At 62.8% G+C, this 55,805-nt stretch carries 55 protein-coding genes; 39 read left to right on the top strand and 16 right to left on the bottom strand.

What is annotated here, in order from left to right:
• Nucleotides 1-240: 240 nt before the first annotated feature.
• The gene (locus tag Aph01nite_RS29515) at nucleotides 241-1,530 is read right to left on the bottom strand and encodes an alkyl sulfatase dimerization domain-containing protein (RefSeq protein ID WP_239162077.1); all 1,290 of its coding nucleotides are present in this window, start codon (nucleotides 1,528-1,530) and stop codon (nucleotides 241-243) included.
• Between the two features lie 144 nt (nucleotides 1,531-1,674).
• Here Aph01nite_RS29515 and Aph01nite_RS29510 point away from each other — a divergent pair, with 144 nt between their 5' ends.
• Nucleotides 1,675-2,871 (top strand): PucR family transcriptional regulator, encoded by a 1,197-nt coding sequence (locus tag Aph01nite_RS29510; RefSeq protein ID WP_204044293.1) that lies wholly within the window; start codon nucleotides 1,675-1,677, stop codon nucleotides 2,869-2,871.
• A 2-nt stretch (nucleotides 2,872-2,873) separates the two neighbouring features.
• Here the strand turns inward: Aph01nite_RS29510 and lepA are convergent, their stop codons facing one another.
• Nucleotides 2,874-4,703, bottom strand: a complete 1,830-nt coding sequence (gene lepA / locus Aph01nite_RS29505; protein WP_204044292.1) for a translation elongation factor 4 — start codon at nucleotides 4,701-4,703, stop codon at nucleotides 2,874-2,876.
• Nucleotides 4,704-4,777: 74 nt separating this feature from the next.
• On the opposite strand from lepA, the gene Aph01nite_RS29500 reads away from it, so the two are divergent.
• From Aph01nite_RS29500 to Aph01nite_RS29470, 7 genes are all read left to right on the top strand, one after another.
• Entirely contained in the window at nucleotides 4,778-5,782 is a 1,005-nt protein-coding gene (locus Aph01nite_RS29500; RefSeq protein ID WP_204044291.1) for a glycoside hydrolase family 18 protein, read from the top strand.
• 194 nt (nucleotides 5,783-5,976) lie between these two features.
• Entirely contained in the window at nucleotides 5,977-6,249 is a 273-nt protein-coding gene (gene rpsT / locus Aph01nite_RS29495) for a 30S ribosomal protein S20 (protein ID WP_204044290.1), read from the top strand.
• A gap of 273 nt (nucleotides 6,250-6,522) precedes the next feature.
• Complete coding sequence (locus Aph01nite_RS29490) at nucleotides 6,523-9,744, top strand: ABC transporter permease (protein WP_204044289.1); 3,222 nt, start codon at nucleotides 6,523-6,525, stop codon at nucleotides 9,742-9,744.
• Between the two features lies 1 nt (nucleotide 9,745).
• A complete protein-coding gene (locus Aph01nite_RS29485) occupies nucleotides 9,746-12,418 on the top strand; it encodes an FtsX-like permease family protein (RefSeq protein ID WP_204044288.1) in 2,673 nt (890 codons plus the stop codon).
• Entirely contained in the window at nucleotides 12,415-13,341 is a 927-nt protein-coding gene (locus Aph01nite_RS29480; RefSeq protein WP_204044287.1) for an ABC transporter ATP-binding protein, read from the top strand. The genes Aph01nite_RS29485 and Aph01nite_RS29480 overlap by 4 nt, the downstream gene beginning before the upstream one ends.
• Nucleotides 13,334-14,020, top strand: a complete 687-nt coding sequence (locus tag Aph01nite_RS29475; protein WP_239162076.1) for an ABC transporter ATP-binding protein — start codon at nucleotides 13,334-13,336, stop codon at nucleotides 14,018-14,020. The genes Aph01nite_RS29480 and Aph01nite_RS29475 overlap by 8 nt, the downstream gene beginning before the upstream one ends.
• Before the next feature lie 98 nt (nucleotides 14,021-14,118).
• Nucleotides 14,119-14,784: a nitroreductase gene (locus Aph01nite_RS29470; RefSeq protein ID WP_204044286.1), complete on the top strand. Its 666-nt coding sequence runs from the start codon at nucleotides 14,119-14,121 to the stop codon at nucleotides 14,782-14,784.
• Between the two features lie 32 nt (nucleotides 14,785-14,816).
• On the opposite strand, the gene holA is transcribed toward Aph01nite_RS29470, so the two are convergent.
• The 3 genes from holA to Aph01nite_RS29455 all read right to left on the bottom strand — a co-directional run bounded on the left by holA (nucleotide 14,817) and on the right by Aph01nite_RS29455 (nucleotide 17,577).
• Nucleotides 14,817-15,782, bottom strand: coding sequence for a DNA polymerase III subunit delta (holA, locus tag Aph01nite_RS29465; RefSeq protein ID WP_239162075.1), 966 nt, complete (start codon nucleotides 15,780-15,782; stop codon nucleotides 14,817-14,819).
• Between the two features lie 44 nt (nucleotides 15,783-15,826).
• The gene (locus tag Aph01nite_RS29460; protein WP_204044284.1) at nucleotides 15,827-17,068 is read right to left on the bottom strand and encodes an epoxide hydrolase family protein; all 1,242 of its coding nucleotides are present in this window, start codon (nucleotides 17,066-17,068) and stop codon (nucleotides 15,827-15,829) included.
• 266 nt (nucleotides 17,069-17,334) lie between these two features.
• Nucleotides 17,335-17,577, bottom strand: a complete 243-nt coding sequence (locus tag Aph01nite_RS29455) for a ComEC/Rec2 family competence protein (protein ID WP_204044283.1) — start codon at nucleotides 17,575-17,577, stop codon at nucleotides 17,335-17,337.
• Between the two features lie 43 nt (nucleotides 17,578-17,620).
• Here Aph01nite_RS29455 and Aph01nite_RS29450 point away from each other — a divergent pair, with 43 nt between their 5' ends.
• Nucleotides 17,621-19,084 (top strand): recombinase family protein, encoded by a 1,464-nt coding sequence (locus Aph01nite_RS29450; RefSeq protein ID WP_204044282.1) that lies wholly within the window; start codon nucleotides 17,621-17,623, stop codon nucleotides 19,082-19,084.
• A gap of 368 nt (nucleotides 19,085-19,452) precedes the next feature.
• Here Aph01nite_RS29450 and Aph01nite_RS29445 read toward each other — a convergent pair whose 3' ends face one another.
• Complete coding sequence (locus Aph01nite_RS29445; protein WP_204044281.1) at nucleotides 19,453-19,680, bottom strand: helix-turn-helix transcriptional regulator; 228 nt, start codon at nucleotides 19,678-19,680, stop codon at nucleotides 19,453-19,455.
• A gap of 549 nt (nucleotides 19,681-20,229) precedes the next feature.
• Between Aph01nite_RS29445 and Aph01nite_RS29440 the strand changes: the two genes are divergently transcribed.
• Together Aph01nite_RS29440 and Aph01nite_RS29435 are read left to right on the top strand one after the other, a co-directional pair.
• On the top strand, nucleotides 20,230-20,487 hold the full coding sequence (locus tag Aph01nite_RS29440; protein ID WP_204044280.1) for a hypothetical protein: 258 nt from the start codon (nucleotides 20,230-20,232) through the stop codon (nucleotides 20,485-20,487).
• A 125-nt stretch (nucleotides 20,488-20,612) separates the two neighbouring features.
• Nucleotides 20,613-20,891: a hypothetical protein gene (locus Aph01nite_RS29435; RefSeq protein ID WP_204044279.1), complete on the top strand. Its 279-nt coding sequence runs from the start codon at nucleotides 20,613-20,615 to the stop codon at nucleotides 20,889-20,891.
• Nucleotides 20,892-20,932: 41 nt separating this feature from the next.
• Here Aph01nite_RS29435 and Aph01nite_RS29430 read toward each other — a convergent pair whose 3' ends face one another.
• On the bottom strand, nucleotides 20,933-22,207 hold the full coding sequence (locus Aph01nite_RS29430; protein ID WP_204044278.1) for a helix-turn-helix domain-containing protein: 1,275 nt from the start codon (nucleotides 22,205-22,207) through the stop codon (nucleotides 20,933-20,935).
• Nucleotides 22,208-23,393: 1,186 nt separating this feature from the next.
• On the opposite strand from Aph01nite_RS29430, the gene Aph01nite_RS29425 reads away from it, so the two are divergent.
• The 5 genes from Aph01nite_RS29425 to Aph01nite_RS29405 are packed head-to-tail and all read left to right on the top strand — an operon-like array spanning nucleotide 23,394 to nucleotide 25,729.
• Entirely contained in the window at nucleotides 23,394-23,963 is a 570-nt protein-coding gene (locus Aph01nite_RS29425; protein WP_204044277.1) for an HNH endonuclease signature motif containing protein, read from the top strand.
• On the top strand, nucleotides 23,963-24,571 hold the full coding sequence (locus tag Aph01nite_RS29420; protein WP_239162079.1) for a bifunctional DNA primase/polymerase: 609 nt from the start codon (nucleotides 23,963-23,965) through the stop codon (nucleotides 24,569-24,571). The genes Aph01nite_RS29425 and Aph01nite_RS29420 overlap by 1 nt, the downstream gene beginning before the upstream one ends.
• A 14-nt stretch (nucleotides 24,572-24,585) precedes the next feature.
• A complete protein-coding gene (locus tag Aph01nite_RS29415) occupies nucleotides 24,586-24,819 on the top strand; it encodes a hypothetical protein (RefSeq protein WP_204044275.1) in 234 nt (77 codons plus the stop codon).
• Nucleotides 24,816-25,496: a hypothetical protein gene (locus Aph01nite_RS29410; RefSeq protein ID WP_204044274.1), complete on the top strand. Its 681-nt coding sequence runs from the start codon at nucleotides 24,816-24,818 to the stop codon at nucleotides 25,494-25,496. Before Aph01nite_RS29415 ends, Aph01nite_RS29410 begins: the two co-directional genes overlap by 4 nt.
• Before the next feature lie 17 nt (nucleotides 25,497-25,513).
• Complete coding sequence (locus tag Aph01nite_RS29405; RefSeq protein WP_204044273.1) at nucleotides 25,514-25,729, top strand: helix-turn-helix domain-containing protein; 216 nt, start codon at nucleotides 25,514-25,516, stop codon at nucleotides 25,727-25,729.
• Between the two features lie 201 nt (nucleotides 25,730-25,930).
• Here the strand turns inward: Aph01nite_RS29405 and Aph01nite_RS29400 are convergent, their stop codons facing one another.
• On the bottom strand, nucleotides 25,931-26,506 hold the full coding sequence (locus Aph01nite_RS29400; protein ID WP_204044272.1) for a hypothetical protein: 576 nt from the start codon (nucleotides 26,504-26,506) through the stop codon (nucleotides 25,931-25,933).
• A 467-nt stretch (nucleotides 26,507-26,973) separates the two neighbouring features.
• Between Aph01nite_RS29400 and Aph01nite_RS42715 the strand changes: the two genes are divergently transcribed.
• A complete protein-coding gene (locus Aph01nite_RS42715; RefSeq protein WP_373872341.1) occupies nucleotides 26,974-27,249 on the top strand; it encodes an HNH endonuclease signature motif containing protein in 276 nt (91 codons plus the stop codon).
• A 14-nt stretch (nucleotides 27,250-27,263) separates the two neighbouring features.
• On the opposite strand, the gene Aph01nite_RS29390 is transcribed toward Aph01nite_RS42715, so the two are convergent.
• On the bottom strand, nucleotides 27,264-28,061 hold the full coding sequence (locus Aph01nite_RS29390) for a hypothetical protein (protein ID WP_204044270.1): 798 nt from the start codon (nucleotides 28,059-28,061) through the stop codon (nucleotides 27,264-27,266).
• Nucleotides 28,062-28,275: 214 nt separating this feature from the next.
• On the opposite strand from Aph01nite_RS29390, the gene Aph01nite_RS29385 reads away from it, so the two are divergent.
• The 19 genes from Aph01nite_RS29385 (at nucleotide 28,276) to Aph01nite_RS29295 (ending at nucleotide 44,685) form a co-directional block, all read left to right on the top strand.
• Nucleotides 28,276-28,587, top strand: a complete 312-nt coding sequence (locus Aph01nite_RS29385; protein WP_204044269.1) for a hypothetical protein — start codon at nucleotides 28,276-28,278, stop codon at nucleotides 28,585-28,587.
• A gap of 25 nt (nucleotides 28,588-28,612) precedes the next feature.
• Nucleotides 28,613-29,983, top strand: coding sequence for a terminase large subunit domain-containing protein (locus Aph01nite_RS29380; RefSeq protein WP_204044268.1), 1,371 nt, complete (start codon nucleotides 28,613-28,615; stop codon nucleotides 29,981-29,983).
• A 271-nt stretch (nucleotides 29,984-30,254) separates the two neighbouring features.
• Nucleotides 30,255-31,502 carry a phage portal protein gene (locus Aph01nite_RS29375; RefSeq protein WP_204044267.1) on the top strand — a complete coding sequence of 416 codons (1,248 nt, stop codon included), beginning with the start codon at nucleotides 30,255-30,257 and terminating at the stop codon, nucleotides 31,500-31,502.
• Between the two features lie 2 nt (nucleotides 31,503-31,504).
• On the top strand, nucleotides 31,505-32,287 hold the full coding sequence (locus Aph01nite_RS29370) for an HK97 family phage prohead protease (protein WP_204044266.1): 783 nt from the start codon (nucleotides 31,505-31,507) through the stop codon (nucleotides 32,285-32,287).
• The gene (locus tag Aph01nite_RS29365; protein ID WP_204044265.1) at nucleotides 32,287-33,696 is read left to right on the top strand and encodes a phage major capsid protein; all 1,410 of its coding nucleotides are present in this window, start codon (nucleotides 32,287-32,289) and stop codon (nucleotides 33,694-33,696) included. The genes Aph01nite_RS29370 and Aph01nite_RS29365 overlap by 1 nt, the downstream gene beginning before the upstream one ends.
• Before the next feature lie 351 nt (nucleotides 33,697-34,047).
• On the top strand, nucleotides 34,048-34,785 hold the full coding sequence (locus Aph01nite_RS29360; RefSeq protein ID WP_204044264.1) for a hypothetical protein: 738 nt from the start codon (nucleotides 34,048-34,050) through the stop codon (nucleotides 34,783-34,785).
• 4 nt (nucleotides 34,786-34,789) lie between these two features.
• A complete protein-coding gene (locus Aph01nite_RS29355; protein WP_204044263.1) occupies nucleotides 34,790-35,401 on the top strand; it encodes a hypothetical protein in 612 nt (203 codons plus the stop codon).
• Nucleotide 35,402: 1 nt separating this feature from the next.
• Nucleotides 35,403-35,831: a hypothetical protein gene (locus Aph01nite_RS29350; RefSeq protein ID WP_204044262.1), complete on the top strand. Its 429-nt coding sequence runs from the start codon at nucleotides 35,403-35,405 to the stop codon at nucleotides 35,829-35,831.
• Nucleotides 35,828-36,016: a hypothetical protein gene (locus Aph01nite_RS29345; RefSeq protein ID WP_204044261.1), complete on the top strand. Its 189-nt coding sequence runs from the start codon at nucleotides 35,828-35,830 to the stop codon at nucleotides 36,014-36,016. The genes Aph01nite_RS29350 and Aph01nite_RS29345 overlap by 4 nt, the downstream gene beginning before the upstream one ends.
• Nucleotides 36,016-36,744, top strand: coding sequence for a hypothetical protein (locus Aph01nite_RS29340; RefSeq protein ID WP_204044260.1), 729 nt, complete (start codon nucleotides 36,016-36,018; stop codon nucleotides 36,742-36,744). Before Aph01nite_RS29345 ends, Aph01nite_RS29340 begins: the two co-directional genes overlap by 1 nt.
• Nucleotides 36,745-36,807: 63 nt before the next feature.
• Entirely contained in the window at nucleotides 36,808-37,215 is a 408-nt protein-coding gene (locus tag Aph01nite_RS29335) for a hypothetical protein (RefSeq protein ID WP_204044259.1), read from the top strand.
• Between the two features lie 11 nt (nucleotides 37,216-37,226).
• Nucleotides 37,227-37,790 (top strand): hypothetical protein, encoded by a 564-nt coding sequence (locus tag Aph01nite_RS29330; protein WP_204044258.1) that lies wholly within the window; start codon nucleotides 37,227-37,229, stop codon nucleotides 37,788-37,790.
• A complete protein-coding gene (locus Aph01nite_RS29325; RefSeq protein ID WP_204044257.1) occupies nucleotides 37,790-38,200 on the top strand; it encodes a hypothetical protein in 411 nt (136 codons plus the stop codon). The genes Aph01nite_RS29330 and Aph01nite_RS29325 overlap by 1 nt, the downstream gene beginning before the upstream one ends.
• A gap of 144 nt (nucleotides 38,201-38,344) precedes the next feature.
• The gene (locus Aph01nite_RS29320; RefSeq protein WP_204044256.1) at nucleotides 38,345-40,828 is read left to right on the top strand and encodes a phage tail protein; all 2,484 of its coding nucleotides are present in this window, start codon (nucleotides 38,345-38,347) and stop codon (nucleotides 40,826-40,828) included.
• Between the two features lie 50 nt (nucleotides 40,829-40,878).
• The gene (locus Aph01nite_RS29315; protein ID WP_204044255.1) at nucleotides 40,879-42,981 is read left to right on the top strand and encodes a hypothetical protein; all 2,103 of its coding nucleotides are present in this window, start codon (nucleotides 40,879-40,881) and stop codon (nucleotides 42,979-42,981) included.
• A gap of 11 nt (nucleotides 42,982-42,992) precedes the next feature.
• A complete protein-coding gene (locus Aph01nite_RS29310; RefSeq protein ID WP_204044254.1) occupies nucleotides 42,993-43,448 on the top strand; it encodes a hypothetical protein in 456 nt (151 codons plus the stop codon).
• Nucleotides 43,445-43,897, top strand: coding sequence for a hypothetical protein (locus Aph01nite_RS29305; RefSeq protein ID WP_204044253.1), 453 nt, complete (start codon nucleotides 43,445-43,447; stop codon nucleotides 43,895-43,897). Before Aph01nite_RS29310 ends, Aph01nite_RS29305 begins: the two co-directional genes overlap by 4 nt.
• 8 nt (nucleotides 43,898-43,905) lie before the next feature.
• Nucleotides 43,906-44,376, top strand: coding sequence for a hypothetical protein (locus tag Aph01nite_RS29300; protein WP_204044252.1), 471 nt, complete (start codon nucleotides 43,906-43,908; stop codon nucleotides 44,374-44,376).
• Between the two features lie 12 nt (nucleotides 44,377-44,388).
• Complete coding sequence (locus tag Aph01nite_RS29295) at nucleotides 44,389-44,685, top strand: hypothetical protein (protein WP_204044251.1); 297 nt, start codon at nucleotides 44,389-44,391, stop codon at nucleotides 44,683-44,685.
• Nucleotides 44,686-44,687: 2 nt separating this feature from the next.
• Here the strand turns inward: Aph01nite_RS29295 and Aph01nite_RS41720 are convergent, their stop codons facing one another.
• From Aph01nite_RS41720 to Aph01nite_RS29270, 5 genes are all read right to left on the bottom strand, one after another.
• A complete protein-coding gene (locus Aph01nite_RS41720) occupies nucleotides 44,688-46,019 on the bottom strand; it encodes a pentapeptide repeat-containing protein (RefSeq protein ID WP_239162074.1) in 1,332 nt (443 codons plus the stop codon).
• A 760-nt stretch (nucleotides 46,020-46,779) separates the two neighbouring features.
• Nucleotides 46,780-47,427, bottom strand: a complete 648-nt coding sequence (locus tag Aph01nite_RS29285; RefSeq protein WP_204044250.1) for a hypothetical protein — start codon at nucleotides 47,425-47,427, stop codon at nucleotides 46,780-46,782.
• Nucleotides 47,428-47,794: 367 nt separating this feature from the next.
• A complete protein-coding gene (locus tag Aph01nite_RS29280) occupies nucleotides 47,795-48,640 on the bottom strand; it encodes a helix-turn-helix domain-containing protein (RefSeq protein WP_204044249.1) in 846 nt (281 codons plus the stop codon).
• Nucleotides 48,641-48,655: 15 nt separating this feature from the next.
• Nucleotides 48,656-49,177, bottom strand: a complete 522-nt coding sequence (locus Aph01nite_RS29275) for a DUF6879 family protein (RefSeq protein ID WP_239162078.1) — start codon at nucleotides 49,175-49,177, stop codon at nucleotides 48,656-48,658.
• A complete protein-coding gene (locus Aph01nite_RS29270; RefSeq protein ID WP_204044248.1) occupies nucleotides 49,158-49,397 on the bottom strand; it encodes a hypothetical protein in 240 nt (79 codons plus the stop codon). Before Aph01nite_RS29270 ends, Aph01nite_RS29275 begins: the two co-directional genes overlap by 20 nt.
• A gap of 303 nt (nucleotides 49,398-49,700) precedes the next feature.
• On the opposite strand from Aph01nite_RS29270, the gene Aph01nite_RS29265 reads away from it, so the two are divergent.
• The 3 genes from Aph01nite_RS29265 to Aph01nite_RS29255 are packed head-to-tail and all read left to right on the top strand — an operon-like array spanning nucleotide 49,701 to nucleotide 52,480.
• The gene (locus Aph01nite_RS29265; RefSeq protein ID WP_204044247.1) at nucleotides 49,701-50,486 is read left to right on the top strand and encodes a hypothetical protein; all 786 of its coding nucleotides are present in this window, start codon (nucleotides 49,701-49,703) and stop codon (nucleotides 50,484-50,486) included.
• A 5-nt stretch (nucleotides 50,487-50,491) separates the two neighbouring features.
• Nucleotides 50,492-51,493, top strand: a complete 1,002-nt coding sequence (locus Aph01nite_RS29260) for a hypothetical protein (RefSeq protein WP_204044246.1) — start codon at nucleotides 50,492-50,494, stop codon at nucleotides 51,491-51,493.
• Nucleotides 51,494-51,520: 27 nt separating this feature from the next.
• On the top strand, nucleotides 51,521-52,480 hold the full coding sequence (locus tag Aph01nite_RS29255) for a hypothetical protein (protein WP_204044245.1): 960 nt from the start codon (nucleotides 51,521-51,523) through the stop codon (nucleotides 52,478-52,480).
• A 62-nt stretch (nucleotides 52,481-52,542) separates the two neighbouring features.
• On the opposite strand, the gene Aph01nite_RS29250 is transcribed toward Aph01nite_RS29255, so the two are convergent.
• Nucleotides 52,543-53,043: a hypothetical protein gene (locus Aph01nite_RS29250; protein WP_204044244.1), complete on the bottom strand. Its 501-nt coding sequence runs from the start codon at nucleotides 53,041-53,043 to the stop codon at nucleotides 52,543-52,545.
• Between the two features lie 905 nt (nucleotides 53,044-53,948).
• A partial coding sequence (locus Aph01nite_RS29245; protein WP_204044243.1) for a ComEC/Rec2 family competence protein occupies nucleotides 53,949-55,805 on the bottom strand: 1,857 nt, incomplete at its 5' end.

Here is a 55,805-nt window from a genome sequence, read left to right as displayed (position 1 = left end):
GGCGCCAAACGACCGGCCCCTCCTCACGACTTGAACGCCACCAGACGAGATGGAAACCGCTCGGCACCGTTGATCAAGGCGATCCGTTCTCGCCGTCCCGGCGCCAACGACCGGCCCCTCCTCACGACTTGAACGCCACCAGACGAGACGAGATGGAAGCCGCTCGGCACCGTTGAACCGGGCGATCAGTTCTCGCCGCACGGGCGGCATGCGATCGCCGTATCGGGGCCGGCGATGCGGTCAGGAGGTCCCGGACGTGAACGGGGAGCGGGTTTCGGGGGGTTGGCCGTTGATGATGGATTGGGATTCGGCGGCGGCCCAGGTGAAGATGCCCTGGGCCATCAGGGAGCGTTCGGCCTTGGCGCGGGCGCTGAAGACCTCGGCCCGCGCGCGGTGGATGGCCTCGTCGGCCGGCGCGGCCAGGGCGGCCATCTCGGCCAGGTGACCCGCCAGGCGGAGGTCGCCGTCGGCGGCGGCCCGGAGGGCGGTGTCGGCCAGGACCTGGGCGCCGCCCGCCAGTTCGGCGATGGCCCGCGCGACGATCGGGTCGGGGGCGGGCTTGAGGTTGGCGGGGTTGCCGTCGTACCAGCCGCCGTACTGGCGCCACAGGTTGCGGACCACGAATTCGGGCTCGTCGTAGCGGGCCTGGAGGTAGGGCCGCTCGGCCAGGTGGGCCGGAGGCCGTACGGCGTGGATGATCTCGTCGAGACGGGCGCCCTCGTTGAGGAGTTTCAGGGTCTGCTCGACCAGGCTCTCCAGCCACTCGGCCGTCTCCAGCAGGGCCGTGGCGATCCGGTCCGGCCCGAAGACGGGAGCGCCGTGGCTGGGCAGCATGATCTCCGCGCCGAGACCGGCCGCGTGCCGGAGCGCGCGGGCCCACTCGGCCGGGTACCGCTGCACCTTCTGGGGATTGCCGCAGTTCGGCGCCACCCAGAGGAACATGTCGCCCATGCACAGCACCTTGCGCTGCGGGATGTACGCGATGGTCGCGTCGTCGGTCTCGCCCTTCACGTGGAAGAGCCGGAACGTCAGCCCGCCCCTGCTGATGGTCATCGTCTCGTGGTACGTCACGTCGGGCAGCCGGTAGACCGACGGCCATTCCAGCGTCGACGACTGGAACTGCCGCCGGTTGATCACCCCGTTGTAGCCGCGGGTGATCGCGTACCGGGCGAATCGCTCGGTCACCGCCTCGTGGGCGATCACGATGGGGCGCGGGCGGCCGAGGTCGGCGGCCTCGTCGTCGAAGGGGCCCATGCCGAAGACGTGGTCGATGTGGCCGTGCGAGTAGAACGCGGTGGTGAGGGGGTTGGGCGTCCAGGCGCGTACGGCGCGGAAGAGGTCGGCGGCCCCGAACGGCGAGCCGGTGTCGAACAGGATGAGGTCGTCGGCGGTGGCGAAGGTGATGGAGTTGCCGAACGCGGGGTACCAGCCGACGCCGTCGGCGACGTCGTGGACCTCGCCGCCGAAGGAGCCGCCGTCCAGGATGTCGTCCAGGTCTCCGAGCCAAGCCCGTTCTGCGTAATCGAACACGGTTTCAGGCATGGAAGATCGTGCCCCCTCTGCAGCGGACCGGTCCCAGAATGCGAGATCAACTCTTCCCCCGCCCGGCTGGCCAGGCAATCCGCGCTGATCCCAGTCCGCCGCCCGTGAAGTTGTGACATGTCACAATGAAGAGTGGACGAGACCCGCGCGACCGCGGCCGTGATCGCCGCGCGCTGCCTCCCCCAGGCGAACCAGATCGCCCGCAGGATCGTGGCCGAACAGCACGCCGCGCTCCGCGATCTGCCCCCCGACATGCGCGACGTGGAGATCGCCGCCACCGCGCGGCACGGCATCAGGCTGTTCCTCGCCCTCGCCCAGGGACACCAGCTTACCGGCGCCGACATGCAGCTCTTCAGGGACAGGACCGCCCAGCGGGTGGACGAGGGCGTGCAGCTCAGGGACCTGCTGACCGCCTACCACATCGGCTACCGGGTGATCTGGGAGACGCTCTGCGGCGCGACCCTGCCCGGCGAGGAGGAGGCGCTGCGCTACCTGGCCGCCCTCCAGCTGTCCACGCTGGAGACGGTGACGACGACGATCACCGAGGCGTACCTGGCGGAGCAGTCGGCGCTGGCGGCCGAACGCCGGGAGACGCTGCGGACGGTCACGCGGGCGCTCATCGCCGGCAGCCCCGAGGAGGCCGCCCGCCACGGCGTGGACCTGAGCCCGCCCTACCACGTCGTCGCGATCCGATTACCCCGCATGCCCGCCGCGGACGACCAGCCGACCAGGGCCGTCGCCTCCGGTCAGGCGATCATGGCCAGGCGCACCATGCGCGGCGTGCAGCGGGAGTTCGACGCGCTCGCCGGCCATCCCGTCCTCACCCTGCTGGACGGCCACGGCGGCCACGCCCTGCTCCCCGTCCAGCCGGCGGCCGACCGCGCCCTCGTCCGCCTGGCCGCCCGCCTCGAAGCCTCCCTCGGCGGCCCGGTACGGCTCGGCCTCGCGCACGCCGCCACCCTCGCCACGATCCGCCCCGCCGCCACCCAGGCCGCCCGCGTGGCCGCCATCGCCGAGGAGACCGACCTCCCCACCGGCGTGTACGGCCTGCGCGACGTGCTCCTCGACTACCACCTGAGCACCCCCGGCGACAGCGCCGACGAGCTGACCGCCCTGCTGGCCCCCCTGGACGACCAGCTCCTGGACACCCTCGGCCGCTACCTGGCCTGCGACTTCGACCGCCGCCGCACCGCCGCCGACCTGGGCGTGCACGCCAACACGATCGACAACCGGCTCAGCCGGGTACGCGACCTGACCGGCATCGACGTGCGCACCGCGCAGGGCCTGCTCCTCTGCGGCGCGGCCCTGACGGTACGCCGCCTGAGCTAGCGCTACTTCTTGGGCTTGTCCGCCGAGGACTCCCCGGTGGACAGCGCGGCGACGAAGGCCTCCTGGGGGACCTCCACCCTGCCGACCATCTTCATGCGCTTCTTGCCCTCCTTCTGCTTCTCCAGCAGCTTGCGCTTACGGCTGATGTCACCGCCGTAGCACTTGGCGAGCACGTCCTTGCGCATGGCCCGGATGTTCTCCCGGGCGATCACGCGGGCGCCGATGGCGGCCTGGATGGGCACCTCGAACTGCTGCCGCGGGATCAGTTCCTTGAGCTTCTTGGCCATCTCCACGCCGTAGGCGTACGCCTTGTCGCGGTGCACGATCGCGCTGAACGCGTCCACCGCCTCGCCCTGGAGGAGGATGTCCACCTTGACCAGGTCGGCGTCCTGCTCGCCCGTCGGCTCGTAGTCGAGCGAGGCGTAACCCCGGGTCTTGGACTTGAGCTGGTCGAAGAAGTCGAAGATGATCTCGCCGAGCGGCAGGATGTAGCGGATCTCGACCCGGTCCTCGGACAGGTAGTCCATGCCCTGGAGCGAGCCGCGCCGGCCCTGGCAGAGCTCCATGATGGCGCCGATGTACTCGGCGGGGGCCAGCAGCGTGGCCTTGACCACCGGCTCGTGGATCTCGGCGATCTTGCCTTCGGGGAACTCGGACGGGTTGGTGACGATCATCTCCCGGCCGTCCTCCATGACGACCCGGTAGATGACGTTCGGCGCGGTCGAGATGAGCGCCAGGTTGAACTCGCGCTCCAGGCGCTCCCGGACGATCTCCATGTGCAGCAGGCCCAAGAAGCCGCAGCGGAAGCCGAAGCCGAGCGCGGCCGAGCTCTCCGGCTCGTAGACGAGCGCGGCGTCGTTGAGCCGGAGCTTGTCCAGCGCCTCGCGGAGCTCGGGGAAGTCGTCGCCGTCGATCGGGTAGAGGCCGGAGTAGACCATGGGCTTGGGGTGCTCGTACCCGCCCAGGGCTTCGCCGGCGGGCTTGGCGGCGCTGGTCACCGTGTCACCGACCCGGGACTGCCGCACGTCCTTCACGCCGGTGATCAGGTAGCCCACCTCGCCGACGCCGAGGCCCAGGTCGGAGACCTTCGGCTCGGGCGAGATGACGCCGATCTCCAGCGTCTCGTGCTGCGCCAGGGTGGACATCATCAGGATGCGCTCGCGCTTGCCCAGGTGGCCGTCCATGACCCGGACGTAGGTGACGACGCCGCGGTAGGTGTCGTACACCGAGTCGAAGATCAGGGCGCGGGCCGGGGCGTCCGCGTCGCCGACCGGGGGCGGCACGCTGGCCACGACGTGGTCGAGCAGTTCGCGCACGCCCATGCCGGTCTTGCCAGAGACGCGCAGCACGTCCGACGTCTCGCAGCCGATCAGGTGGGCGATCTCCTCCGCGTACTTGTCCGGCTGGGCGGCCGGCAGGTCGATCTTGTTCAGCACGGGGATGATGTGCAGGTTGGCGTTCATGGCCATGTAGAGGTTGGCCAGGGTCTGCGCCTCGATGCCCTGCGCCGCGTCCACCAGCAGGATGGCGCCCTCGCAGGCCTGGAGCGAGCGGGACACCTCGTAGGAGAAGTCCACGTGCCCCGGGGTGTCGATCATGTTGAGCACGTGCCCGTCCCAGGGCAGCCGCACGGCCTGCGACTTGATGGTGATGCCGCGCTCCCGCTCGATGTCCATCCGGTCCAGGTACTGCGCGCGCATGGACCGTTCGTCGACCACGCCGGTGATCTGCAGCATGCGATCGGCAAGGGTTGACTTGCCATGGTCGATATGCGCGATGATGCAGAAATTGCGGATCAACGTAGGGTCGGTCTGGCCAGTCTGAGTGCGCACCGAAGTCCGTTTCGACAGGGTCTGAGGCGATCAACGGCTGGCGGAGCAGCCACCCTCCATGGTGGCATGTCCGGATGCCTTCCTTGACCACCCGCCGCGTCCTCAGGTGGCTCGCGGTCATCGCCGCCGTCCCGCTCCTTCTCATGCTCATTGTCGCCGCCCTGCTCCGGCTTGACTACGCCGGGACCCCGGCCGCGTGGGCCAAGTCCACCGGGAACGACGCGCTCTGGCTCGGCCACGCCTGGGTGGACGGCCGGCGCACCGCCGCCGACGTGGACGCCCTCGCCGCCCGGCTCGGCGCCATGAAGGACGTGTACGTGCACAGCGGCCCGATCGACGCGGACGGCACCCTGCCCCCCGCGAAGTACGCCAACGCCGCCAACCTGCTCACCTGGTGGAAGGCCCGCCTGCCGCAGGTGCGGATCTCCGCCTGGCTCGGCCAGACGGTCAACCCGGATGACGAGGGCTACCTCGTGCTCTCCGACGCGGCCGTACGCGCCCGGGTGGTGGCGGGCGCGAAGGCCCTGGTCGGCCTCGGCTTCGACGGCATCCACTACGACTTCGAGCCGGTCGACGACGGCGACCCCTCCTATCTGGCGCTGATGCGCGAGACCCGGCAGGCCATCGGCTCCGCCGCGCTCTCGGTGGCCACCCAGCAGATCGAACCCATGCCGGGCGCCGGATTCCTGTTCCGTACGCTGGGCGGCCACGGCAAATACTGGTCGCCCGGCTACTTCCGCCAGATGGCCGAACTCACCGACCAGGTCGCGATCATGACGTACGACTCCTGGACCCCCCTCCAGGCCCTGTACGGCGGACACGTCGCCCGCCAGACCGCCAAGGCCCTGGAGCTCACGCCCGCCACGACCGACCTCCTCATCGGCGCCCCCGCCTACCACGACCACATGGTCGGCCTCAGCGACTACGCGGAGAGCGTCGCCATGGCGGCGGAGGGCACCAGGCTCGCCCTCACCGACCACGGCCCCCGCCCCGGCCTCGGCCTGGCCCTCTACATCGACTTCGCCGCGACCGAGGAGGACTGGCGGGAGTACGAGGAGCACTGGGTCAGACCGGACTAGAAACCCGTGCGGGAATCGTCCGGGCCGAGCGGGCTGTTCGGGCTAGAATGACGGGGGCAGATGCCCCGCCCCGAGCTCTTGATTTGAGTGCCGGCCTGGGCTGTTGGTATCCTGTCCAACTGCGTGTGGCGCGCCCTCTCAATCGAGCCGTGCGCGATCCATCCGACCAAGACTTCACATCCGAGGCTTCTTTCGTGGCGAACATCAAGTCCCAGATCAAGCGCAACAAGCAGAACGAGAAGGCCCGGCTGCGCAACAAGGCAGTCAAGTCGTCCCTCAAGACCGCGGTCCGCAAATTCCGCGAGACCGCCGACCAGGGCGACGTCGAGGCGACCCTGATCGCGCTGCGCGCCGCCAGCCGTCAGCTGGACAAGGCGGTCAGCAAGGGCGTGATCCACAAGAACCAGGCCGCCAACCGCAAGTCGGCGATCGCCAAGCGCGCCGCCGCCCTCCAGGCCGCCAAGTAGTTCACCGCGTAGTTCATCGCGGTTTCAGACGAGAACGCCGCCTCCCGGCCGGGAGGCGGCGTTTGGCGTTTCCGGAGAGCCTTCGGGAGGCTTCGCGCGTATCCGGATTGCCGTCTGATCTCAAGTGGCAAATTGTCACGGTTTCGATATCACACGTGCATCGCCGCAGCGTATCGGCTGAATCACCGATTCCACTGACCCATGGTCAAGCGTCCGAAATCCCCTAAGGTGAGCCAATACCGGACATCGGGGCGGAAAGCTTGGGGGTCGTTGATGCGGGGGCGAACACCGCTGGTCCTGCGGCGCGCGGTCAGCGAGCCGCTGCTGCTGGTCGCCGCGTTCGGCTCCATCCTGCTCGCCACCACCGCCCTGGTCGCCCTGACCATGTACGCGGTGACGGTCGCCGAGGTCGGCGTCCGGCGCGCCATGGAGACCGCGCCGCTGGAGACCGTGTCGGCCCGGTTCACCGCGCCGGTGGACGCCACCAGCTTCCCGGCCCTCGACCGGAATGTCCGGGCCGAGTACGCCGAAACCTACGGCGACATCCCCGCCGAGATCAGCGTCGGCATCCGTTCCGACTCGTTCGCGCTGCCCGGCCAGGAGACGCTGGAGCAGCCGGAGCTCACCCGGTTCGCCTCGTACGAGGGGCTTGAGCAGCACTCCCGCCTGATCGGCGGCGCCTGGCCGCAGAACCGGCCCACCGGCCGGGTCGAGGTCGCGCTCTCCCAGCCCGCCGCCCAGGCCCTGGACCTCTCCGTCGGCAACGAGTTCCGCATCGTCGGCCGCCTCGACGACAAGCCCGTCGACGTCCGGGTGGCCGGGATCTTCCAGCTCACCGACCAGAACAGCGAGCGCTGGTCCGGCGACGACCTGCTGCGCCGGGGTTCGGCGATCGGCAACTACACGACCTACGGGCCGCTGGTGGTGCCCAGGGAGACGTTCGTCGCCCGGTTCGCCACGAATGTCACGGCGAGCTGGCTGGCCGTACCGGATCTGCGGGATCTGCCGCGGGAGGAGCTGCGGCCGTTCGCGGCGGCGGTGGCCGGGCTCGGCGACCGCCTCAAAGCCGAATGCTCGGCCTGTACGGCCTCCAGCCGCCTGCCCGACATGCTCGGCCAGCTCGACCAGGCCGCCCTGGTGGCCCGCTCCACCATGCTGGTGCCGGTGCTCCAGCTGCTCCTGCTCGCCGCGTACGCGCTGATGCTGACCGCGCGCCTGCTCGCCGACCACCGCAGGATGGAGGTGGCGCTGCTGCGCTCGCGCGGCGCGGGCAGCGTCCGGCTCGGCCTGCTGGCGGGCGCGGAGTCGCTGCTGGTCGCCGTGCCGTGCGCGATCGTCGCGCCGTTCCTGGCCCCGCCGCTGCTCCAGCTGGTCAGCTCCCTCCCCTGGTTCAGGGCCTCGGGCGTACGGCTCACGCCCACGCCGGACGCCACCACGTTCCTGATCTCCGCGGGCGTGGCCGTCGCCTGCGCGGTGCTGCTGGCGCTGCCGGCGGTGCGCGGCGCGCGGCGCACGTACGTGGAGGAGCAGTCCTCGCGCGGCCGGGGTGAGAAGCAGGGCCTGATCCAGCGGGCCGGCGGCGACCTGGTCCTGCTGGTGCTGGCGGCGCTCGCGGTCTGGCAGCTGCAGCACTACGGCGCGCCGGTGACGTCCACGAGCGGCGGCGGCCTCGGCATCGACCCGCTGATCGTGATGGGCCCGGCGCTGGCGCTGCTGTGCGGCGGCATGCTGGGGCTGCGCCTGGTGCCGATCGTGGCGAAGGTGGCCGAACGGCTCACCAGCCGCAGGCGGTCGCTGGCGCCGGCGCTCGGCGCGTGGCAGGTGAGCCGCCGCCCGCTGCGCTACTCCGGTCCCGTCCTGCTGCTGACCATGGCCATCGCGATCGGCGTGGTGTCCATCGCCACCGCCGCGACCTGGCGCAACTCGCAGCTGGACCAGGCCAACCACATCGCCTCCGCCGACCTGCGGGTGGCCGGCCCGGCCGCCGGCCCCGAGCTGGGCGTGCTCGGCCGGGGCGGCACCTACGCGAAGCTGCCCGGCGTGACCGCGGCCAGCCCGGTCTACCGGGGGACGGTCGAGCTGGGCGCGGTGGACGCCGCCTTCCTGGCGCTGGACGCCACCAAGCTGGACCGGCTGATGCTGCTCCGCCAGGACCTGGCCGCGGACCCGGTGGCCACCATCGGGCGCGACCTGGCCGGGGAACGACCCGAACTTCCGGCCGTGGAGATCCCCGGCACGCCGAAGACGCTCACCATGACCACCCGGGTACGGCTCGCGCAGCCCGAACTGGCCGATTCGTACCGGAACATGGTGCCCCGGCTGGTGCTGCGGGACGCGCTCGGGGCGCGGTACGAGGCCAGGGCCGGGGTGCTGGTCCCCGACGGCGCCGACCACGTGGTCACCGTCGACCTGGCCGGCATGGCGGGGCAGGCGGGTTCCCTCGCGTACCCGCTGAGCCTGACCGGGGTCCTGCTGGACGTGCCGGTGCCGCGGGCCGGGTCGCCGTTCACGCTCGGCGTGACCGGCCTGCTCGCGGACGGGCAGCCGATCACCGCGCCCGAGTGGACGGCCCTCATCCGGGGCGACGGCCAGCTGCCGCCGCCCGAGGCGGTGCCCGGCGGGCTGCTCACCCTGCAGGTGCCCAGGGCCAAGGCGGAGCGGTACGCGACGGACCAGGGCTCCGGATACGTGGCGGTGGTCCCCGGCGTGCCCGACACGCCGCTGCTGCCGGTCGTGGTCACCGCCGACATCGCCGCCTCGGCGAAGCTGGCCGTGGGGCGGGCGTCGCAGCTGTCCATCGACGGGCAGGAGACGGCGGTCATGCCGGTCGGGATCGTGACCGCGATGCCGGGGACGGCCGGGGACACCCCCGCCGTACTCGCCGATCTTGAGACGTTGCAGGCGCGGGACCTGACGACGGCGCGGGCCCCGCACCCGGCCACCGAATGGTGGCTGGCCACGCCGGACGAGCGGGCCGCGACCGAGCTGGCCAAGCACCCGGAATGGGATCAGACCGTGGTGGACCGGACCGCGCTGGCCCGGGAGCTGCGCGACGACCCGCTGGCCAGCGGCCTGCAGGGCGCGCTGATCCTCGGATTCGCGGCGGCGCTGGTGTTCGCGGTGCTCGGCTTCATGGTCAACGCGGCCGTGGCCGCGCGGGAGCGGATGACCGAGTTCGTGCTGCTGCGGGCGCTCGGCGTGAGCTTCCGGCAGGTGTTCGGGCTGCTCGCGGTCGAGCAGGCGTTCATCATCGGCCTGTCCCTGCTCGGCGGGACCGTGCTGGCCGCGATCGTGGCCACCCTGGTGGTGCCGCACATCGTGCTGACCGGCCAGGCCACCTCGGTGACGCCGGGCGTGCTGCTGGACATTCCGTGGGGCGCGACCATCGCGCTGCTCGCGGCCGTCGCGCTGGTGCTGTTCGCGGTGGTGGGCGGGCTCGCCCGCACGCTGCGCCGCCAGGGACTCGGCCGCGCGCTGCGCATCGGGGAGGACTGAGATGAACGCCTGGCAGCTGGTCCGCGTGCACCGGGGCGCGGCGGCCGTGCTCGCGCTGCTCGTCCTCACGGCGTCACTGCTGGTGGCGGGGCTGCCCCGGGGTTTCGAGGCCGCGTACGACGACGCGTTGAACGTCCTCACCGGCGACGCGGTCGCGCCGCAGGTCGACGTGGCGGTACGGCTGCGGCCGAACATCGAAGAGGACGAGTTCCACGATCGGCGCGCGTTCACCGACCTGGACCAGACCTTGCGGAAGGCCCTGCCGCCCACCCTGGCCCGGGCCGTCGTGCCCGGCGGCACCAGCCACCAGTCCGCCATCACGTGGGGCACGCCGGTCTCCGGCATCCTCGGCAGGGACACGCCGCCGCAACGCTTCGTGGACCTGGCCTGGGTGTCGAACCTGGACGAGAAGATCCGCTACGTCGAAGGCCGCGAGCCCGGACCCCCGAGGAGACTGGCGGCCGTCCCCGGCAACCCCGAGCTGAAGGACCTCCCGCTCTTCGAGATCGGCCTGGTCGAAGAGGCCGCCGACATCATGAAGATGCCGATCGGCACCACCGTGCTGCTCGGCAACAGCTACACCATCGCCGCCCAGGTCGTCGGCCTGTTCGAGGCCGCCGACCAGTCCGACCGGTTCTGGGAGCACAACGCCGAGCTCAAGCGCGTCACCGTACGGCCGCTCCCGCAGGCGGACGAACCCGACCTCATGGCCGTGGGCGTCATCCCCGACGAAGGGCTGCGGGAGCTGAACGCGCGGCGGGAGCTGTACTACTCCTGGGTGTTCGGCGTCGACGGCTCCAAGATCAACGCCCGGAACGCGCCCGCGATGATCCAGGCCATCGACGACTACCGGCAGATCGTCGAGCACCAGGCCGGCGACCACGCCACCGGCATCGCGCAGATCCCCGCGGCCATGTTCGAGCTGACCACCGGCCTCGACCAGCTGCTGGACAGGTTCCTCGCGCAGCTGCGCACCGCGCAGACGCTGATGTTCCTCATCCTGGGCGGACTGGTGGTGGTCGCGCTCGGCGTGATCGCCCTGTCGATCCAGCTGATGGCCGAACGCATGCGCGCCGGGCTCGGCCTGGCCAGGGCCCGCGGCGGCTCCATCGGCCAGATCGCCCGGACCGGCACCGGCACGGTCGCGATGATCGTGCTGCCCGCCGCCCTCCTCGGCTACGCCGCCTCCTACCTGGTGCCGGGGCCGATCACGCCGATCGTGCACGTCAGCCCCGCCGTCATCGCCGTGGCGACCATCCTGTTCGCGGCCGCGCGGCTCGCCTTCGCACACCGCAAACCCCTCCTGGACAGCCGCGACGACCTCGTCGTGCCCAAGTCGTCGCCGCGCAGGATCGCGCTGGAACTCCTGGTGATCGTGCTCGCCCTGGCCGGCGCGTACGCGCTGCGCAGCCGCGGCCTCACCACCGACGTGGCCGAACTCGGTTCCGACCCGTTCCTGCTGCTCGTCCCCGCCGCGCTCACCCTGGCCGCCGCGCTGATCACGCTGCGCTGCTACCCGTACCCGCTCCGCCTGATCGTACGGCTGGCCGGCCGGCGCCGCGGGGCCGTGCCCTTCCTCGGGCTGACCCTCGCGGCGCGCTCCCGGGGGGCGACCTCGCTGCCCGTGCTGATCCTGCTGCCGGCGCTGGCCGTGTCGGTGTTCGGCGCCCTGGTCTCGGGGGGCATCGCCGAGACCCAGCGGACCGCCGCCTGGCAGACCGTAGGCGCGCAGGCCCGGATCGAACGCGAGGCCGAGATCCCCGCGGACGTGATCGAGAAGGTACGGGCGCTGCCCGGGGTCACGTCCGTGCTGCCCGTCGCCAAGGGCACCGCGCAGGTCAAGACCGGCGGGCAGACGTCCACCGTGCTCGCCATGGACCTGGCCGCCTACCGGGAACTCGTGGCCGGCTCGCCGCTGGTGGTGCCGGATCCGCCGGTCGGCGACGGCATCCCGGCGCTGGTGTCGAAGAGCTTCGCGCCGTACCCGTCGTTCGAGATCGGGTGGCATACCCGGATGAAGCTCACGAATGTGGGTTACATCGAGAAGCTGCCCGGGCTGGCGTTCGAGACCGGCAACCTGATCGTCATGCCGTACGAGGGGCCGAAGCTCGCCGGGCTCCGCGACTACACCAACATCCTGCTGGTGGGCGGGGACGTCGACCAGGCCCTGCTGAAGCGGACCGTCGGCCTGGCGGACGCGACCGTGGAGACCGTCGACGCCGCCCGGGAGCGCATCGCGAGCGCGCCGCTGGCCCAGACGATCATCGCCAGCTTCACCATCGTGACCGTGGCGCTCGCCGCGTACGCGCTGGCCGCCGTCATCATCGCCCTCGTCATCGGGGCGGCCGACCGGGCGCGGGCGCTGTCCTTCCTGCGTACGCTGGGGTTGTCGCAGGGGCAGGCCCGGCTGCTGACCGTGCTGGAGGTGGCGCCGTTGATCGTGCTGGCCTCTCTGGCCGGGCTCGCGCTCGGGCTCGCCCTGCCCGCCGCCCTCGGCCCCGGCCTGGACCTGTCGGCGTACGCCGGAATCGCCGTCACCGAGTTCCCGCTGACCCTGACCACGCCCATCCTGCTGGCGGCCGGCCTGACCGCCGTCTCCATCCTCGGCGCGTTCGGGCACGCCACCACCGGCCGCCGCGTCGCCACCGCACTTCGAGTGGGAGAGTCCGCATGACCACACTGTCGGATCTGGAGGCGCAGGCGGTCAGGAACCGGCCGGCCTTCGGGGAGCACGCCCACATCCTGTGCGACAACCTGGTCCGCATCTACAAGACCGAGGGCGTCGAGGTCGTGGCGTTGCAGGGGCTCGACCTGCTGATCGAGAAGGGCGAGCTGATCGCCATCGTCGGCGCGTCCGGGTCGGGGAAGTCGACGCTGCTCAACGTGCTGTCCGGGCTCGACGTGCCCACCGCGGGGCTGGCCAGGGTGGCCGGGATGGACCTGCTGTCCATGACCTCCCGGGACCGGCTCCGGTACCGGCGGTCCGTCGTCGGGTTCATCTGGCAGCAGACGGGGCGGAACCTGTTGCCGTACCTGACGGGGCTGGAGAACGTCCTGCTGCCGATGCGGCTGGCGGGCAACAAGCGGGACGCCCGGCGGCGCGCCGACACCCTGCTCGAACTCCTCGGCGTCGCCGACTGCGCCGGCCGGCGGCCCGGCGAACTCTCCGGCGGCCAGCAGCAGCGCATCGCCATCGCGGTCGCCCTCGCCAACGAGCCCGAGGTCATCCTGGCCGACGAGCCCACCGGCGAACTCGACAGCGACACCTCCGAAGAGGTCTTCGGCGCGCTGCGCAGCGCCAACCGCGAACTCGGCGTCACCGCCGTGATCGTCACCCACGACCCGCTCGTCTCCGAACAGGTCGACCGCACCGTCGGCATCCGCGACGGCCGCACCTCCTCCGAGACGCTGCGCCGCACCTCCGTCGACGGCGACGTCATCGCCGAGGAGTACGCGGTCCTCGACCGGGTCGGGCGGCTCCAGCTGCCCCGCGACTTCATGAACGCCCTCGACATGGAACGCCGGGTACGGCTGGAGCTCGAACGCGACCACATCGGCGTCTGGCCGTCCACGCCCGGGGAGGAGAACAATGACTGAGCCACTGGTGTCGGTACGGGACCTGCGGAAGGTCTACCCGCGCGACGTCGTCGCCCTGCGGGGGGTCACCTTCGAGGCCCGTCCCGGTGAGCTGGTCGCCATCCGGGGGCGGTCGGGGTCGGGCAAGACCACGCTGCTCAACCTGGTGGGAGGGCTCGACCGGCCCGCGTCCGGGCGGGTGACCGTGGACGGGAAGGTCATCACCGAACTGCCGGAACAGGGTCTGCTGGACCTGCGCCGGGACGTGATCGGCTTCGTGTTCCAGTCGTTCGGGCTGATTCCCGTGCTGACGGCGGCCGAGAACGTGGGTGTGCCCATGCGGCTGGCTCGTACAGCGCCGGACGAACGCGACAGGCGGGTGGAACTCCTGCTCTCACTCGTCGGCTTGGAGCAGCACGCCAACCAGCGTCCGTACGAACTCTCCGGCGGTCAGCAGCAGCGAGTCGCCATCGCCCGGGCCCTCGCCAACCGGCCCAAACTCCTCATCGCCGACGAACCCACCGGTCAGCTGGACTCCCAGACCGCCCGTCAGATCATGCAGCTCATCCGCGCCGTCGTCCGCAGCGAGAACGTCACCGCCCTCGTCGCCACCCACGACCCCAGCCTGATCTCCCTCGCCGACCGCGTCCTCGAACTTAAGGACGGCGCCTTCTTGACCCCCGAACCGACCCCAGCCTGAACCTCCCAGCCGCTCCCCCGCTTCCGGCCGGCATGGCCGACTGTGACCAACGTCTTGGCCGAGTACACCTAGGTCGATGAGTGAGGGGACGGGAGAACGTGGATGTGTACGAAGCCGTGGACAGTCGCCGGGCCGTGCGGGCCTTCAGCGATGAGCCCGTGCCCAAAGAAGTACTTGAACGAGTGCTCACCGCGGCGACGCGGGCTCCATCGAGCGGGAACCTCCAACCGTGGCATCTGTACGTTGTGGCCGGTGAGCCCTTGGCCGAACTGAAGAAGCATGCGACGGCCAGGGCACTGGCAGGAGACCCGGGCGATGAGCGGGAGTATCCGATGTTCCCGGCAGAACTGACCTCGCCGTATCTGGACCGCTTTTCCGCCGCTGCTGCCCAGCGGTACAAAGCGCTGGGAATCGAGCGCGACGACCCCGACAGGCCCATGAAGATCGCCGCCTTGAACTCGGAGGCGTTCGGGGCGCCGGTCGTGCTGTTCTGCTACCTCGACCGGACGATGGGGCCCGGGCAGTGGGGGGACGCGGGGATGTACCTACAGACGGTCATGCTGTTACTGAGGGCGGAAGGGCTGCACAGCTGTCCCCAGGTGATGTGGACGATGTATCGCAAGACCGTCAGCCGCATAGTCGGAGCCGATGACACGCTCGCACTGTTCTGCGGTGTCTCGGTGGGGTTCGAGAAGGAAGACGCTCCACGGCTGCGTACCGAGCGCGCGGACATGACGGAGACAGTGAGTTTCATCGGAGCGTGACCGCCAGGCGGTCAAGATCTACGGGACGGATGCTATCGGCCGGTGCGGTTGGCGAGGATGGTCTGGACGGCGTTTTCGAGGGCGTAGCCGGGGTCGGTGCCGCCGCCTTTGACCTGTTCGTCGGCGAGGGCCAGGGCTTGGATGGCACGGGAGAGTCCGTCCGGGCCCCAGCCGTTGAGCTGGCGGCGGGCGTTTCTGATCTTCCAGGGGGGCATGCCGAGCTGGGAGGCCAGTTGGTTCTCGTTGGCGTTTCTGGGGGCTCCGGCGACTTTGGCGAGGGAGCGCAGGCCGCCGGCCAGGGCGCTGACGATCAGGACGGGGGCGACTCCGGTGGACAGCGCCCAGCGGAGCTGCTCCAGCGCCTCACCCGCTTTGCCCTCGACGGCCAGGTCGGCGACGGTGAATCCGCTGACCTCGGCGCGCCCCCGGTGGTAGCGGGTGACGGCGTCCTCGCCGATGCTCTTGCCGCTGGTGTCGAACATGAGCTGGCTACAAGCCGCCGCCAGCTCACGAAGATCGCTGCCGACCGCGTCCAGCAGCGCCTGCGCCGCGGCCGGAGTGATCGTACGCCCGGCCTGCCTGACCTCGTTCCTGATGAAGTCGATCCGCTCCCCCGCCTTGGTCAGCTTGGTGACCGTGACCACCCGGGCGCCGGCCTTCTTCACGCCGTCGACCAGTGCCTTCCCCTTCACTCCACCGGGATGGGCCAGCACCAGCACGGCATCCTCCCCCGGATTGCCGGCATATTTCACCACTTCGGCGATCACGTCCTTGGACAGGTCCTGCGCCGCCCGGATCACGATCACCGCCCGATCCCCGAACAACGAGGGCGACGTCAGCCGGGTCACCTCGCCGGGCTCCACCTTCCCGCCCAGCAGGTCATGCACCTCGGCGTCCTCGCCCCCCGCCCGGACCTCGGCGACCACCGCCCCCACGGCCCGATCCGCGAGCAACTCCTCATCCCCGACCACCAAGGTCACCGCCGCAGCATTCCCCATGCCACGCAGCATGCCACGCGGCCGGACCGCTCAGAACGAAACGGCTACCGGCGTCCACGAAACGTGCGCCGGAGGTCGTCGACCCACTCGTTGGGGATCTCCCAGGGGATGAAGTGACCGCCCCGGGCGTGGACGTTCAGATTGACGTGGTTGTACCAACCGGCGCGGTCGCCCTCCAGGAAGTTCTGGACGCGCTGGCCGGTGCTGACGCCGGGCGGGTTCTCGTACGCGACGAAGGTGATGCCGGTGGGGGCCTCGACGGGCGGGTGGCGATCATGCGACGGGGTCCACGGGTAGCGGTTGTTGTTGGCGTACGTCCGGATCGACGTGGCGATCGAATCGCCGGCCCAGAAGATGGTGGCATGGGTGAGCAGGTCGTCCTTGGTGAACACCGTCTCGATGTCGCCGCCGTTGTCGCTCCAGTTCGCCCAGCGGTCCAGGATCCAGGCGAGCATGCCCGCGGGTGAGTCGGTCAGCCCGTACGCGAGTGTGCTCGGGGCCAGGACGTGCGCGGCCAGATGGACGGCGAAACGCTTCTCCAACCTGACGATCCGGGCGTGGATGTCGGGGGGCAGCCCGTCGGGGATGGGCCGGCCGCCGCTGAGGTCCCAGGCTCTGTCGCCGTTGAACAGGGTGAGTTTCTGGCCGGAGCCGATGTGGATGCCGTGGAGCTCGTCGGCGTACTTGTGCCCGAGTTGGCCGGTGACGAGCGCTCCGACGTCGCAGCCTGCGGCGGCGTACCTGTCGTAGCCGAGGGTGCGGGTCATGAGCGTGTGCCAGAGGTCGGCGACCTTCCAGAAGTTCATGTCCGGGTTGTTCGTCAGCGGGGTGGAGAACCCGAATCCGGGGAACGAGGGGACGATCACGTCGAAGGCTTCCGCCGGGTCGCCGCCGTACGCGCCCGGGTCGGCCAGGGGGTCGATCACCTTCGCCCAGTGCCAGAACGTCCACGGCCATCCGTGCGTGAGGATCAACGGCGTCGGGTTCGGTCCCACTCCGGGCTTGCGCATGAAATGCACCGGCACACCATCGACCTCGACGCGATAGTGCTCGTAAACGTTGATCGCCCGTTCGGCCGCACGCCAGTCATAGTCCGTACGCCAATAGTCGACGAGTTCCCGCAGGTAGCCCTGCCTCACCCCGTAGAAGCCGTCCTCATTCCCCACATCGGCCGGCCAGCGAGTCAGGTCCAGACGCTGCCGAAGATCGCTGAGCAGGCTGTCGGCCACATGAATCGGAACCGACTCCAACGGAAAGGGCCGTCCCCCACTCGTTCCTTCACTCATCGTCGCCTCCCACAGCCACCCTGACCCCACAACCAAGCCGAGTCTTGCTCTGCCTGGCCCACGACTGCACCGAGCGACTCGCGAACCATCAAGCCGCCGACCTGCTCATCAAGCAGATGAAACAGCCGCCGGAGAAATGACTCTTCTGCCCGCCAGAGGTTCAGCCAATTCCTTCATCGCGGCCGGATCATACCGATCCGTCACACTTTCAGTGCCGCCCGTTCGCCTCCAGGGATTCGAAAGTGGAGCCGATCCGCATCGGTGGTTCAGCGGGAGGCGCGATCCGGACCGCGTGGAATCACCGCGAGACGGCCGTTGAGGGGGATCACGGCGAGGTCTCCGGTGCGGTCGGTTCGGTAGACGCGGCTGCCCAGCCAGGTGAGGCGGCTGACGGTGGTGGGGGCGGGGTGGCCGTAGGTGTTGTCGGCGCCGACGCTGATCAGGGCGGCTCGGGAGGCGGTCGCGGCGAGGAAGGCGGGATCTTGGCGACTCGAACCATGGTGAGGCAAATATAGTTAAACACATCATAACTATCCAAAAGGATCTACCCCCATGAGTCCCCGCACCGCGATCTACTGCCGGATCTCCGACGACCGTGAAGGCCGTGGACTCGGGGTAGCCAGACAGGAAGAAGACTGTCGTCGGCTGGCCGAAAATCTCGGCTGGACGGTCAGCCAGGTGTACGCGGACAACGACATCAGCGCCTTCAGTGGCAAGGAACGGCCTGACTACAAGCTGATGATCGACGACATCAAGTCGAACCGGATTGACGCCCTGATCTGCTGGCATACCGATCGACTCCACCGGAACGTTCGTGAGCTTCTCGACTTCCTCGACGTGGTGAACGGTCGGGACAAGATCAACCCCAACAACCTGTTCTCGATCCAAACCGTCAAGGCTGGCCAGATCGATCTCGCGACGTCAACCGGACGCGCGATGGCCATCACCTTCGGAGCATGGGCAGAGCAGTCCTCGGCACACGCGGCCGAGAAGATCAGGCGCAAGGTCGAGGAACTCGTCGAAGCTGGTGAAGTCCACAACGGCGGTCCCCGTCCGTTCGGCTACACGCGCATCTACCAAGGCGAAGGTCCACGCCGGAAGATCATCAGGGATGAGATCTGCGAGCCTGAGGCCGAGATCATCAGGGAGTGCGTCAAGCGTGCCCTCGATGGGGAATCACTTCGATCCATCTGCAAGGACCTCAACGCACGCGGCATCACGACGTCCATGGGGAATCCGTGGACTGTTCAGGCCATGCGCGGCATGCTCCGATCGGGTCGAATCGCTGGACTGAAGGAGTTCCATCGAAAGGTTGTCGGCCCGGCTAAGTGGCCAGCGATCATCGAGATCGAAGAGCATCAGCAGCTTCGCGCTCTTCTGGACCGGAAGGGTCGGAAGACGGGTGGCGACGACGCGAATGTCCGGAAGTACTTCTTGACCGGCTTCGTCCACTGCACCTGTACTCCCAAGAAGCCGAAGAAGATGCGGGTCAGCAAGGCACACGGGAAAGCAAAGTATTCCTGCCAGCCGCGCGCCGAGGGAGGTTGTGGCGGGCGAACCATCCTGTTGGCCGAATTAGAGAAGTTCGTAGAGAAGTGGATCGTGGCTCGCGCCAACGACCCCAAGGTTCTGGCTGGCATCGCCCAACGTCAGAACAACTCAGGCACGAAGTCGAAGGCTCTCATCGAGGCCATCGAGAAGGGTGAGAAGCGACTCGACTTCCTACAAGCCCAGTTGGCTAATGACGATGAGGACGAAGAGGATCTCGTCGAAGTTGTTGCAGCGGTTCGGAAGGTACGGGTACGGCTCCGTGAGGATCGCAACAAGCTCGCCAGAATTACATCCGCTACCCCGATGATCGGGATCGACGTCAAAACGCTGAAGGACGACTGGAAGGGTCTTGGACTCGATCGCCAACGCGCCATCACGTCGCTCTACATCAAGAGGATTCTTATCCATCCGACGAGTATTCGGGGACGCTTCGACCCTGACCGAATCGAGATTGAGCCTCGCTAAGCAGCTTCCTGAAGTGCGCGAGCGTTCGAGAATATTCGAATCGTCGCCTCGACCTGCTGATCTGTCAGCGGAGGGCACAGAGCGAGTAACTCTTCGACACAACGGTCCATAGCCTCTTCGAGGGACTCAGCACGGCTAGGCCGCTTCTTGCTTGTCACGAGTCTGAGATTACGGACCTCGATTCCCCACCTCTAACGGTGTATCAGCTACCCAATTGTGTGATAAAGGTCTCATCAACACGTAGTTGGTCCACCGTTTGTTGTGGTGATCAGCGTATGGTATGCGACCGAGACCTCTAGCGTTCGATACGGCAAGACGACCCCATTAGCGACACCGGCACGGATGCCAGACTCGTCGAACGGCTGTACCTAATCCCCTCGGACGAAGGTCTTGCTATTTATCCATGCCTTCAAGTCCGGCACGTAGAATCGAATCGTCTTCCCCCCAAGCTTGACGTGAGGCAGTCCGCGCGTCTGTATCTGATCCTTGATCCAGTCCTCCGAAACTCCCCACAGTCCTGCCAGCGTTGCAGGGTCGATGAGGGTGATCTCTGCCAGGACTTCAGGATCAACGGGATAAGTCGGTTGTGTCGTCACGCCCGTATTCTGGCTGACCGTCCGGTTGGCCGGTCACGGCGGGTGCACCCCACAGCACCCCGCTGCTACCCACTGCATCCTCTATCGGGGCGAAAATTCCGCAGTGGACCCGAGCCGATCTCGTTGTAGTTGATCACCATGCCCTCCGGCACCTTCGCGATCCTGCGGCCTTCAGATGATCGGGATGCGAACCGGACTCGGCCAGCGACGGGATTGGACTGAGGACGGCCGTGCTGAGAACTACCCGCGCCGCAAAAGAGCCCTGGCGTTGGCATCGAGGGCCCCAGAGCTAGGCCGCAACATGGCGAAGGTCGTACGAAGAACAACCGGGCGCGAAGCATATTTCCGAAGCCGTCGATCTTCCGCGCCTGTTATCAAACTTGTGGACAGGCCGAATTGGAGCACCCGCAGAAGGAGCTACCAAAGCTAGCCGCCTCCGACCTCGCAGATACGCCTAAGGCCGCGTATCCAATATGCGATCGTTATGAAGTGTTAGTGCGCTTTGCGAACCTATCCTCTAGGCTGTCCAGCCCATCCAAGGAGAGGCAAATGCGCACAGTTGTCGCGGTCATCGCTGGGCTTGTAGGCGCCGGCCTCGGCCTCGGAGCCGGTTATCTGGCCTGGTTATTGCTGTGGAGCCTACCGTGGCTCTCGGACCCTGTTGTGACCGAGAACGGGGTCACCACGATTAACGATCCATTTGACGCTCTCGGCAAGCTTCTGACCTACATTGGTTTCCCAGCAGTTGGCGCATTATTCGGCGCCGCGATACTGTTCGGACTAGCACGAGGAACGGCAAAGAAGTGAAGTATTTCACGTTGCCTACTGCCTTGGTACTGATAATCGGCTCACTTACCGGTTGCTCCGGCGCGCTATGGCGAAATGCTAGCTCAGGCGAACAAGTGTGCGCGGACACCAGGGATGCGGTTCGCATGGATTTCAGCGAGTCAAGCGCCATTCTTCGCGGTGTTCAGTCCGCCTCCTCAGAGGAGGATGCTGAAACTACAGCCAACAGTGGGATCACTCGCATGAAGAACGCCCTAACTACTATGCGCGATGGCGTGGAGTGCTTCCATAAAGACGATCGCGACTATGCGGAGAAGTCTCTAGCTAGCTGGAGCGACAGCCAAATGTTCGCGAACATCATGGCCTGCTACTACCTCGCACAACGTGGTGAGGTAACGCCCGAACTGTGCCAATTTAAGGAGTAGGGAAAGCAAGCCTTACACACGAACATTGCACGACTTGCGATCTAGGCCGCCGTAGCATAATCGCCAGACCCATCGGTTGCGTTGAGAATCTCATCAAGAATCTTGATGATGAACTTCGGATCATGTCCGGTGCCGTAGCTCTCGATCACATCGTCCATCCGACCACGAGCCCCATCAGGGCCGAGCGCCGACACCATGATGTACATGCAGTCGTGGATCTCGTCGGTGGTCTCCACGTTCTCGACGTTCCATGTACGCCAGTCGTCTCCGACCGAAGCCTCAAGCCACTTGATCGTCAGCTCATCAGCGCAGGCTTCCTCGGCCGAAAAATCCAGGTAGCCACGGTCCTGAACAGATTCGTTGATGTCCTCGATGGTCTCCTCGGCCTGGTCCTCTTCGGCCTCTTCCGAGTCCGCGTACTCAAATCCGAGATCGGTCAGCCACTCGTCCAGGATTTCAACGATGAAGTCGGCCGGACAGTCGGTGCCGTAGGTCTTCAGCGTCTCGGAAACCTTCCCGGCAGTGAGCTCTTCCCCGATGAGCTGGACGGCCTCGACGGTCGCCCACCAGACCGACCGGAAGACTTCGTCGTTGTCACCGATCCATGTCCTGAAGCTGGGACCGATGACGGCGGTTAGCCACCTGCCAGTGACACGAACTACGGCGTTACGGATCTCCTCCTTGGCGTCGTGCTCCTCGGCCACCTTGACCATGACCGGCGTACGGGTCAGTCGGTACTCGTTCTTACCGAGGGGATCCGGACGGCGAGACTCCAGAAGACCGGCCTCCTTTAGCTCGTCCAGATAGACGCGGATCTGGCGCTCCTTCACGCCCATGTACTTGGCCAAGGCGCTCTGGGAGGACCAGGCCCATTCGTGGCCACGGCCAACCCTGTCGAGCATTAGCCAGAGCCGGAGAGCACCGGACGAAATTTCGCTGGCAGTCATTGAGATGAAGATTTTGGCGCTGGCATCGCGGCTCACACCGTTCCGGCCACGATAGGTGTCTCCGGCGAACTCGACCCTGATCAGCTCATACTGGTTGCCTTCCTTGGTCCTGGTGACCCGGATCAGGCCAAGCTTCTTGAGCTGAGAGATTTCCCGCTTGATCGTCGCGGTACTCATGCCGGTCATCTCGGACAGTTCGTCATTCGTAAGAACCGGCCAGAACTTCTTCGTCCAGCGAGCGAATAGAACGGCCAGGATACGGATCCCGTTGTGCGAGATCTTGTCCGACCAGACGTACGTCTCCGGGAGCATGCCGAAATAGGTTTCAACGCTCTTACCTGCTATTATTTTCATTAGATGAAGCTCCATCCTTCATCGTGGACCCGGTACTCTTGCACAGTGCCGGGTCCTTTTCTTTTGATCTAGATTCACTGTAGCAGCGCGTAGTTTCTTGTTAGTAATGGTGGTTTCCACCAGACGGCTAGCAGAGCCGCAAACCCCCGATTTTGGCCCTGTTTTGTAGGGTTCCAACAAGACCTAGTTGGTACACCTAGCCGAAAGTTTGGAGCCAGTGAACCCGCAGGTCAGAGCCACATAGCTCAAATACCACCGCTGGGTTAGCTCACACAACACCGCTGGGTTAGCTCAAATAGTGCCTATGGATTAGCTCACACGGCACCGCTATAAAGAGAAGACCATATAGAGAAGAAGTAAGAAGAGAAGTTCCTGTAAGTCGTTCCGCGCTTCGCGCGTAACGGCGGAGGACAGAAGGGCTCGTCGGAACTGGTAGCCGAAGGAGTGAACCCCTGTTGAAGTTCGGGCCGAATTTTCGGCCTGAGTACTACGGCCACCAGTACACGGACTCGGCCTTCGGCCGGACCACTCAGTCATCTTCCTCAGCTACGTGTACACGGTCTCGGTCACCCGGATCGGCCTCCGGCCGGATTCTCACTCCGTAGCTCAGGGCTTTAGCTCATCGGCACAGAGCACCTCGGGAACGGCCGAGAATGAGCCTACGGCCCTATCCGGCCTCTTACCGGTCAAACGGGTTCCATCACACGGAAATTCGGCCAGAGGCCGACTCAGGGCTTTCTACGCACAGGCAAGGTACATAGGGCTCTCCGCGGCCTCCTAGATGGCCGTCTAAGGCATGGGGAACGGCGTGTTCCGTGTCAGATTCGGAACCGTCATGTACTTCGCCGGCAAGGAATCCATCAGCGACGCCAAAGGCTGCTGTACGCGATTCTGAGCCGCTTTCCCAGCCTCGTAGGCACTTGCCCACATTCGGCCCAAGAGGCCGTTAGCGAAGTCGTGAGACACCCTTCCTAGGGCTATTCAGGCCGAATCACTCATCGGCATATTCGTTTGTTGAGACCACCCGCTTGTTAGCAGCCCATCGGCACCGAACCGGCGGATTATAAACACTTTCCCCCTGCGTGCTCTACTAGTAATAGGAACAAGAATGACGAAAAAGAAGCGAAGCCTGCCTTAAAAGCGAGGAGCGCTCAGGAGGTACCAGCCCCCAGCGCTCCAGTTCTCCACTCAAGACCTCAGCTTGAATCCGAAAGAGCAAAAGAACATGCAAGACAATATCACTCTTATCAAGACCGGCGACGATCAGATCGAGTTTGTGAAGCAGCGCTTCGCCGCAAGCTCCACAGTCACCGCTTCCGAGAAGATCATCGACCGGTTCGCCTCCAGGGTGGACGTGCTGGGCACTGGTTGCTGGGCGTGGACCCACGAGCGCAACGACCCGAAGTACGGCGGCCTTCCCTATGGCCGATTCTTCTTCGAGGGCAAGCTATGGGTCGCTCACCGCTGGATCTACGAGCAGCTGCACGGACCGGTTCCCCAAGGGCTCGTCCTGGACCACTTTCTCGTCCCGTCCGGCCGTTGCATCGGGGCCCTCTGTGTCAACCCAGGCCACCTTCAGCCAGTAACCCAACGGGAGAACACGCTCCGCGGCTCTGGCCCGACCGCGATCAACAGCGCCAAGACTCACTGCCCAGAGGGTCACGACTTCGACGCCGTAAACAGCCAGGGCCGCCGAGTCTGCACGATCTGCCTCAAGGCGTACAAGCGCGAGTACAACCACCTCCGAGCCGCCCAGAAGCAGGCAGCGTGATGATCAAGATCGCTGGCCGCGTGACGATGAACAAGGCAGCCCAGACGTACGCGAAGAAGGGCTGGCCGGTCTTCATCGACACCTTCCTCGACGACCTCACCTGCGAGGTGTGCAAGGTCGCGCACAAGACTGCGGCGGACTTCCAGAGATGTACATGCGTTCTGTGCCACGGCGTGTACTCGGCCACCACCGACCCTGACCGGATTCGGGACATGACCAAGTACATCAAGAAGGGCATCATCTGCGTCCGTACGGGATCCGCTTCCGGTCTCGTCGCCATCGAGATCGTCCCTCCGGCAGGCACTCGGTCAGGAGGCCACCTGGAGAAGGCCGGACTACTCCCGAACACTCTGACCGTGCTGGACGGCCAAGTCGCCGGCTACCTGATCTACAGGCACCCGGGGGCAGGTATCCGGATCCGCTCCGGTGCGAATCGGCTCGGGCCTGGCGTACATGTACACGCTGACGGCGGATACATCCCGATGCCCACGAGCCGCAGCCGGAAATCCGGCCAGAAGCTCGCCTGGCTCGGTGACTCCCCCGACAGGGCCATTGCCCCCCTTCACCCCAGACTCCTCGCAACTCTCCGCGACAACATCGCCGCCTGAGAAGGAAAGACCCAATGAACATCGTCAAGACCAACCTACGACGCAACATCCGAAAGGCCGTTCACGAGGGGATCCAGGAGTCCAGCGCCGTCTTGGCGCCCGTGAAGGACGCGCTGAAGAGCGTTGGCCACGGATTCTCTGAGATGGCCGAGAGCCTGACGAAGATCGCCGACCGGTACGACGCTATGACCGAGAACTTGGCGGTCGTTACGCGGGTCGGGTCGACAGAGAGGATCGACCACTCGTGACCTACGTTGAGAAGACGTACAGCCGCCTGGATTCGCTGCGGAGCCAGGTACCGCTGTTGCCCGACGCCATGATTCCCGGCACTCCGCGGCGATGGGTCGAGAGGGATCTCTCCGCTTCCGAACTCGCACGTCAGGCTGTTGAAGTCCGTGAGGACCGGGTCGATCGAGTCGAAAATTCGGCCAAAGGCTTGAAGCCAACAGGCAACTCGAAGGCACCACTCAACCTCGGAGTACTCGACGCACAGGTAGACATCACGGTGTCGATCAGGGAACTGGAAGAGGCTGTCTGTGACCGGCTTGGCATCACTCCGCTCGCCGGCGCATCGGCCATCGATCGCATCACTCGAATCATCGCCCTCCTGTCCAGGATCGCCGTGGACGACGAGCTAGCCGAGCATGTCCTTGCTGAAGGGACCCGGCTTGAGAGAAGGGCTCGTCAGGCACTCGGAGACGATGAACCTGTCTACAAGATCAAGGGTCGCTGCCCCGTGTGCGACTCCGTGTCGCTCCGCGCCTTCCCCGATCGGCAAGTCGTCGTGTGCGTCAACTCCCAGTGTGTCTGTGACGACCTGATGTGCCTGTGCCACGCGACCAAGCCCATCCGGCATCGGTGGATCCACGACCAGTGGGATGTTCTCAACAACGAAATTTCGGCCGAAGAAAGGAATGCGGCGTGATGACAGCAAGGAGAGCTATGACTGACGATGAGGAGTTGTTCACGGCGGAAGAAGCTGCGAGAGAGGCCGGCTTGTCGGAGTCTGCCATTTACGTGTGGACCCACCGGGGGCATTTGAAGCCAGCTGGGAAAGTCGGCAAGTTCAACCAGTATCGACTGTCGGATGTGTTCACTGCCGAGAAATCGCGTCAGCGCAAGTACCGCCGCAAGGCCGCAGATATGGGTGCACAATAACCGATGATTATGGTATTATGAAACTGTAAGCCAAAATAGCCTTGGCGCCGCATTCCCAAAATCGGGCGAGCGCCACGTTGTATGCCACGAGGCCCGATCGAGATGAGGCTCTCGGGCCTCCATGTATCTCTAGACCTTGCAACTCAATCTACAGAACTCATGTCTTGTAAATAGAAGGTCCAAGGGTTCGGTCTTGGCGGGTCAGCGTTTACAATCCTGAACATCTTCATTCCTCGTCACGGCCACCTCTCCAGTCTTGGCGACATGTGGCGGAAATTCTTCCGACAGGAACTTTTTGTTTAACTGATAATCTTTGGTATTCTTAGTTGTATGTAGCCATGACGACCATTCGGCATCGACGACGAAGGCCCGCATATAGAAGGTGACGTTGACGTCATCCTTGCTGCCGACCTCTCCCCGAACGTACCATTTTCCAGTTTCTTCGTTGATTTCAGCGGCCTTCATCCAGAAATCCTTGTTGTTCTCAGCGCGCTGCGCCAACCATATTTGCTGCCCCTTTTCAACCCTTCCCGTGCCAGATATTTCGGGGCAGTAGGAGATCTGGCCATTTCTGGGCTTGTCGATCTCGAACGGAGTCGCTCCCTCACTTGGAGGCGCGAGAGCCATTGCCGCCACGCCAGCTATGACCATGAGCACCAAAACGAGAGCTATTCTTTTCCATCCCTTAAGCCAGGCTGGATACGGCAAGGAACCAAGCCCCCAGCCGATGAGGGCTCCTGCGATAGCTCCAATTGCGCCGGCGGCTAGTGTCGTCATGCCGTTCTGCTCCAATTGTCGGCAAAGTCGACCAGTAGCTTAGGGCACCGAACGAATCAGTCGTCGACAAACGTCGAGTTATACCCACATGGGATGGAACGATACAAACCGGCCCACGTCGCACCCAATGCCAACTTTCGTCGCTTTTGGCCTCTGACGACTAGCTATGTTTGTCGTATTTCAAACAGAGCGCGAAGAGTGTCTACTTCTGTGCCGTTGGACATCTCTTATGGTTGCGCGAACAACCTAAGAGACCCCTGGGTCCTATAAGCATAGGACTTATCGATCTTGACTCCCAGTAACCATCCCGGCGGAGTCGGCAAGATCGTTTCAAGAATCGGCCCAAGTGAAGAACTTCATACTAGCCCTAGATGCAGCCTTCCCTGTCAGTGAACAACCTCATGCTCTGCACCTACGTGCTCTTCACCGTCATCTCCTGATCTTTCTCCGAGCAGAGGTGACGACGGATGTCTCGCAGCAAGGGCCGAGCAGGACGACCTTGGAGGCGGGTGCGCGCTGCGGTACTGGCTGCGTCCACTACATGCTGGCTCTGTGGCAGGCCCATCGACCTCGACTTACCGGTTACGCATCGCATGAGCGCAACGGTTGATCACGTCGATCCCATCTCGCTTGGTGGCGACCCTCTCAATCCCGCGCTGCTTCGGCCGGCTCACCGATCCTGCAACAGCAGCAGAGGAAATCGGCCCCCGAAGCCCAGAAGGCGTCAAAGCCGGGACTGGTAGGGCTTGAGGACTGACTACTTGACGCCCAGAATTACCTTTAGAAGGTCATAGGCGGCGTTTCCGGAAATCGCGATGGCAGCCGTACTCCCGAGCCAGGAAAGTGCTGGGCAGATCGACATAATGGGCGCCAGCTCTGGAGATTCCCCTGGAGCGAAATCGCGAAATTCGGGATTGTCTTTGCGCCAGTCACGCAAGATCTCGACGATCTCACCTATGCCGTACCGGCGGTATGAGCCGTTGGCATCGAGTAGTTGCACTGCACGGAGCGTCAGCCAGTCGACTTCTAACTGAGGGCCATCGTAAGCCATGAAACTAACGAGGTCGGCAGTTCCGGAGAATTTCCATGCGGGACCATACGTGTCATTAACGTATTTCCGCCCTTCGGACAATGCGGCTTCAACCCACCCCTTTTGATGCCCTGCTTCGATTTCTTTTTGAAGCTCATCAAAATCCCGCTCATTGAATACGATCCGACCACTCCTCTGCTTGCGATATCCGGCTATATAGAGCTCCCAATCTGGCCCCGATCGAATATCGAGATGAGCGTAACTCTCTCTAATATCCTTGATGACTGACGTATTCGGCGGAGCGAATAGGATGGTCACTAAAGTGATGCGCTCCTCTCTGTTTCTCGATTTTTTGGCGGCACGAGAGAGTAGATCCAGAACGCTCCCTATTGGCTCAATCGAATGACGGAGAGATGAGGAAGAGTTCTCATGCAATGATGACATTCTTTCTCCATGAGTTGCCGCAGTCCCATTTCTTAATGCAGACATGACTGGGCGAAGGCCACCCCGGCGCACGTCGAGCATTGTCCGTGAGTGTAGTCGCACCATTACGGCCTGGACAGCTAGATACGTAAGTTCTCAGATCGAAAGCCTCGGCGGTCGATGCGGGTTTCGTACTGCTGGCGGATCGGTGGTAGCGGACGCGGAGAGCGGGGACCTCTTGCCCTCGAACCAGACCTCATATGGGTGACCCCAACCAAAGGCGATCTTTTTTTGTACGGAATGACGGGGGGACCTGGTGACCCGTGAATCCGCAGGTCGCAGGCACGACCGCTACAACGAAGACGATCACGGACCCGTTGAGTCCGCAGTGCGTAAGGACCTCGCCGAAATCGGCCTCGAAGCCGTCATGAGCGACTCGTACGCAGAGATCTGTTTCAACCTCGCACGCAAGCTCGACAACGGCGCCGGTATGGCTCAAGCCGCAGTCGCAAAGGAGCTCCGAGAGACGCTCAAGGCGATTGAGGAGGCGGCTGGTGACAACGCTAGCTCTGACCTCTTCGCCCGACTCGCAGCTTCGGTGCCCACCCCGGTTCGCAACGCCACGTAACTACTCCCGTCCGACGCTCGGGCCGATGGTTGGCGAGCTCGCAGCGGCCCTGGGCACGCCCCTGATGCCATGGCAGCAGGCCGTCGCCGACATCGCGCTGGAGTACGACCCCGTCACGGGTCTACTCGTGTACCGCGAGGTCGTTCTCACAGTGCCCCGGCAATCCGGTAAGACGACGCTGCTGCTTGCGGCCATGGTTCATCGAGCCATCGGATTCGGGACTCGTCAGCGAATCTTGTACACCGCTCAGAACCGGATCTCGGCTCGGAAGAAGTGGGAAGACGAGCACGTCGCCACGCTTCAGAACTCGAAGGAGTTCCGGAAGCTCTTCAAGGTCCGCAAGCAGCTCGGCCAAGAGGCGATCATTTGGAACAACGGCTCGACGCACGGCATCGAGTCGAACACGGAGAAGGCCGGCCACGGCGAGACGCTGGACATGGGTGTCGTCGATGAGGCGTTCGCCCAGGAGGACGATCGTCTGGAGCAGGCTTTCAAGCCCGCGATGATCACGCGGCCTCAGCCTCAGCTCTGGGTGCTGTCGACGGCCGGTAACTCGAAGAGCACCTACCTGCGCGGCAAGGTCGACACTGGTCGACTTCAGGTCAGCGAGGGCCTAGACGAAGGCGTCTGCTACTTCGAGTGGTCGGCTCCTCCGGACGCTGATCCCGGTGATCCCGCTACGTGGTGGGCTTGCATGCCTGCCCTTGGCCACACGGTCGCTGAGGAAGCTGTCGCTACCTTCTTCCACTCGATGAAGCTGACGGAGTTCCGTCGTGCCTTCCTCAACCAATGGCCGGACGACTCTCCTGACGAATGGCTGGTCGTTCCGCAGTCGGTGTGGAGCGAGTTTGTCGACGAGGACTCGGACGCCACCGATCCCCTGGTCTTCAGTGCCGACGTCACACCGGATCGAACGATGGGCTCCATCGTTTTGGCTGGTCGTCGCTCTGACGGGCTCGTCCATGCGGAGGTCGTCGACAGTCGCCGCGGAACCGGATGGATGGTTGAGCGGCTGGTCGAGCTCAACGAGCGCTGGAAGCCCGCATGCATCGTCATCGACGAACGCGGCCCTGCCTCCTCCTTGATTCCTGGGCTTGAAGCCGCCGGCATCACGGTCGTGAAGCCCTTCGTCCGCGAGATCACGACGGCGACGGCCTTCCTGTACGACGCGCTGACCGACACCAAGAAACTTCGCCACCTAGACCAACCCGAACTGAACTCGGCGCTGGCTGGAGCGGTGAAGCGGCCTCTTGCCGGTGGTTGGGCTTGGGCACGGACGAACCCCAGCGTCGACATCTCTCCGCTGATCGCTTTGACGAATGCGGTGTGGGGTCTGGAGCTCAATCCGGCTGCCCACAAGAAAAAGGGCTCTCGCCCGAAAGTCGCCTATCTGTGAGGTAACAAATGCCCAAGTTTTCTGGGCTGTTTCTGTCATGGGCTGGCGTGGTCATCGGGTCGATACTGCTCATTCTCGGAATCACGTTCGCCTTCGGTTTCGCCTACTCGCTCATATTGAGCGGGGTATTCCTCTTAACTGGCTCGCTTCTGTTCGTCGACACGGACGAGGAAATCTGCCGGAAGGAGAATCGCAAGTGAATCTCCTTCAGAGGGCTCTCCGAAGTCGCCGAGATGAGAAGCGGTACAGCTTCTCCAAGTGGGTCAACGACATGGCTGAAGGGCTGCAATCCCGACCGTTCTATGGCTGGTCGTACTCCTCGAAATTCGAAGAGGTTCAGAACAGCTTCGTTGGCTACATCAACAGCGCCTACAAGTCGAATGGCGTCGTATTCGCCGCGATGGAGTCTCGCAGGCTTCTCTTTACGGAAGCTCGATTCCAGTTCCAACGCTTAGAGCGTGGTCGCCCAGGTGATCTGTTCGGCAGCCCCGAGCTGGGCATCCTAGAGAACCCTTGGCCGAACGGAACGACCGGCGAACTGCTGGCTCGTATGGATCAAGATGTTAGCCTCGCCGGCAACTTCTATGCCGTACGCGAGGGAAGGCGTCTCCGTCGTCTTCGCCCTGACTGGGTGTCCATTATCTTGACGGCTTCACCAGATGAGGCCGTTCAGTCCGACGTCGCTGGATATCTGTACCGTCCTGGCGGGCTGTCTTCGAGCGCTGAAGCGCAAATCTTCCTTCCAAGTGAAATCGCGCACTGGTCGCCGATTCCTGATCCTGATGCCCAGTACCGGGGCATGAGCTGGATTACGCCAGTGATTCGAGAAATCCTCTCGGACAAGGCAGCCACGCTTCACAAGTCGAAGTTCTTCGAAAATGCGGCTACTCCGAACATGGTCGTCTCCTTCAAGGAGTCGGTCACCGAGGATCAGTTCCAGCGGTTCATGGAAGAACTGCGTGACGCTCATGGTGGCGCTGCGAACGCCTACAAGACCATGTTCCTGGCTGGCGGAGCGGATGTCCGGGTGGTCGGAGCCAGCTTCGAGCAGATGGACTTCAAGGCTGTCCAAGGCGCTGGCGAGACGCGCATCGCCGCTGCTAGCGGCGTTCCGCCGATCATCATCGGCCTATCTGAGGGCCTGGCCTCGGCCACGTACTCCAACTACGGCATGGCGCGACGCAAGTTCGGCGACCACTGGGCACGGCCCCAATGGCGGTCAGCCTGTGCGGCTCTCTCGTCGATCATCAACGTCCCGTCTGGGTGCCGCCTCTGGTACGACGACCGCGATATCGCGTTTCTTCGTGAAGACCAGAAGGACGTTGCCGAAATCCAGTCGATGCAGTCGCAGTCGATTCGGACTCTGGTCGATGCCGGATATGAGCCTGATGCCGTTGTCGCTGCTGTCGCGGCCGATGACCTGACGCTTCTTGCCGGTAACCACACCGGCCTCTTCTCGATTCAGCTTCAACCTCCGGTATCTGCCGATGCCTCTGATTCCACAAAGGATGGTAGCTAGCGGTGGATACTCTCCGCGATCTCGATATCGTACGCGCGGTCCCGCCTTCGGCTCTCCTGCGTGTGGACGGCGAAGACCTGAACGTTATGACCGTCCGGTTCTCACAGTTCGATACCTGGTACGAGATCGATTCTTACTGGGAAGGTCGCTTCCTTGAGCGCACCGTGAAAGGCGCCTTCAAGAAGACCATCAAGGAAAATCGGGACAACATCAAGGTCCTTTTCGACCACGGTTACGACCCCCAGATCGGCAACAAGGTCCTTGGCGCTATCGCGTCACTGACCGAGGAAGCCGATGGCCCCGTTGGAGAGGTTCCCCTCTTCGACACCTCATACAACCGAGACCTGCTTCCAGGTCTTGAAGCGAGCGTCTACGGCTCTTCATTCCGGTTCCGCGTTATCCGCGATAACTGGAACGACGAACCCGGACGTTCTGAGTACAACCCGGACGGAATTCCCGAGCGGACCATCAAGGAAGTTCGCCTCTTCGAATTCGGCCCCGTAACTTTTCCGGCTAACCCTGATTCAACGGCCGGCATCCGGTCCCAAACCGACACCTACTATGAGCGACTTCGTAGCCGTGACCCGAAGAAGGTCGATGACCTCTTTTCACGTGCTCGCGCTCTCCGCACCCTGCCTGCCGATGCCGCTTCCTTGGGCACTTCGGCCAGCAGCGCCGTGCACATCTCGACCGACGCGCCGGACCTTGTCCACCCGAACGGTCTTTCCGCAAATGCCAGGAGTCGCCTCCTGGACTTTCCGTTTCTGACCCAGAGGGATATCTGATGGATTTCAAGACAAAGCTCGCTGAAGTTGAGAACGAGCTGCGCAGCATTCACGAGGCTGCTGGCGACGCTCCCCTGACCGACGAGGCCCAGGCCCGTTGGGACGAGCTCAGCGCTGAGCGGTCGAAGCTGAACGCTTCGATTCAGAAGGACGACGAGCGTCGAGCCGTTGCTCGCGACCTGTCCGCCAAGCCCGCGAACGTTGAGGCTGGCGATGGTGCTCGAAGCGCTCCCGCTGTCCACATCACGCGCGATCCGTTCGAGGCGCTGGAGAATCGTTCCGGTCTGAGCGGCCAGGCGTACAAGACCGCGCTGGTCGAGGCGAACCTCCGTGCTGCGGAGTTCAAGATCGAGGACGGGGCCAACCAGTCCCACTTCGAGCGACTCCTGAAGCGCCACGGTAACTCCGAGGCTTGGTCGAAGAACCTCTTGGCTCGATCGCGTCCTGAGTACGCATCGGCCTGGAGCAAGCTCGTGACCGGCCGGTCGGAGTTGCTGACCGTCGAAGAGCGTGCGGCTCTCGCTGTTGGCACCAACGCTCAGGGCGGCTACCTGGTGCCGACGCACCTGGACCCGACCTTGATCCTCACCAACGACGGCTCCGCCAATGTCATGCGTGGACTTGCCCGCGTGGTCACCCTGACCGGTGGCGCCAACACCTGGAACGGCGTCAGCACCGCTGGCGTGACTGCTTCGTGGGATGGCGAGCTCACCGAAGTCTCCGACGACACCCCAAGCGTCTCTGGTCCGTCGATTCCTCTACGTAGCGCCAAGGCGCTGGTCGCGGCTTCGATCGAGGCTTTCGAGGACATCGAAAACCTGACCAGCGACGTTCTGATGCTGTTCGCCGATTCCCGTGACCGTCTTGAGGGCGCTGCTCACATGACCGGCAACGGCACCTCGGCTCCCCGCGGCATCTTCACCGCTCTGGACGCGAACACCAACGTTGAGCTGGTCTCGACCACGGCCGCGACCATCGGCGAGGTCGACATCCACGGGGTCTACCGTGCGGTCGGTCAGCGCTTCCGTGGTCAGGGCACGTGGGTCATGAACCCCGTGTACAACCTGGCGATCAAGCGGCTGGGCACTGCGGTTTCCTCGGCCTACTCGGGCGACCTGACCATGCCGGTCTCTGATCGGATCCTCGGCCGGCCTGTTGTGGAGACCGACGACGCTCCATCTACCCAGACGACTACCACGCGGGACAACGAGGTCGTGTACGGCGACTTCAAGAACTACGTGATCGTCGACAAGCCGGGTTCGACCAGCGTGGAGTTTCTCCCGCACCTGTTCAACACCGCCAACAACCTGCCTGACGGTCGTCGGGCCTGGTACATGCACTTCCGCAACGGCGGTGACTCGGTCAACGACCTTGCGTTCCGGCTGCTCCAGGACAAGACCTCGGCTTAACCGGCCCAGCGCCTCGTACGCCATGACGCTGCGGACGCGCTGCTCAAAAGCAAGGTGGAGCGGTCTTCTGCGGGGATACCGCTCCACCTTCCATCCCCGCATTTCCGTTTGAGGAGTTTCCCCTATGTCTCGGACTGTACGTGTCCGTCCTGCGTCCGATGGTGGGCATTGCGCTGTGCGCCACCCTGAGCACGGCGAGCACGTCGTGCCGAATCCTGCGCACGCATTCTCGGCTGACGATCCACTCGTTCGTGAGTACCCGTGGCTATTTGTCGCTGATCCGGAGGACGGCCCTCCGCTAGAGCAGGCAACCCAGGCTCCGGGAGAGAAGCGCACAACCAGGCGTGCCCGATGATGGAGGGTTCTGCTGTCGTCGGCCTGATCGATAACGGTTCCTGGTCGGCCTGCTTCGGCCTGTCGTTCCGGGATCTCATGCTCTACGACCTCGGTAACCAGCAGCGCTTCTACGCAGAGTCATGCGGTCAGCTTCGCAAGGTCACGGGCACGATGGGCCTGATCGCGGCCAGGAACGACATCGCCAGGGATTTCCTGGACAAGACGGCTGGCGAGTGGCTGTTCTTCGTCGACACCGACATGGGCTTCGGTCCCGACACGGTTGACCGGCTCATCGAGTCAGCGGACCCCGAAATTCGGCCGATCGTCGGCGGTCTCTCCTTCGCGCTCAAGCGGGTGTCCATCGGCGACTTCTACGCCGAGACGTATGGCATCAAGCCCACGCTGTACCAGTACCACGAGCTTGGGACCGAGGTCGGTTTCGCTCCGATCACCAACTACCAGCGCGACGCTCTGGTGCAGGTCTCTGGTACGGGCGCTGCGTGTCTCCTGATTCACCGGTCGGCTCTGGAGAAGATTCGGGCCGAACATGGTGACGTCTGGTTCGACCAGATCACACATCCGACTGGCGACAACGGTAAGCCCCGAACGTTCTCCGAGGACCTCTCGTTCTGCGTCCGCGCCCAGTCCGTTGACCTCCCGATCTTCGTGGACACGTCGGTGAAGACGACCCATGAAAAGGGTGCCCTCTACCTGGACGAACCCACTTTCGACCGCTTGAACTGTGCGAGGTGACACTTTGGCTCTCGGTGATACCTACGCGACGGTCGATGACTTGAAGGCTTACTTGTCGGTCACGAAGGACCAGAATCTTGACCTCTTCCAGGAAGCACTACAGACGGCCTCCCGGGAAGTTGAGCGGCACTGCGACAGGCAGTTCAACCGCGTGGAATCGGCCTCCGCCAGGGTCTTCTGGCCGAAGGGCTGCAAGGTCGTGACGATCGATGATTTCCACAGCACGGAGGACTTCCTGATCAAAACCGACCTGAACGCCTCTGGTTCGTTCAACGTCACGTGGCCTTCGACGGGATACCAGCTTGAGCCGTTGAACGGGGTTGTCGACGGCGAAATCGGCTGGCCGTACTTCCGGATCCGAGCTCTTGGTAAGAACGCTTTCCCGGTTTTCAGCGATCGAGCCAGCCTTCAGATCACCGCGAAGTGGGGGTGGTCGACTGTTCCCGCCCCTGTGAAGCGGGCGACGTTGGTCATCGCCAGCGAGACCTTCAAGCTGAAAGACGCTCCGTTCGGCGTGTCGGGCTACGGCGAGTACGGCCCAGTTCGCATCAAGAACTCGCCAGTCGCCATGCGCATGTTGGCGCCCTATCGGCTGAACGCCGTGAGGGTCGGCTGACATGGCTGAAGCGACGCTTGACGAGATCATGCTCGGGATCGCTGAACGGCTAGACACGCTCCCTGAGCTGAACACCGTCGACTATGTGCCGGACGACATCACCCCGCCCATCGCTGTCGTTGGTGTTCCTCCGATCCCGAATTACCACATGACGATGAAGCGCGGCACGTACGACATCCGGCCAACCGTGACGGTGCTGGTCGGCTCTGCCTTGGACAGCGACGGCCAATATCTGCTGGCCCAGTTCGCTAGCCCTGTCGGGGAAAGGTCCATTCCCAAGGCGATCATGGGCGATCGGACACTTGCCGGTCGCGTTGATGACTGCGTTGTCGACTCCTTCCAGCCTCTCGGCATCGAGGAAGTCGGCGTGCTCAATTACTACGGTGGCGTCTTCACGCTCCGGGTTCTAGCAAGAGGTGACGGAGTATGACGAAGACCGCCTACAAGGTCGTCGGCCCACATCCCGTTGCCGGTATCTGCGCTGGTGAGACTGTCCAACTCGACGACCAGGCCGTGAATATTCCGGCTCTGATCGCTGGTGGACACATCGAGATCCTCAAGCGACCGGCAACCACTAAGACCGAGACGAAGGTCGCCGAGGAGGTCGCAGCCTGATGGCCAATCTCGTCATGACCGACTGCACGGTCTTTGTCGGCGGATACGACTTCACCGCGGACTCCAACAAGCTCTCCCTCAAAGCAGAGGTCGAGGACAAGGAGAACACCACCTTTGGCGGCAACGGCTGGAAGTCGCGTGTCGGTGGTATCCGTGACGTGACCCTGGACACTGAGGGCTACTGGCAGTCGGCGACGACCGACGCCATTGACCCGCAGACGTTCGGCAACCTGGGCACGGCAAACCGAGCGGTGACCGTCTCTGCGACCGGAGCAGCCGCTTCGCCGGCCTACTTCTTCCAGGGCGGCTCGTTCAACTACGAGATGTTCGGCGCCATCGGTGATGTCACGCCCTTCGCGCTCGGACACAAGGGAACCAGCAAGTACGGCCTGATCCGAGGTCAGGTGACGAAGTCCAAGGGGCTCGTCTCCGCTACAGGTGCTTTGGGGTCCGCGGTTGACCTCGGCAACGCGGCGAACGGTCAGACCGTGTACGCCTCCGTGCATGTCTTCTCGGCTGGCACGACCATCACCTTGACGTTGGAGCGCGACGACAACGCAGGCTTCGCCAGTCCGACGACGATCCACACCCTGAGTCCGATCACGTCGGCAGGTTCGACGTTCATCGTGCAGAGCACGTCGTTCAGCACGAACAACTTCTACCGGTTCAACGCCACGGTGATCACGGGATCTTTCACGCTCGCTGCTGCCATCGGCATCGGCAGCTAACCCCTTCCAACTTTGTTGAGCCGCTCCTCATGGGGCGGCCTTTTGCATGCAAGGAGTCTGCCGATGGCGACCTTCGTCTACATCGACCCCGTCATCACCATCAACTCGGTTGACCTGACCGACCACATCACCAAGGCAACGCTGAAGATCGATGTGGAAGACAAGGAGACCACCGCCTTCGGTTCGGCCTGGAAGACCCGGCTTGGCGGCCTGAAAGAGGGCACGGTCGAGCTGGAGTTCAACCAGGACTTCGCGGCCTCCGAGGTCGATGCGACCATTTGGCCTTTGCTCGGCTCCGTCACCGCGATCACCATCAAGCCGACCTCAGGCTCTACTGCGGCTACCAATCCGCTGTACTCCGGGAACGTGCTGGTCAAGGAGTATGCGCCCCTTGACGGCTCTGTAGGCGACGTGGCTAAGACCTCGGTGTCCTGGCCTACCTCTGGCGCTGTTGCTCGCGCGACGAGCTAAAGCGTTCCGGCATGGGAGATCCCATCTACATTGCGGGTACCGAGGAGCTAGTTGCTCTTGCTCGCCGGCTGAAGGAAACCGGGCAGAAGGAACTCCACAAAGAGCTTGGCAAGGCAGTCCGAAAGGTCTCCACGCCGATCGTCGGAGACCTGAAGCAGGCCGTCAAAGCTATTCCGGTCACTGGGTCGAGAGGTAGAGGGTCACGTGCCCGAGCCGAATTCGACCTAGACCGTATGAAGAAGCTCACGGAGAAAAATGCTCTGAGGGCTGCTTCCCGGGCTGGTCTGCGAGACACAATCGCTCGTGCTATTCGCTCTGACCTGAAACTGTCCGGCCGATCTCCCGGTGTGAAGATCTCGGTTAAATCCCAGATGCTTCCTCAGGACCAAAGGTCTCTTCCCAAGAAGCTCGATTCTCCCAATGGGTGGCGACACCCTGTGTTCGGAAATCGGGAGAACTGGGTCAATCAAAATGGTCGCCCCTGGTGGATGACCACGATCAAACCACACGCTGACAAGGCACGCGACGAAATCCTCGATGCTGCTCGGCAAGTTGTTGAAAGGGCTGTTCAATAATGATCGTCACGTACACGCCGCAGGGTGGTACCGAGGAGACTTGGGATTACAAGCAGGCTGATCTCACCTCCGCTGAAGCTGAACTCGTTGAGGACGCGACCGGACTCACCATTGATGAGTTTGAGGTTGACCTCATGAAGGGCCGAGTGAAGTGCAAGCGTGCTTTGCTCTGGCTCCACATGCGCAAGGAGCATCCGAATCTGCGGTTCAGTGAGGTGGATTTCAAGGTCGGTGACCTGAAGACCGAGTTCGACCGCGAAGAGAAGCGAGAGCTTCGTGAGCGTCTTGAGAAGTCCGGTCTGAGTGGTCCGCAACTCGAAATGGCTCTCAAGCTTCTGGCCGATGACGAGCCCGATGAGCCGAAGCCGGTGAAGTCCCCAAAAAAGGATTCTGGCGCGACCGACGCCTAAAGTACACGCCGCTGCTCGGGCATCTATTCGGCCTGCATCCGTGGGACATAGATCGTCTGAGTGTCGCAGAATTCCGCGCCTATCAAGGGTTCGCGGATGAGTGGGTTGAAGCCCACAACAACTAAATAGTGCGAGGGAGATGTCGTGGCCAACTCGTCTCTGGTATTCCGGCTCTTTGGCCGCGACATTTCCCTTGGCAGTGCTCTTCAGGGTGCGGGCAACAACGCCGAAATCCTGAACGCTCGACTAAAGAGTGTCGGTTCCGGCGTCACCGCTTCTTTCAGTACGGCGACCAAGGGTGTCTCTCTTCTTGGCCTCGTCGGTGCTGGAGTATTCGCCGGAATGTCTGCCGGTATGGCCGGTGTCGGTCTTGGAATTGCCGGAATTGGTATTGCTGCCGCCGCTCAGAGCAAGGAAGTCAAGTCGGCTTTCACCGATTTGGCCAAGGACGCCAGGGCGACCATCACAGAAGCCGCGATGCCTCTGGTACCAGTTCTTACGAATGTGGCCAAGCAGGCAGGAACGCTTCTTAAGCCGCTTGAGGATTCCCTCGGCAAAGCGTTTACCGCAATGGCTCCTGCTCTCAAAAGCTTCACAGGATCACTCGTTACTGGGATTAAGCCCGTAATCGCGTCCATAGGTCCTATCGCGACTGCCGTTTCGCCACTAATTGAGTCGCTCGGTGCTGGTCTTGTACCCGTCATGTCCGCCCTAGCTGGCACTTTGACAATAGTCGCTCAAACGGCCGGAAAATTCGCGCCACAGCTTGAGCAAATGTTTGTCGGAATAGGCCAGATCATAACGGTCTTAGGACCTTTGCTTTCTGGACTAATTCAACTCGGGGCTCCGATCATTGGCCCTCTCCTCAGTCTTATTGCTGGTCTGGTAGGCCAGCTTTCCACGGCACTTATGCCGGTATTCGCACAACTCGGCCCAATTATCGGCCAGATTCTAACCGCGATGAATCCACTGGTACCTGCCATTGGATTGCTTTTTGCCGCACTGACTCCGCTGCTTGTGCCCATAGCACAATTGATTTCGCAACTCGTCATCGGACTAGTACCCGTTCTCGTACCTATCATCGGCCTTTTGGCCAAGGTGGCTGGCCAGATCGTCGCGCTACTAGTTCCGGCCCTGAAATTCATCACGCCCATTCTGGTGACGGTAATCGGCTGGATCGGGAATCTGGCCGAGTTCATCCTGTCCGTACTTTCCGGAGCCATTTCGTGGCTCGTCGAGAATGTGCCCAAGGCTTGGCAACTCGTTAAGACGGGAGTCGGAGCAGCCGTCAACGGCGTGAAGGCGATCATCTCGTGGTTCGGAAATCTGCCGGGATTGATCGGTGGATGGTTCGGCCGAATGAAGGATCGAGCCGTTGCCAAGGCCGTGGAATTGGTCACCTGGATCAAGGGCCTTCCTGGACGGATTAAGTCTGGGCTCGGAAATCTAGCCTCCAATCTGCTTAGCGCTGGTCGTGACCTGATTCTCGGTCTGATCAATGGCGTAAAGCAAATGGCTGCCAACGTGATCAACGCCGTGAAGGGCGTGATCGGCGACGCGATCCAAGGTGCCAAGAATCTGCTCGGAATCGCGTCTCCCTCGAAGGTGTTCACCTGGATCGGCCAGATGACCGGCAAGGGTCTGGTTAAGGGCCTGCTCGGAACGCTGACGGAAATCAAGTCGGCCTCCAAGAAGATGTCCGACACGGTTCTTTCTGCCTGGAAGCAAAAGCGCATTTCCTTCAATGCGGCCGAGTCGCTTCTTTCGGTCATCAGCCAAGGGAACACGAAGCTTCAATCGCTGGCGAATAAGCGCGAATCGATTCTCAAGCAGATCGAGGATGCTCACAAGTTCGCGGTCGATATTGCCGATAAGGCTCGTGGCACGGCGGCCTTGACGAGCCTCGATCTCGGCGAAGGCAAGAAGGTCACCGCTTCCAAAATTCAGGCTCAGATCTCGATCAAGCTAAGCCAGATCAAGCGGTTCTCTGCGGTCGTCAAGCAATTGGCCGCTCGGGGACTCAACAAGTCGCTGCTTCAGCAGGTAATCGAGGCAGGTCCAGAAGAGGGTCTGGCTCTCGGTGAGGCGCTTCTTGAGGCTGACGCTGGGACTCTGACCGCGATTAATTCGGCCCAGTCTGCCATCAACACGGCCTCAACGTCGCTGGGGAATCTCAGCGCAGACGCTCTATATGACAGCGGAGTTCAGGCCGGCAAGGGCTTCCTGACCGGTCTAGCCGCACAGAAGAGCGCCATTCTCGCCGCGATGGACGACCTTGCCAATGCTCTGGTTCAGCGTGTCCGCAAGGCTCTGAAGATTAAGTCTCCGTCCAGGCTCCTACATGAGCTTGGAGCGTTCAGCGGTCAGGGATTCGTCGGCGGAATCAACTCGACTCTGGACAGCGTCGCCAACGCCGGAGAACGGCTTGCCGGTGCTGCTATCCCGATCGGTCGTCCGACTCCGGTCACGCCGCAATTCGGCGCGAGAGCATCCGGCTCTCCTGGAAACAGTGATGTCCGAGTAGTCATCGATGTCACCGGAGCCGACCAGGACATGATCAAGATGATTCGCAAGTGGGTCCGAATCGAAGGCAGAGGCTCTGTTGATCTGGCCTTCGGTAAGGGCTAAACGATGACGTCCACAAACGTCAGGGGATCGCTAGAGAAGGGAGAACGATAATGGCCTTTTCAAGTGATCCCCTTGACGTAGTCGTCGAGCTATACATCAACGGTGCTTGGACGGACATCACGACAGACGTCCTGGTTCGGGACGGCATCTCCATCACTCGGGGACGACGAGATGAGGGCACCCGCACCGATCCGTCAAAGTGCAACCTCAGCATCAAGAACGTTGACGGGAAGTACTCGCCGAGGAATCCGAACTCACCGTATTACGGAAAAATCGGCCGGAACACGCCTATCCGCATCTCTGTAGATACAGACGTTAGGTTCGTCGGAGAAGTGTCTTCATGGCCTTCTCGATGGGATTTATTAGGCAACGACGTCTGGGTACCGGTAGAAGCTGCGGGCATCCTCCGACGCCTTGGTCAGGGTTCAGAGCTGCTCCGCAGCGCCATGTATCGCGGCCTGACCATTCCGTCGTTGACGGCTCCCGCCGTTGCCTACTGGCCGTGCGAGGACGTTGCAGGATCTTCGTCCCTGGCGTCCGGCGTCGGTGGTCCGCCGATGACGATCACCGGTTCTCCGGATCTGGCCGCATACGACGGCTTCGTGTCCTCGGACCCGATCCCCTTACTGGAAGGAAGCGTCTGGAACGGCGTCGTGCCGTACTACGCGAGTAGCAACGAGGCGACTCTCCGGTTCCTTCTGGCTGTTCCCGACGCCGGTATCTCTGGCGACCAGGCGCTGATCACGATGTACACGTCCGGCTCCGCCACCCAGTGGCTAATCCGGTACGACGACTCCAGCGGAAACCTGAAGGTCCAGTCGTACGACGCGGACGGCGGCGTGCTGCTCGACACAGGCTTCATCGCGTTCCCCACCAAGGGCCTGAAGCTTCGCGTCTCTCTGGACCTGGAGCAGAACGGGTCCAACATCGACTGGGTTATCTCGACCCTTGAACCTGGGGCTCCGTCCGGTCTGACGTTCAACGGGACTCTCAACTCGCACACGTTCGGTCGCGTGAATCGTGTCGTTGTAGCACCGGGCGGTTCGGTATTCGACACGGCCATCGGGCACGTTTCCGTTCAGGCGACGATCACGTCCGTACACGACCTCGGTCCGCAGCTTGCCGGATATGACGGAGAGACGGCCGGTCGTCGGATTGAACGCCTGTGCGATGAGGAGAGCATCCCCTTCTCGTCGGTCGGAGACCTCGATGACTCGACCAAGATGGGCGCCCAGAGGACCGATACCCTTCTCAACCTCCTGACCGAGGCCGCGGAGTCCGATCTGGGAATCCTGTATGAGCCGAGGACAGCGCTCGGGCTGTCCTACCGGACTCGCTTGAGCCTCTACAACCAGTCAGCCGGCGTCGAACTGGACTACGAAGCCGGACACCTTGCACCTCCGTTGGAGCCGATCGACGACGACCAGGCCGCGCGGAACGACATCACGGTAACCCGCAGGGACGGATCATCCGCCAGGGCATCGCTGGACACTGGGCCATTATCGACCGCTGATCCTCCGCTAGGAGTCGGCAGGTACAGCGACCAGGTCACGATCAACGTCCAGTCGGATGGTGATCTGCCGAATCAGGCGTATTGGCGGTTGCACCTCGGCACGGTGGACGAAGCCAGGTATCCGCAGGTCTCCATGGACTTGTCGAGCCCTGGAGTGTCCGGCGACTCCGGCCTGACCCAAGACATCATCGACATGGACATCGGCGACCGACTCACGATCGAGAACCAGCCTGCTTGGCTTCCTCCTGATCTGATCAGTCAGATCGTCTACGGATTCTCGGAACGGATGGCTCCGTACGACTGGGACATCACGGTGAACTGTACTCCGGAATCGCCCTGGCAGGTAGCCGAGTACGGCACGGCCAGGTACGGCACGGAGTACAGCACCCTGAGTACCAGTGCCAACAGCTCGACCACGAGCTTGTCGGTGGCGACGAGCAAGGGTCCTTTCTGGACGACGGCGCCAAGTGACATGCCGATGGACATCGTCGTCGGTGGCGAACGTATGACCGTGACCGCGATTTCCGGAGCCAGCTCTCCGCAGACCGTCACAGTCACCCGCAGCGTCAACGGGGTTGCCAAGTCGCACGTGTCCGGCTCCGCGGTGAAGCTCTTCACCCCAGCAGTTCGGGCGTTCTGAGGAGGGAAGCTATGCCGGACATCACGAACGGCGAACTGGTGACAGCCACAGACTTCCCTCCGTCCGTTTACGTCTTCGACGACACCAGACAGTCGGACATCTCCAGCACGACGTACATCTCCGGTAGCCCGATCGTGTCCGTCTACTTCGTGGCACCGACGTCCGGCAGGGTGTTGCTGACCATCGGCGGAGGGTTGCAGGACTCTGGAACGGCCAACCGTGTTCACCTCGCTCCAGTCATCCGCGAGGACGGCCCTGACGGAGCCACCGTTTTGGCGGCCAACGTGGTCACGAGCGGAGTCGGTTGTCCTGAGCAGACCACCTCGTTCATGTATGTCTCGCGAACAACTTTGGTAACCGGACTTACACCGGGTCGTACCTACTACGCGCACACGGCGCACAAGGTGTCCGGAGGTTCAACCGGCGACATCGCTTCCAGGGATCTGACGGTGGTGCCAGTTCCATGACCGACTACCGAGCAGGCACCACGATCAACGCGCTGGACTTTCCGCCTGCTGTCTTCAACAGGGACTCCACGGACATCACGGTTGCCTCAACCAGTTATGCGGACGGATCTCCGCAGGTTTCAACCACATTCGTGGCTCCAACTTCCGGCCGAGTTCTTTTGACGGTCGGCGGAGGTCTTCGTGGGGATGGGACTCGCCGGCTTCACCTTTCGCCTGTTGTCAAGGAGACCAACGACTCCGGCACGACAATCCTGGCGCCGAACGTGGTCACTCGCGGAGTAGGAGTCCAGGAGAACGCGACCGGCTACGTGTACTACAGCCGGACGACTCTCCTTGAGGGCTTGAATCCCGGACAGGTGTACTTCGCCAAGACTCAGCACAAGTCCTCGGCTGCTACCGGTACTGCCGGATTCGATTCCAGGGACATCTACATCACACCGGTTCCGTAGGAGGATTCGTGACAGATATCCTCGTCGGCTCGAAGGTCAAGGCCGCTGATTTTCCGGTCTCGGTGTGGGAGCAGGACACGACGGAGATTAGCGACGCGACGTCCACGGCGTTCATCACCGGAAGCCCAACCGTTGACGTTACGTTCGTGGCTCCAACCAGCGGCAAGGTCCTGATGTTCGTTGGTGGAGCTGCTAGGGCCAATACCGGCGACAACCGGCTGTTTATGGCCGCCAACGTGTTCCTGGGGACCAATGCCTCCGGCACGGAGGTACTCGCGTCCAGCGTGCAGCTCACTGCATGTGGCTGGTCGCTGGCTTCAACCAGCTATTACTACCAGAACCGATCTTTCCACCTGACCGGACTAACTCCTGGTTCCACTTACTACGCTCGCAGCATGTACTCGGTCACCACTTCGGGCGCGACGGATGGTCGATGCGATATCTCATGTCGCGAAATCGGTGTAATCCCAATCCCGTAGGCGAGGCACCCCATGACCGACGTCATCAACATATTCTCTGGTATTGCCGTTATCGTTGGCGGAATAACCGCCCTCGTTGTTGTGCGGAAATCTCTGAAGAAGCTCTCCGACTTCATGGACGACTGGAATGGCGAGCCCGACCGTCCCGGAGTTCCGGGCCGTCTCGGCGTCATGCAGCGCCTGGAGGCCATCGAGTCCGAGGTCAAGATCAATCACGGATCGTCCCTGAAGGACGCCGTGAACCGTATTGAAACGGGCCTCAACGAGTTGCGTGACGAGTTCTCGGATCACGTGAAGAAGCAGGCTTGAACCTATTCGCCCTTAGCGGGCAACAGCAATCCCTCTGGCGCTGGATCGGGTAGTCCGGTTGGCGGAACAGACCAATCCTCTACTGCTCGCATGTCCACTACCGCCCCCATGAATTGCGCCTTATGGAAATTGACTCGACCGCCAGAAAACTTAGCGGAAGTAAATTCCAACTCACCGCCATCTAATCTAGAGAATCCAAAATCGATCTCCCCGCCGCGGAAGTGCGAGCCGTAAAACCCAATTTCTGCGCCAGCAAATGTCGCACTAGTGAAATCGATCTTCCCGCCCGCAACTATTGCAATATCCATAGTCAATTCTCCGCTGGACAGCTCCGCACCATGGAACTTAATCGAAGAGCCAGAGAATAGACTTTCACCGAAATCCACGTTACCGCCGCACAGTTTCACCTGGACGAAAGAGACCGTCCCGTCCGAAAACTTGCAACCTGCGAAATCAACCGATCCGTCGATAAATCTGGCACGGTAGAAAATAATGTCACCGCCCGAGAATTCTGCACGTGAGAAGTTGATGTTGACACCGTCAAACACTGCTTCGCTAAAATCGATCTTCCCCCCGGAGAATACTGCGCGGCTGAAGTCTCCTCCGTCGAAAATCACTCCTGTGAAGTCGAAGTCATGTCCCTGCCATGAGACGGAAGCGTTTTCTCTCAGGTGAGCTGTTATGAGGCGAATAATCGTGTGACGGACCTCTCGAAATCCAGCGAATGCTAGTCCTTCCGATTCGGGAGCCTCGTCTGGTGGTTTCGGGCTGTAAGGCATGCGCAAGTACGCGCAGAGCACATCGATACACGTCTGTCGAAGCTCGCGTGTTGGTGCGTCATCAGCCAAGCCAGCAAGGGCATGCGCACCTGCCAATCTGACTGCTGGAGAGTCGTGGCCGAGTTGCCCCGCAGCGGTGGTAAATCGTTCATTGTGCAGCTTGGTGGCTTCCCGCCGTTCGGCCGCATGGGCACGCTCGTCGGCCTGCTCGGCTAGCCACTGAGCGGCCTCCGCTACCTTCTGCCGCCGGTACGCGACGACCAAGGCCACCAAGGCACCCAGACCGGCCACCACGGCAAATCCGATCTTCAGAAGATCGAACAGCGTGGTCGAGGTGAGTTGCTTCTCAGGCTTGAACCCTTCCACGCCCAGCAACACGAGGCCGCCACCGATCACTGCTACAAGGACGGCGACGGCGAGAATGACGGTTAGGAACAGCGCCCCGCCGATCGGCATGAGCCGCAACTTCTGTGGAGGGGGTTTAGGCTCCGCCATCTGAGCCTCGACCCGCTCAAGCAGGCTGGGCTTGTCGGTCTTGTCGGGGGTTTCGCTCACACTCCTCCATCAGCTTTCAAGTGCCGGCCGTTACTCATTTCATCCCCGTGCGACAGACGCACCAACACTCTCAATGCACAATTGCGTCCATCTTCCTCTGGGAGGACGGACGCTCTTTTTGTCGTTCCGGATAGAGGGCTGTCCGTGGATCTTGGACGTGCCTGAAGCTGATCGGTGGTACCGGCGTCGCCCGCGTATCAATTTTCTAAGGCTGGCAAATAAATGGACGCCCTCCTCTCTGGATCGAAGAGAGGAGGGCCTCGACACAAGCCCTACATCGGGTTCTGCTTGGGGGCCAAATCCTTCAGCGTGCTCTATGCAAGTGCCGACCCGGTATGTGGACCGATACAGTGGCCGTTAATTCGCCAACTGACCACTCTCTGATGTTTCGGTAACTGCTTTACTCCGACGAACCTTGATTCCTGTTAAACGGACATCGATTTCTACTTCACCATCATCGACTGGACCGGCCTGCTTCATTAAGAGCCAGGCCCCCAAGATGGCTGTCAGTCGATACAGCAATAGAGAAATCACTCCGGTACTACCAGCCGCCAAGAGCACGCTCCCGACGCTGCTGGCCACAGGCTCCCCTAGTCCGTCTGCTCCCTAGTGAGCCGAAATGCTATCGGTGTCATAGGCCACCTAACCCTGCTGGGAGGGGCGCTTCCCCTCCTTCTGCTGAGACTACAAGGGTGTGCAACACGACGGAAAACCGAGCGTCGTTCTGTGGAGCAACTGAACTAGTGTGCCCCCGGCCAGCCTAGGAAGGCCCGGAAATCGGTAGTGGATGAAGGTTACTCAACCGAACTAGGAGCTGGTGGGCCAGAGCGACCCGCAGAAGATAGGACTGCACGAATGGGATCTCCACGTTGCGTTCGCCAGTCGGGATCGCCTCCCACTTCAGGCCCGGCTCATACATGTCGGCCAAGACCCCGTGGTATCCCACGCCGCCCACCGAGTACGCGGAGAAGGAACCGTGAAGTTGGGGGCACAGTTCCCGGGCTTCAGGGATACATGCCAGGCACGTCGGCGGCGCGCTGGTGAACTTGACGCCCGGATCGCGGTCGTCGTCGCGGACCACGCGGTCAGTGAGAATCCACGGGATGCGCCCGTCCTCGCATGTGGCGGGCTGCCCGCACACCTGGCACAACAGCTTCTCCATGCATCGCCATTGCCGGGCCGTGTTCAGCTTGCGCCACAGCGGTTGCCCGTTACGTCGCTGGCCGACACGGGCGCGCAGCGCGCCGTACTCGTTCCAATCTCCGCGCGCCTCCCGCATGTACCGGAGTCGCCGGCCGTACCGGTCCTTGCCGAACCAGATCGGGTCGGTCCGTAACTCCCCGCTGTACGCGATCACGTACGGGACACGGATCTTCGGCTCAGTCGGAGCCGGGATCAGAGTCGTCAAAGCAGTTCCGTGCGGGTCTCGTCAACTCCAGGCTGCTGCTCAAGCTGATCCCGCAACTGCTCGGGGCTGCCACTCAGTGTTGCGGCGTAGCCTTCAGGCCGCTCCCGCCAATCGATCTGATGGCGTCGGGTTGCGTTCCATGGCCGGTTTTCACTGGAGCCCAGACCACGCCAGAACCGCCAGCCGGGGTACCTGTCGCGTAGTTCTTCAATCAGCGGTGGAGTCTCGACATCCGTAGGCAGCGGGCGCCGATGCCCTAACAGATCAGCGTCTATAACTGGGGCGGAGGGTTCGTTCGGAGCCATGAATCGACCGTAGAAGTGTCCAATTCGACGGCTCAACGAGTATGTACAAGTTTGTGCGCGAGTTACTCCAATGCCTCGATGGCAGCGTGGATGATCTCCTCTGCTGCCACCCCGTAGACGGCACTTCCGGCCAGTCTGTTGAAGCATCTAACGTAGAGCGCGATCTCCCACGGCTGGGTGATCGTGATGATGGCCGAGGTCAGCTCGATGGACACGGTGTTCTCGCCGTATATGTGGAACGTCTCGGTCAACCTCTGTATGCGACGGGCCTCCGAAGGGATGATGCCGAGCGAGACGTTCGGCTGACGCATGCCGACCAGCAGGTATCGAAGCTGGTCAAGGCTCGTATCGTCGTCGAAGAGTCGGTTACGCAGTACCGACTCTTCAATGATCAGAGCGCAGCTGCGTGATCCGTCTTTCAGAAAGCGTCGTCGGGCGACTCGTACTTGTACGGCTTCCTCGACATCGCTGGCTGCGGACTGGTGGAAGTCGTTGAAGCGAAGCATGATGGCGCGCATGTACGAGGGAACCTGCAAGGGCCAGGGAACAAGGTTGGAACTGTAGAAGCGGTACTGGGGTTCAGAGAACAGCTTCAGGGCCAGATCCTGCATGTGCTTCTGGCTGCGGCTGACTCGACGCCACTCCAGGTAGGCGCTCTCTGCGTTGCGGCTGGCCGCGATCAGGTTGGGGATCTCGTTCTCGGCGCCGCAAATTCGGCACCAGGCACGGATGTCCTCATCCGATGGAGGAGTTCGACCGCTGAGGAGGCGCGAGCACTTGGACTCCTCCCATCCCGCCTCCCGAGCTAATGCCCGAGAGGTCAGGCCGGCGTCGCGGAGGATCTCGCGTAGCCGGGCAGCAATGGCTCGGCGCGCTTCCTGAACGCTGCTGGACTGTGAGTTGGACACGTGCGTGGAGGATCGTTAGGCGGGTTCATACTCCGAGTGGTCGAGCGCCCGTTCCCAGACGGCCTCGAAGGCCGCGGAGCACAGCTTGACCTGGGCCGGGTACTCGCTCAGCTCGTAGCCATTAGGTCCGCCATCGCCATCTTGGAACACCCAGCAGATCAGCCCGTCGTCGATCTGCCAGAAGTCGCATGCCGGCATGGGGATGTCCTTCGCCTGTGGGCGAGGAAGCCAGCGAACTTGCTCGCCACCAGCCAAGTTGGAGTAGCCCGTTGCGGCGTGCTCGAAACGGATGTAGCCGGTGACTGGTTCGGAAATTACGCGAGCACGGCGGAACGTAATCCCGCGCTCCGTGGTTGACCGCACCAACGCGACCCAAGGAGCCACGAAGGGCTCGTCAATCCGGGCAGCGTCCTCCAGCGAGGCACCCTCACGCCACGCCCGATAGCCGGGGCCACCGGAACCGTAGGTGTCGCGCAACTCCAAGTGCGTCACCGAGCTATGCGCCTTCGCGAACAGCTCAGTCAAAGTGAGGATCATTGCCACCGCATGCCTCCCACAGCGCCTTCTTCAGTTCCTTCGGCACCCGGAACGCTCGCTCGTGAGGTTCGATGTGGCTGACCTCTCGGATCTGATCGAGCACCGCAGAGTCCTCCTCCGGGTAGCCCACGATCACGAGGCTGCCGTCAGAGTCGTCCAGGTGTACCGAGGGGCAGCTGTCGGTCTGACTGCCACCCTTGCCGTAGAACCGTAACGCCATGGGACACCTCTGTCCTGAAAGTGTGTATGAACTTGTACATCGAGGCTGAACGCCAGACCCGCGCCAGTCAAGAGCTATGCCCGTCTCCACCGAGGCGGGGCAACCACGGCACGTCGGTCGGGTCGGCGGGGTTGCAGCGTTCGCGCTACATCCGATCATGCAAGGGATCACCATGGCATTCGGCCGGACGCCATAATGCGAACTATGGACTGATAACAGCGCAGATAGCCAGAAAAAGGACAATCGCTCTACGCGGTCGAGACAAGCACTGGAGTTGTCAGTGATGCCGTCTAGAGTTGGACCGTGGCCCTTGATCCCCCCGACCATGAACCAGATGACGAGTTGCCGCTCGGCCAGCTCATACTCGCCCAAAGCGCCTTCTATCTGAATGAGCAAGGTCAGGTAGAGACGGCTTCCCTGCTTCTCGAAGTCGATGATGTCGAGATCACAGAAGAGATAGAATTCGGCACGCGAAGCTATGTAGCGACCCTGAACGTCCCTGGCTGGGTGTATGGGAAGTTCGATGACGAATATCTGATTCGCGATATTGAACATGCATTCAGGTTGATCAGCAGAAGGCATGGCGCCAACATCCAGAGCGTAATTGTTGGAGCCGCCCTACCTCAGGTTGATAAATCGTGGCGAGACGTTCTCTATTCCCGGCTGTCGGGGGATTCTGCTACGAACCATGCGGCCCGAATTTCAAATCCCGATCCGAGGCTCAGGCGCGAGGACTTGACATTCGAGTCCATGGAGGAGATTCGGGTATACGACGCACTGAAGCGAGCCCAAAAGGAGCTCACCGATGGCAACCATACAACTATATCGATCTTTCCCCTGCCAATGGGCCGAGTTGGCATAGGTCGAGTGTGGATACCCGACTTCCTCGTCGTACGCGAAGGTCGCGCTGGCCTGATTGAGGTAGACGGACCTCATCACCGAGGACGCCTCGCAGCGGACATGACCCGAGATCGGGAATGGAAGAACAGTGGATTCATTCACATTGATCGAATTCTCGTAGAAGACACACATTCTGACAGTGACCTGGATCGGCTGATCCGGAGCTTCCTTAATCGTCTGAAAAAGTAGGGCGAATGCGCGCTATTGAGCTTGAAGCCTGGGCCAGGCGAGTTGCCGATCGTGTCCTGGAGGGCAAGAGCGTCGAGGACAGCCGCGTTGAACTGAAGGCCGACTGGCCTGAGCCGGACAAGGCAGCCCGACGGATAGCCGGCCACTGCAACAGCCGCGCTGGCGAGACCGTGCTCTGGATAATCGGAGTGGACGAGAAGACTGGTGTCCAGGGTGTGACGGCCCAGGACATGACCTCCTGGTGGCCGAAGGTGAAGACGCTGTTCGACGGTCAGGCGCCCGCAGTACATGACCTGGCAATCGACATCAATGGATCGGAAGTCGTTGCCCTAGCCTTCGATGCCAACCTGGCCCCCTTCGTCGTGCGCAACCCGATGTACGGCAAGCCAGGAGCGGGCTCGATCGAGCGCGAAGTTCCTTGGCGTGATGGCACGTCCGTTCGGAGCGCGACGAGAGCGGATCTGGTGAAGCTCCTTCTACCATCCGAGTTACTTCCAACCCTTGAACTCATCTCAGGATCGGGGGAACTCAAGGCATCCAGGGACGGACAGGCGTCAATTCTCGAAATCAAGCTGAATGTCTACGCGGTACTTCCGGTCGGCCATACTGTCGTACTCCCTGAGCATCAATGCTATGGAACGGCAAAAATCAGGGAGGATGCAGAAGCGATCAATCTGACGACAGCTTTTCTGACGAGACACCAGTTTGGCCGATCATTTAATGCCAAGAAAATCACGCTCAGCATGGTTCACGCCGGAGACAAGCAGGTCATTCTCGAAGGTCCAGATTTCTTTTCGATTATCGGGCGAAGCCCGCTAATCGACTCGACCATCTACTCTGAGGAGCTGGCTGTCGATGTTGTAATGCGCCCAACGGGATCCGATCGGTCTGTTGCTGTTGGATCCATCATGACCCTAGCAAACACTGCCGGTTCAGACGCGCAAACCCTTGCTAAGTGGTCGACAGCTGCGGCATTACCCTTGGGTGCAGAAAACCAGAGCGACTGACGCCGCCCGAAACGCTACCCTTTGATCATGAAACACACGACGGCCACGATGCCCGAGATCGTCGTCGTAGCCGAGCGCGTCCTGGTGCAGGAAAACGAGATACTGCCCAAGCTCTTAGAGCAGTTCACCCACGACCCCCGGCCCGGATGCCCGAGGCTCACCGAGCTCGACGAGATCCGGAAGTCCCACCACAGTGTCCGCGTTCATCGGCTCCGGCTATGGCAAAACGTCTACCAGTACAGCCGACTGCTCATGGGGAACATCCTTGACCATCTGACGGCGCTTACCTCGTTGGTCCAGGCCGAGATTCCCTCGCTGTACGCGCACATGACCTTGAACCGGGTTCTGTGTGAAGCATCCGCTCGCTTCTGTTGGATGATGGACCCCTCCATGGGCTTCGAGGGGCGCCTAGTGCGCGGCTCCGTACTTCTGCTCCAGAACAGCGACGCGAATCTCACGGCCTGCCGGAGCCTCCCTGCTGACTACCCGTTGATGCCCGGAGTTCTCGAAGACGCAGAAAAAGCGGACGGGCGGCTCCTGGAACGCCTGACCCGCGCTCGGATCCAGATGTTATACAACATCCATTCCAAGACAGGTCGTCCAAGCCACCTCTCGCTCAACGGCTTCAAGGAGTCGTGCTCGATTGAGCTCACTTCTCTGATGGAGCGTCAGTTCCCCGACCGTCCGGCCTGGTACCGCATGACGTCCGGGATCGTCCACAGTTCGCAATGGATGTTGGACGATGCGCTCTCGTTTGAGGACCCGCGCGGTCTGGCGCTATTCCCGGATCTTCAGGGGTACGGCGCGACGTGCCTGCTGACGGTAGACGCGTGTCGAGCAGTCGCCGAGACGTGCGCTCGATACTACGGACACGACTCCACTGATCTGGTCCAGCGAAGTCGTGTCCGGGAGAAGGCGATCGATCAGGCGATGTACCGGCATGCCTCTCGATACGGGCTCTCCCGACGTAGCTCCGCGAATAGATAAGATTGCCTGAACTCCAATTATGGACCGCGCCTGCGGGGTGGGATCGGGCTAACCTGTCCATTTCATGAGGCGAGCATGTCGAAATGAAATGCCAGGATGCCGAAAATTAGGGTCAATACCCGAATAACCTTTCGAAATCCCTCCACCTGCATCAGATAGTTCAACGGTCCCAAAACCCTTTGCAGAACCCAGAAGTGGCCCAGGCACACCAATAGCCCGATGGTTATAAAAACCAAGTCAGTATTGGTCCTCATCCGACGCGGACTCGACACACCACCACTAAAAATGGGGACATCGGCCACTCGGGCACCTATTTTGGCGCTTTTAAACTGAATGCGCTTAATGCATACTACCCCGTTTCCGCAAGTGCGTTTGAGTGCCCTCTTCAACATAAAGTCGCCGACCAAATCGAAAACAACAAGTAGCAACGAGATAAACGCAACTGCCTTAGCGACCCTCGCCCACCACAGGATTTGAAGTCCCCATAGCACACGGTGCTTTATGTCGATGCCCTCACCCCACGCGGCCCACGCATCCCAATAGTTGATCGCCTGGTCGGTCATATGCCCGCCTTCAACCGCGAATACGCATAGGCCAACGCATGCCCCTTGATCCAAGTTCCACGATAGGAGAGCCATGCCGAATACCACTAACAATGTCTGGATTGTCCCGAAAATAGCTATTTAGGTAGGCTTTCCGCTTTTGTGCGATCAGCATGACGCGACTTGATCACACAACGTGACCGATCGCTCAACTAGCCAGCTATCCACAGAACGAGATCCGGCCCCACGCAGACCTCTGGCCGGAGAATTTGATCGCTCACGTCGAAGGAAACCCGCCTGCGTCGCCACGAGTTTCTAGCCGTTCTTCGGCGGCTTATCGCTCCCCCGGAGCCACTGAAGCATCCACTTAGCACGACTGCTGTGGCGCGGCTTACCAAAGATCATCACGATCCAGGTCATGCAGACCATGACCACAAGTACAGCCGTTGAGATGGCGGACGCCCACACGAGCGGATATGCCTTCGGGACGGCTAGGTTGACCGCACTTCCGAGAACCGCGACAGTGGGCACTGCCCACCGGACGTTCAACAGGACCTGGCCGCAGTGAGCACACGCAGCCACAAGATCGAGATCATTCAGGTCTCCGGCAGAAGGACACGACAGGTGCTCCGGGAAGACGGGAGCAGAGGAACTGCGCTAAAAGATCAGATACCTGGAGAGACTTCGATTAATGATCTAGTTCTCAGAATGAATCTGCACTGAAGTCTTAAATGATCTCAGAATTAAATGATCTTCGTTGGCGCGACATCGTGTGTCTCAAAGGAGATGCAGAGAGTCTACGCCACGCCTAGCAGGCTCGTGACACTTCGGATCTTTGTCGCTCACGTGGCCAGCGAGATGTCCACCACGTGACCGAGAACTGCCAGGTCAAAGCGTTTCGCCCTGCCTCAGCTTTGGGTGACCAGCTATTGTGCGCCCGGAGAAGTTCGATCCAACCGGCGTCCTGTGACTCGTGACCAGGCCGATGGCGAACCCAGCCAAAGATCCTTTTCTTGATGGGTTATAGACAACTTGTGGTGGGGGACCTTCAGGATGTCGACGCGGGGGACGCCGTGGCGGAGTAGGGCGGTCTCGGCTTCGGTTTCCAGGTCTCCGGCGAGGAGTGCGGACCCGGCGGGCCATCGGACCACCAGGACAATGCTGGCGTTGTTGGTCATGGAGCCCTCGCCTTGGCCCTGGATGGGGGTTTCGGTGCTGGGGGCGAGGACGGTGATCTCGGTGGAGCCGAACTGCCAGCGGGTGCCGGGGCGGACAACCCATTCGGGGATCCGCTTGCTGCGGAGTTCGGCTGAGACCCGGGTGCTCTCTCGTTGGGGTACGCGGCTTGGGCTGACCACGACGGCGCCGACCCGGCGGTTTCGGAGGACTCCTGTCAGGCCGCCGACGTGATCGGCGTGTGGATGGGTGAGTACGAGCAGCGGGACTGTGTGCACGCCCAGCCTGCGCAGGCATCGGTCCACCTGTCGTGGTTCCGGGCCTGCGTCGACGACCACTGCCTTGCCTTCCCCCGCCGACAGCACAAGGGCGTCCCCCTGACCCACGTCGCACATCACGAGCAGCCAGCCGCGAGCGGGCCAGGTCGAGGTCGCGGGACCCACGATCAAGACGGCGATCAACGAACCGCCAGCTAGAGCGATCGTGAGTCGCCTCCCGCCCTGGCGACGCAGCACCATCCAGGCCGCCGCGGACAATACCGCCAGCAAGCCGAGCCCGAAGACCCCGGCGGGCCAAGCAACCGTGGCCATGGGGAGTCCGGCCGCCCACTCGGCCACCGTGATGATCCAACCGGCGCAGAACCCCGCTGGACGTACGACGAGTTGCGCGAGTTCCATGCTGACCGGCGCGATCAACGCCGCGAGGAAGCCGAGAATCGTTGCGGGAGCCACCGCCGGCCCCGCGAGCAGGTTGGCGGGGATCGCGGCCAGCCCGAGTTCACCCGACATCAGGACCAGCACCGGCGTCACCGCCGCCTGAGCCGCGGCCGGTACGGCGATCGCCTCCGCCGCCCATACCGGCATGCGAACGGCCATACGATCACGCCAGCGCGGCGCGAGGACCAGGATCCCTCCGGTCGCCGCCACAGAAAGCGCGAACCCGTACTCCCTGGCCAGCCCGGGATTGAACAGGATCAGTAGCAGGACCGTCCCCGACAACGCCGCCATCCCGTCGCGCGATCGGCCGCTCCCGAGCGCGATCGCGGCCACCGTCCCCATCACCAGCGCGCGCAACACACTCGGCGACGGCCGCGCGACCACGGCGAATCCACCCATCGCGACCACCGCCAGCACACCCCTGGCCGCCAGGGGCAACCCCACAAACCGCCCCATCAACACGACAGCACCCGCGACGACGGCAAGGTTGGCCCCGCTAACCGCATTCAAATGGCTGAGCCCAGCAGCAGCGAAGTCGTCTTTGACCTGCGCATCCAGCCGCGAGACATCCCCCACCACCAACCCGGGCAGCAAACCCCGAGCCCCCTGCGGCAGCACATCACACGCCTCCCGCAACCCAGCCCGCAAAACCCCCGCCAAATCCTGCACACCCGAAGGCCCGCCAACCACAACCGGCGGCCCCCGCACCACCAACACACCCGCCTTCAACTCCCCCGCCTCCGCCGCCCCCATCCGCCCCACAACCCGAACCCTCTGACTCGGCAACAACCTCCCCCACTCATCTCCCACCGCAAAAACCACCACCGGCGCATCCACCACAACCACTTCCGCCCCCACCACCGACCCCACACCCGCCACAACCCCTCCCGC

Source organism: Acrocarpospora phusangensis (assembly GCF_016862995.1).
Classification (GTDB): Bacteria; Actinomycetota; Actinomycetes; order Streptosporangiales; family Streptosporangiaceae; genus Acrocarpospora; species Acrocarpospora phusangensis.
Note: the sequence above shows the minus strand (reverse complement) of the source record. Positions and strands in the feature narration are given on the sequence as shown.

Bases quoted from the DNA above. Each gene is read 5' to 3' on its own strand.
- Aph01nite_RS29275 (WP_239162078.1), bottom strand. From the start codon at position 49,177: ATGATCCTCACTTTGACTGAGCTGTTCGCGAAGGCGCATAGCTCGGTG.
- Aph01nite_RS29450 (WP_204044282.1), top strand. From the start codon at position 17,621: ATGAGTCCCCGCACCGCGATCTACTGCCGGATCTCCGACGACCGTGAA.
- Aph01nite_RS29295 (WP_204044251.1), top strand. From the start codon at position 44,389: ATGACCGACGTCATCAACATATTCTCTGGTATTGCCGTTATCGTTGGC.
- Aph01nite_RS29325 (WP_204044257.1), top strand. From the start codon at position 37,790: ATGATCGTCACGTACACGCCGCAGGGTGGTACCGAGGAGACTTGGGAT.
- Aph01nite_RS29375 (WP_204044267.1), top strand. From the start codon at position 30,255: ATGGCTGAAGGGCTGCAATCCCGACCGTTCTATGGCTGGTCGTACTCC.
- Aph01nite_RS29360 (WP_204044264.1), top strand. From the start codon at position 34,048: ATGATGGAGGGTTCTGCTGTCGTCGGCCTGATCGATAACGGTTCCTGG.
- Aph01nite_RS29490 (WP_204044289.1), top strand. From the start codon at position 6,523: ATGCGGGGGCGAACACCGCTGGTCCTGCGGCGCGCGGTCAGCGAGCCG.
- Aph01nite_RS29365 (WP_204044265.1), top strand. From the start codon at position 32,287: ATGGATTTCAAGACAAAGCTCGCTGAAGTTGAGAACGAGCTGCGCAGC.
- Aph01nite_RS29400 (WP_204044272.1), bottom strand. From the start codon at position 26,506: ATGACGACACTAGCCGCCGGCGCAATTGGAGCTATCGCAGGAGCCCTC.
- Aph01nite_RS29380 (WP_204044268.1), top strand. From the start codon at position 28,613: ATGGTTGGCGAGCTCGCAGCGGCCCTGGGCACGCCCCTGATGCCATGG.
- Aph01nite_RS29335 (WP_204044259.1), top strand. From the start codon at position 36,808: ATGGCGACCTTCGTCTACATCGACCCCGTCATCACCATCAACTCGGTT.
- Aph01nite_RS29340 (WP_204044260.1), top strand. From the start codon at position 36,016: ATGGCCAATCTCGTCATGACCGACTGCACGGTCTTTGTCGGCGGATAC.
- Aph01nite_RS29350 (WP_204044262.1), top strand. From the start codon at position 35,403: ATGGCTGAAGCGACGCTTGACGAGATCATGCTCGGGATCGCTGAACGG.
- Aph01nite_RS29310 (WP_204044254.1), top strand. From the start codon at position 42,993: ATGCCGGACATCACGAACGGCGAACTGGTGACAGCCACAGACTTCCCT.
- Aph01nite_RS29315 (WP_204044255.1), top strand. From the start codon at position 40,879: ATGGCCTTTTCAAGTGATCCCCTTGACGTAGTCGTCGAGCTATACATC.
- Aph01nite_RS29415 (WP_204044275.1), top strand. From the start codon at position 24,586: ATGAACATCGTCAAGACCAACCTACGACGCAACATCCGAAAGGCCGTT.
- Aph01nite_RS29405 (WP_204044273.1), top strand. From the start codon at position 25,514: ATGACTGACGATGAGGAGTTGTTCACGGCGGAAGAAGCTGCGAGAGAG.
- Aph01nite_RS29440 (WP_204044280.1), top strand. From the start codon at position 20,230: ATGCGCACAGTTGTCGCGGTCATCGCTGGGCTTGTAGGCGCCGGCCTC.
- Aph01nite_RS42715 (WP_373872341.1), top strand. From the start codon at position 26,974: ATGTCTCGCAGCAAGGGCCGAGCAGGACGACCTTGGAGGCGGGTGCGC.
- Aph01nite_RS29270 (WP_204044248.1), bottom strand. From the start codon at position 49,397: ATGGCGTTACGGTTCTACGGCAAGGGTGGCAGTCAGACCGACAGCTGC.
- Aph01nite_RS29500 (WP_204044291.1), top strand. From the start codon at position 4,778: ATGCCTTCCTTGACCACCCGCCGCGTCCTCAGGTGGCTCGCGGTCATC.
- Aph01nite_RS29460 (WP_204044284.1), bottom strand. From the start codon at position 17,068: ATGAGTGAAGGAACGAGTGGGGGACGGCCCTTTCCGTTGGAGTCGGTT.
- Aph01nite_RS29250 (WP_204044244.1), bottom strand. From the start codon at position 53,043: ATGACCGACCAGGCGATCAACTATTGGGATGCGTGGGCCGCGTGGGGT.
- Aph01nite_RS29390 (WP_204044270.1), bottom strand. From the start codon at position 28,061: ATGCTCGACGTGCGCCGGGGTGGCCTTCGCCCAGTCATGTCTGCATTA.
- Aph01nite_RS29435 (WP_204044279.1), top strand. From the start codon at position 20,613: ATGGATTTCAGCGAGTCAAGCGCCATTCTTCGCGGTGTTCAGTCCGCC.
- Aph01nite_RS29485 (WP_204044288.1), top strand. From the start codon at position 9,746: ATGAACGCCTGGCAGCTGGTCCGCGTGCACCGGGGCGCGGCGGCCGTG.
- Aph01nite_RS29330 (WP_204044258.1), top strand. From the start codon at position 37,227: ATGGGAGATCCCATCTACATTGCGGGTACCGAGGAGCTAGTTGCTCTT.
- Aph01nite_RS29480 (WP_204044287.1), top strand. From the start codon at position 12,415: ATGACCACACTGTCGGATCTGGAGGCGCAGGCGGTCAGGAACCGGCCG.
- holA (WP_239162075.1), bottom strand. From the start codon at position 15,782: ATGGGGAATGCTGCGGCGGTGACCTTGGTGGTCGGGGATGAGGAGTTG.
- Aph01nite_RS29345 (WP_204044261.1), top strand. From the start codon at position 35,828: ATGACGAAGACCGCCTACAAGGTCGTCGGCCCACATCCCGTTGCCGGT.
- Aph01nite_RS29255 (WP_204044245.1), top strand. From the start codon at position 51,521: ATGAAACACACGACGGCCACGATGCCCGAGATCGTCGTCGTAGCCGAG.
- Aph01nite_RS29260 (WP_204044246.1), top strand. From the start codon at position 50,492: ATGCGCGCTATTGAGCTTGAAGCCTGGGCCAGGCGAGTTGCCGATCGT.
- Aph01nite_RS29430 (WP_204044278.1), bottom strand. From the start codon at position 22,207: ATGGAGCTTCATCTAATGAAAATAATAGCAGGTAAGAGCGTTGAAACC.
- Aph01nite_RS29420 (WP_239162079.1), top strand. From the start codon at position 23,963: ATGATCAAGATCGCTGGCCGCGTGACGATGAACAAGGCAGCCCAGACG.
- Aph01nite_RS29305 (WP_204044253.1), top strand. From the start codon at position 43,445: ATGACCGACTACCGAGCAGGCACCACGATCAACGCGCTGGACTTTCCG.
- Aph01nite_RS29475 (WP_239162076.1), top strand. From the start codon at position 13,334: ATGACTGAGCCACTGGTGTCGGTACGGGACCTGCGGAAGGTCTACCCG.